Source organism: Sinorhizobium sp. 8-89, from assembly GCF_030124325.1.
Lineage (GTDB): Bacteria > Pseudomonadota > Alphaproteobacteria > Rhizobiales > Rhizobiaceae > Sinorhizobium.
Genome location: NZ_JASKLR010000007.1, coordinates 1 through 56509, shown reverse-complemented (window position 1 = coordinate 56509; position 56509 = coordinate 1). Strand labels below are relative to the sequence as shown.

The window sequence follows — 56509 nt, the reverse complement described above, 5'->3', positions numbered from 1 at the left end:
CCCGGCAGTTCCGGCTCAGCCGACCACATCTTCCAGGCGAGGAACAAAAGATAGGCCACACCCGCCCATTTGATCGCGACGAACATCCAGTGGAAGGTCTCGGCGATCGCCGCAAGACCGGCAACGGCGAAGGAAAGCCAGATCGCCTCGCCAATCCACATGGCGGCGAGGAAGGGAAGCACGTCGCGCGCGCCCTTCGAAAGCACACGGGCGACAAGCGCCGCGATGCTCGGTCCCGGTGATCCGGCTGCAATCAGCAACGCTCCCGCAAAGACAAGCAGTGACGCAAGGCTCATGGCCTGTTCCTCCCTCCCGCATTCCCCAAATCGCAGCCGATTCAAGGACACACGCAGCAATTCAAAGTGTTACAGCGTTCCTTGCGCGTCTGATTGCGGCCGGCGGCGCTGTGGGCCGGCAAGGTAACATGCTTTTTGCTTGTGCCACTATCCGCTCGGTGGAGTGCCATAGCCGTATACTTAGAAGGGCCGCTAATCAGAAGGGCAGCTTCATGCCGGGTGGAATCGGCAGGCCTGCGGTCAATTCGCGGGTCTTTTCCGCCTGTACGGCCTCGGCCTTGTCCTTGGCATCCTTGTGCGCGGCGACGATCAGGTCCTCGAGGATCTCGACATCGTCTTCCTTGAAGAGGGAGGGATCGATCTTCAGGCTTTTCATGTGGCCCTTACCATCAAGGCGGACAGCAACGAGGCCGCCGCCGGATGTCCCGTCGATTTCGAGCGCGGCGATCTCCGCCTGCAGCTTCTCCATCTTGGCCTGCATTTCCTTGACCTTGCCCATCATGCCCATGATGTCGCGCATCGTCGTCTCCTGTCCTTCGTATTCTCTTCCAAGAAGCTACTGCGTGTCCTTGAATCCAAGTGCTACAGCGACCTTTGTGCGTCTGAAAAGAGGCACGGCGCTGTAGTGGATTATTCGATGTCGTCGCTCGGGACGATATCGCCGTCTTCCGATTCGGCTGCTGCCGGAGCGACACTCTCGATTTCCTGTTCGGCCACACGGATCCGCACGTCGGTGACTCTGGCGCCCGGAAAGCGCGCGAGAATTGCCGCGACATCCGGGTCCTGGCGGGCGTCGTTGACCCGCTGCTCCTGCGCGCGCTGCTCCGCCTCGATCAATGTCGGCTCGCCCGTCTCGCGGCTGTAGCTGACGACCCAATGAATGCCGGTCCATTCCTTGAGCTTGACGGCGAGCTCGCCGAGCAGCGTTTTCGGCGCGTCGTCCGGCACGTTGACGTCGAGGCGGCCGGGCTCGATATGGACGAGCCTCAGGAAACCGCGCACCAGCGTCTTCAGCTTGATGTCCCTGTTCTTCCCGCAGAGATCGGCGATGTCGCTGATGGAGTTGACCGGAACCTTCGGCTGCGGCTTTGCGGTGCTCACCGGCGCGGGCCGCTCCTCGATGCGGCCGACACTCATCGGCTGAGGCGCTGCATCCGGCACGGCACGCAGCATGGTGGCGCCATTGCCCGACGATCGGTGAACGGGCGCTGCCTCAACGGAACGCGCCTGTGTGGAGGAGCCTGCCTGGACCTGACTTCCGCCGCCATTGCTGCGTGGCGTCGGGCGATCGCCGGCTCCCTCGCCGTCCGAAAGCTCCAGCAGCCGGCGTGCAGCATCTTCTGGCGACGGCAAATGGGCGGCATGGGCGAGCCTGATCAGGACCATTTCCGCGGCGCCGGCGGGGCGTGACGAGCTTTCCGCCTCGGGGATGCCCTTCAAAAGCATCTGCCAGATGCGCGAAAGCGCCGTCACCGCGACGTTGCCGGCGAATTCGGCGCCGCGCATGCGTTCAATCTCGCTCAGCGACTGGTCGTTCGCTGCGTCGGGAACATATTTCATCCGGGTGACGAGATGGGTGAAGTCGGCAAGGTCGGTCAGCACTACGGTCGGATTGGCGCCTGCCTCGTATTGCGCGGCGAACTCTTGAAGCGCCGCCGTCACGTCGCCTTTGACGATATGCTCGAAGAGGTCGACGATGCGGGCACGGTCGGCAAGTCCGAGCATGGAACGCACGGTTTCAAGCTCGACGGAGCCTCCGCCATGGGCGATCGCCTGGTCGAGCAGGGAAAGGCCGTCGCGTGCCGAGCCTTCGGCCGCGCGCGCGACCATGGCCAGCGCCTCGGGATCGAAAGGCACGCCTTCCTTGGCTAGGATCGTAGAGAAGAGACCGACGAGGTCCGACGCTCCGATGCGACGCAGGTCGAAGCGCTGGCAGCGCGACAGGACAGTAATCGGAACCTTACGGATTTCGGTGGTCGCGAAGATGAACTTCACATGCTCCGGCGGCTCCTCGAGCGTCTTCAACAGGCCATTGAAGGCCTGCGTCGAGAGCATGTGAACTTCGTCGATGATATAGACCTTGTAGCGGGCGGAAACCGGGCGGTAGCGCACCTGCTCGATGATCTCGCGGATATCGTCGATGCCGGTGTGCGACGCGGCGTCCATCTCGATCACGTCGACATGGCGGCCGTCCATGATCGCCTGGCAGTGCTCGCCCGGCACGCGCAGATCGATCGTCGGCTTGTCGATCTCGGCGGTCTTGTAGTTGAGGGCGCGCGCCAGGATGCGGGCTGTCGTCGTTTTGCCGACGCCGCGGACACCCGTCAGCATATAGGCCTGCGCGATCCGGCCGGTCTCAAAAGCGTTGATGAGCGTGCGCACCATCGGCTCCTGCCCGACCATTAAATCGGAGAAGTCCTTGGGCCGATATTTACGCGCCAGAACACGGTAGGCGGCTGGCTTTTGTTCGGATGAAAAAGACGTTTCGTCGCTCATCGACCCTGCCGCTGCTCGAATTCTTGTCCCGACAGGACGGAGACACGAAGATAAGGTGGGAGGCTGGCACGATGACCCGTGCCGGGGCTCGTTAGGGCTGCTTCCTTCCGGACCTGACCCGGTTGGCGAGTGGCTCGTCCACCACCAACCTCCCGGCTTTCATATCGGCAATATCGAAAGCAAATGCAAGCCAAGCCTTCAAAAAACTGGTATCGATATGCAAAACAAGGGCGAATCCGCGCCCTAGATCATGATGATTCTGGGTCGAAAACGGCCCAAATCATAAACGTGCTTGGTTCTAGAGAGTTGACGCGGGATGCGGGCGGAAAACCGAACACACTTTCCTCATCCCGCTCCAGCCGAGGATATTCTGTTGACGACCTTTCCTCTCGACGAGCGACTTCAGCGCGACGGCATACCGATCGCCTCGATCGGCCTTTGCCAATTGAGGCTGATGAATGACCGCCGTTGGCCGTGGCTGATCCTCATTCCCCAGCGCCCGGACATTTCAGAGATTTTCGAGCTGACGCCGCTCGACCAGACGATGCTGACCTTCGAGACCAACATGGTGGCAGCCGCGCTGAAAAAGGTCACAGGCGCCGACAAGATCAATATCGGCGCGCTCGGCAATATCGTCCGGCAGCTTCATGTGCATATCATAGCCCGCCGGGAAGGCGATCCGAACTGGCCGGGCCCGGTCTGGGGCTTCGGCAAAGCCGAGCCGTGGCCGGCGGACGAGCATCAGGCATTTGCAGCACGCATTCTGGAAAATCTCTGAAGATGACAAAAACGATCTTTGACCTTCGAAGCCCGCATCCGGAGCCGAGCACCCTCGTCGCCTTTGCGGAAAACCACCTGGACCGACAATCCGAGCACCGCCCAGACGATTGCGTGGAGGTGGCGTCGAAGCATCCGGGCGCGCATTTCCTCGCCTTTTCCGGCGCGAAGCTGATCGTCAAGCACGACGAGAAGATCATCGATCCGCTCTTCGCACCCTATGAGCTCGAAGGTCTGGAGCCGGCGCTCGACGAGGCGATCCTGCTCGGATATCTGCCGAACGGCGAGCCGCGGCTGGCCGTGCCGTCAGGCCTGACCGAGGAAACGCTGCCCGGGCCGTTCAAGTGTGCCGACGCGCGCACGCTCTACCGGCAGCAGATGCTGCCCGAAGAATTGCTCGGCCAGTTTGCACAGGGATCGAGCCTGATCGTGTGGAACGCCAACAACCGCTTTTGCGGCCGCTGCGGCGGGCCGATGGACGGCGCGGCGGGCGGTTACCGGCGCGTGTGCACGGCCTGCAACCACATGGTCTTTCCACGCACCGATCCTGTCGTTATCATGCTGACGATCGATCTCGAGCGCGATCTCTGCCTCCTTGGCCGCAGCCCGCATTTCGTGCCGGGTATGTATTCCTGCCTCGCGGGCTTCGTCGAGCCGGGCGAGACGATCGAGAACGCCGTGCGCCGCGAAACGCGGGAGGAGTCCGGCATCCGCATCGGCCGGGTGCGCTATCATGCCTCGCAGCCCTGGCCGTTGCCGCATTCGCTGATGATCGGCTGCTACGCCGAAGCGAAATCGACCGTGATCAAGCGCGACGAGCAGGAACTCGAAGACGTCCGGTGGTTCACGCGGGCCGAGACCGAAGCGATGCTCGAACGCACGACGGGCGTGGCCGACACGGGCGACGAGCACATTCCGCCGCCGAAGGGCGCCATCGCCCATCAGTTGATGCGCGACTGGCTTGCCTGGCCGGAACGGAGCTGAATCGCGGGCGCGGATGCGACTACTACTGACACATTCGTCACGTTCGATCCGGACGGACATCGCCAGCCTCTGTCTCTACGACGAATGACAAGTCCGAAAGGGCACGGCGGCTTCTGAGGTATAAAAACACTCACACCCCGCGCGGAACGCCGGCGGGGTGTGGAAGACTTGCAGCGCCGTGCGTCTTTTATCAGACGCACAAAGGTCGCTGTTACACTTTCAGTTGCTGCATGTTCTTCTCCTGAAATCGATTCCGATCTAAGGAAACATACAGCGCCGCCCGCCTGCCTTGGCGCGCGGCATTTGTATTACCGGCCGTAAACGGCAGCGTGAATCTGAGAACGGGAAATACCGATGTCGCTTAGCACATGATCGTCGAGAGCGTTCAGCTCGCGGACAGCGCGGCGCATCTTTGCATATTCCATGATCTTCTGGCGGATCTTCATCTTTGACACTCCATATTTTGATGAAGGTCAAATAGGCATTTGCCTAAGATTTAAGTAGTTCCATGATTGCAGATTAGGCATGCACCAGACGCGTAGCCAGTTAACGAAATTTCGCCATCTTTTCCGTCCGCGGGCCCTCGATTGCCAAAATCCTGGCGCAGTCCGGATCATGACAATTCAAGTGGACAGGCGTCGAGCCAGCTCGACGCTCCGATATCGCCCGACGGCGCGATCGTCCGCTTAGAGTACGCCGCGCATCGGATGCGCCCGGTAGGTGCCGAGGATGCGCACCTTCTCCGAGAAAAAGCGCAGCTCGTCCATCGCGTGGCGAACCGGCGCGTCGTCAGGGTGGCCTTCGATATCGGCGTAAAACTGGGTGGCGACGAACTTGCCGCCGAGCTGGTAGCTCTCGAGCTTCGTCATGTTGATGCCGTTGGTGGCAAAGCCGCCCATCGCCTTGTAGAGCGCGGCAGGAATATTGCGCACGTTGAAAACGAAGGTGGTGATGATCAGTTCATCGTCAGAGGTCCGCGCGATCCGCTGCTCTTCCCGCGAAAGAACGACGAATCGTGTGACGTTGCTGTCGGTGTCCTCGACATTCTCGGCGATGATGTCGAGTCCGTAAAGGTCGGCGGCAAGGCGCGGAGCCAGGGCCGCCATGGAACGGTCGCCGGTTTCCGCTACCAGCTTTGCCGCACCGGCCGTGTCACCGGCCACCACCGGCTTCCAGCCGTTGGCGCGAACGATCTTGCGGCACTGGCCCAGCGCATGGATATGACTGTGCACCGTACGGATCTCTTCCCGGGAGACGCTGGGCAGCACCATCAATTGAAAGCGAATCGGCATGAAATATTCGCCAACGATGTGCAGGCGCGATTCCGGGAGCAGGTGATGGATGTCGGCGACACGCCCGGCGATCGTGTTTTCGATCGGAATCATGGCGAGATCGGCGTCGCCGTTCTCCACCGCCACGAAGGCATCCTCGAAGGTCTGGCACGGCAGCGGTTCCATCGACGGGAACATGTCACGGCAAGCCATATCGGAATTGGCACCGAAGTCGCCCTGGAAGGAAATCCTGTTGGTCTTGACGGTCACTTTTCGAATTCCTTCTCAGGCTTTGACGGAGAGAATGCGGCGGGCCTTTTCGAGATCTTCCGGCGTGTCGACACCGAGGGGGACCGAGTTGACGATCTCGACGTCGATGCGCATCCCTGCCTCAAGCGCCCGCAATTGTTCGAGCGACTCGCGCTTTTCGAGGACCGAAGGTTTCAGCGACACGAACGTTTCAAGCGCCTTGCGCCGATAGGCGTAGAGGCCGATGTGATGGTAGAGCGGTCCGGGGCCGTGTGGTGCGGTCGCGCGGGTGAAATAGAGAGCGCGCAGGCGGCTCTCGGAAATCGGCGAGCCGACAACCTTCACGACATTGGGATTGGTCTTTTCATGCTCGTCGGTGATCTCGACCGTGAGCGTCGCGATGTCGGTCGCGGCGTTTTCGAGCGGCTTGAGCGCCGCGCGGATCGGGCCGGGCTCGATCGTCGGCAGGTCGCCCTGGACGTTGATCACGATCTCGGCATTCCCGTCGGGGTCCGCCTTCAGCAGGGCTTCATGGATACGGTCCGAGCCGGACTGATGGTCGACCCGCGTCATGATCGCCTCGAAACCGGCATCGCTGACCGCTTCGAACACGTCGCGGTGGTCAACGGCGACGACGATACGCCCGACGTCCGCCTCGGCCGCCCGCTTGGCCACCTGCACGATCATCGGCAAGCCGCAAATGTCGGCGAGAGGTTTGCCGGGCAGGCGTGTGGACGCCATCCGCGCAGGAATGAGCACGAGAGCTTTGGCAGAATTTCCGCGATTCATCGTCTAGCCTTAAAAAACCCCGCTGAAAGTGTCAAAAAGTCTCACTTCAGGGGCCATAATCTCTGTTGCAACGCAGAGCCAAAAGACATAGGTTCCGCGCGATTTCAAGATGGGCCGGGTTTTTGTTGACGCCGGTGGCAAAGGGAGCGTTTGCAGATGAATTCATATGTGAACATGGGCGTGGGTGCCTTGCTGGGTACGGTCTTCGTTCTGATGTCTGTATCCATTGCATCGGAAGGCATTTTCCATTCCGAAGCTCCCGAGAAGGAAGGCTTCGCCATCGTCGCGGAGGAAACCGCGACGGAAGCTGGTGGTGCGGGCGGCGAAGAAGCGCAGTCCGAACCGATCGCAGCGCTGCTTGCCAAGGCGGATGCTTCTGCCGGGGAAGCCGTGTTCAAGAAATGCGCGAGCTGTCACACCATTGAGAAGGGCGGAGCGAACAAGGTCGGCCCGAATCTCTGGGGCGTGATCAACCGCCCGGTCGCGTCGCATGAGGGCTTCAGCTATTCCGCCGGCATGCAGACCTTCGCCGAAGGCGGCAAGGTCGTATGGGACTATGACCACCTGAGCTTCTTCCTCGAAGCGCCGAAGAAACATGTCCCGGGCACGGCCATGGGCTTTGCCGGTCTCAAGAAAGGCGACGAACGCGCCAACCTGATCGCCTGGCTGCGCGAACAGGCCGATAGCCCTGCACCGCTTCCGGACCCGGCAGCAGCCGGCGATTCCGGCTCCAGCGAAGCAAAGCCCGCGGAGGGCCAGACCGCTCAGGAAGGCCAGGCCCCGGCACCCGCACCGGCGAACTAACTCTGAAACGACGCAATTCCGGACGGAAAGCCGTTACGGAATTGCTCCGAGTCGTCAGACGCGAGATCTGATTTGAAAGCCCGGCCTCTGGCCGGGTTTCTTTGTTTTCCGGGTCACATCAGCAGATAGGCCCAGGCCGAAACGCTAAGCACGCCCAGCGCCGTCGTCAGCGTGATCGTCGACGAGGCGAGCGCATGACCGACGTTGAAATGATTAGCAATCAGCCAGGCGTTTACGCCGGTCGGGACGGAGGAGGTCAGCACGAGCGCGGCCGTCCAGCTCTCGTTGAGTCCCAGGAGATGACAGGCGCCAAAGACGACGCCCGGCAGCACGAGCAGCTTCAGCGTGCTGGTGACGGCCGCAAGCCCGGTATTTCCGGCCAGACCGTATTTGTCGAGCGCCATGCCGATCGACACGAGCGCGGCCGGCGCCGCCGTGCCGGCGAGCTGGTCGACGACGACCTTCGCCGGTCCGCCAAGCGGTTGCTCCAGAAGGTGAAAGAGTGCGCCAAAGGCGAGACCGATCACCAGGGGATTGCGAGCGAGATTGCGCGCGACGCCGGCAAGCAGCTTCAAGGGGCTTTGCCCTGGCCTGCCGCTCGTTTTCCGGTCCGCGCGCTCCATCAACACCGTGCCGGCGATCATCATGACGGGCAGATGGACGGAGAGCAGGATCGACAGCGCCACGACTCCATCCTCGCCGACCACGCGTGAAACCAGGGGCAGCCCTATGAACACGGTGTTGGCGAAGGCCGACGACACACCCGCGAGCACGCCCATGCGCGCATCGCGGCCGAAGGCAAAGGTCGCCGCCAGATGGCCGACCGTCCAGGTCACGGCGACGCCGGAAAAATAGGCGACCCAGAGCGGCCATGGCGAGCCCTCCTTGAAATCGGCCTCGGCGATCGTGCGGAATAAAAGGACCGGCACCGCGACACGAAAGACGAAGTCGCCGAGCGCATCGCCGACGGCCGGTTTCAGATAACCGAGCTTCACGACCAACCAGCCGGTCAGAATCAGAACGAAGATCGGGAGAACATTCAGGAAAATATCGGACATGGTGAGCCTTGGGTGGGTGCTAGAGGCATAAACCCGTTCGATCGATCGAGGCAAGGGCGCATTCGTGAGGGCACATTCTCAAGGGCACATTCTCAAGGGCACATTCCAGGACAGGCCGCGGCACCGGCTCCGAGAGATATTGCAGGCGGAACATTCCGCCTGCGCAAGCGTTCCGAAAGACTACGGGAAAACGCTGATGGCGACAGATAAGTCCTTCTATTCGCATCGTGACGACGATCCGCATCTGACGGATGACGATCTAGCCGATAAGGTGCTGCGCTTCATTCGCTACGCGACCTTCGTGGACACGAGCGGGATTTCCGTCATGGCGCTTGGCGGCATGGTTGTGCTTTCCGGCAATGTCGCCGAAGAGGCAGACATTGCCTCCGCCGGAGAGGCCGCCGCCTCGGTCATCGGCGTCACGAGCGTCGAGAACCGGCTGACGGTGCGGCCGGACGAAGCAGCCGACTGAGCACAACGGCCACGAGATGGCGCGCACACGGACAAAAGGCAACCTTTTGGTTGCCTTTTTCGTTTCGACCTGCGAAGATATTGGCAACCTGGAGGTTGCATCATGATGGATCGCATTCAAAAGAGCATCGAAATCGACGCGCCAGTCGAAAAGGTTTGGCGTGCGCTCACGGACCACACGGCGTTCGGCGAATGGTTTCGGGTAAGACTCGACGGGCCCTTCGCCGTCGGAAAGGAAACAACCGGCGAAATGACCTATCCCGGCCATGAGGGCACAAAGTGGAGGTCGGTGACGGAGCGAATGGAGGCGCCGACATTGTTTTCCTTCCGATGGCCGCATGCCGAGAATCCCGGCGCCGATCTCTCGACGTCACCCACCACGCTGGTGGAATTCCGTCTCGAACCGACGGCGAAGGGCACGCGCCTGACCATCGTCGAGTCCGGTTTCGAGACGCTGCCGGAGGATCGCCGCATGGAAGCGTTGCGCGGCAATGAAGGCGGATGGGAGATTCAGGCGGGAAACATCAAGGTTTATGTCGAAGCCTGAGCTTGGCGATCCTGGCCCCGTCGAGGTCTTCGCCGCGCTCGGCGACCCGACCCGCCTTTCGCTTCTGACGAAGCTCAGCGATGGCCAAACGCGGTCGATCGCCACGCTTTCGGCCGACACGAAGCTGACGCGGCAGGCCGTGACCAAACACCTGCACGTGTTGGAACGGGCCGGTCTCGTGGCAAGCATCCGCGTCGGCCGCGAAAGCCAGTTCGGCTACCGCCCCGAGCCGGTAGCCGAGGCACGGTCGTATCTCGACAGGGTTTCAGCCCAATGGGACGAGGCCCTGGCGCGGCTCAAGGCGCTGGTCGAGCGATGATGGCGTCGGTGACCACTGCTCGCGTTTGGTCTGCTTAATTCGAGCGGCATCCGGCTAAACCGTTGCCGGGCTGGTAATTACCCGAGCGTGCGTCCGTTCGCTTCGGAGAGGCTCTTCCGGTCAAGTCCTGAAGATCGTATACACCACCTTTTAGGACACGCAGGAGAATCCCGATGCATCGTCTCGGTTTCGTGGTCTTTCCCGGATTTCAGGTCATGAGCCTCTCTGTCCTGACGGTGTTCGAGGTGACGAACATTCATCTTGGCACTCCCGCTTACGCGATCACATTGCTCTCGGAGAAAGGCGGACCGGTGCGCTCGTCCGCGGGCTTTAGCGTCGACACAGAGGCGTTCGGCGATGCGACGTTCGACACGGTCGTTTTCGGCGCCGGCACCGAGATCGAGCCGTCGTCGCCCGGCCTCGTCGCCTTGGTCCGGCATTCAATGGAAACGGCGCGCCGTATCGCGGCGCCCTGCACCGGCGCCTTCGTCCTCGCGGATGCGGGCGTTCTCGAGGGACGGCGCGTCACCACCCACTGGTACTTCGCCCGCGACCTGCAAAATCGCTTCCCGGATCTAGAGGTGGAGGAAGACCGTATCTACCTGATAGACGGGCCGGTCTGGACTTCGGCGGGAATGACCGCGGGGATCGACCTTGCGCTCGCTATGGTCGAGAAGGATCACGGTCAGGACGTGGCGCGCGCCGTGGCGCGGAAGCTGGTCGTCTATCATCGAAGGGCCGGTGGCCAGTCGCAATTTTCGACGCTGCTCGAACTCGATCCGAAGTCGGATCGGATCCAGAGCGCGCTCAGCCATGCCCGGCGGAACCTGCGGAACACGCTGTCGGTGGAGGAGCTCGCCGATGCCGCCCGCCTCAGCCCGCGCCAGTTCAGCCGCGCATTTCGTGCGGAAACCGGCCAATCGCCGGCAAAGGCCGTCGAGCATCTCCGTGTCGAGGCTGCACGCGTGATGATGGAAGAAGGACGTCATTCCATGGATGTGATCGCTCGCGAGGCCGGCTTTGCCGACCGGGAGCGAATGCGCCGGGCATTTCTCCGGATCCTGGGGCAACCGCCCCAGACCATCCGCCGCAATGCCAGGGCGATGGCCTGACTCAGAAAACCGCGTCGCCAGCCATCGAGCGAGGGAGCATCAGCCCGTTCGGAGTCAGTCGCGCTGCCCCTAGCGATTGAGGAGCCAAAGGATCGCCGAAAGCACAATGCTGAAAAGCAGCCCGGTTGTGATGGGAATATAAATCGTAAAGTTCTCTCGCTGGATCAGAATGTCGCCGGGCAGCCTGCCCAAGCCAATGCGCGTCAGCCACGGCCAGAGAATACCGACCGCGACTATAACAAGTCCGACGATGATCAGGATTCGGGACATGGCGCAGGCATGTTGTGTTTTGCGAATTCAACCGTCCGGCATGATGTCTGACTTCGCATCATATAACAACGTGATAGGCAACGCGCTCGTATTGCGGCAGCAACGGGCCTACCGAGCCGATCTCTCCGCTGTCAGTCAGCCGTCGGGTATTGCTCGTTCAACCCGGACTTCCACCCAATTGAGACGGTCGGGCGGCCGCGAACGCCCTTCCCGTGTGTCGGCTGTTATCCCTCACCGTGATAGGAAGCTATGCAGGTGTCCGCACTCTCACGCCCACACGCCATGCGGAAGGGGACGGTGACGTTGTACAAATCGGCCGCCACGCCGTGACGTTCGAAGCGCCTCTAACAACGCACGGCAATAAGCGGTCACCAATCATTGAAAATCCTTGAACAACTGGGGTCTATCAAGGCCGGACTGTTGTTCCTATGACTCTCCCTGTGTCGGTGACGAGCCTCACCGACACACCATGCTTTGTGGCACAGGCCGCCGGGCTCCCGAGGTGAACTGATGGAATCCTGCGATGTCATTCAAACCATTGCTTGGCCACGGACGTATCCGGACCCGGGAAGAACAATCAGCACCGCTGCAAACTGCGTCCTGGATTGATTCGTCAGTCATATTCGACAGCCGGCGCTGGGCATGCCAGGAGGCAGAACTACGTTGGACGGCACCTCATCATTTGATCGTGTTGACAGATGCGGGAAGCACGTCCCGAACATCGATCCGGACCGAGGGCAAGACACTTTATGACGGGCGGGACCGACCCGGAGTCCTCACTTTTGTTCCCGCCGGCGCAGAACGCGTCGGCTTTTACCGCGACGTGGACCTCTCCTATTCTGCTCTGTGGATCGATCCCGCGCTTGCGCTTCCGGGTTTGGAACGCCTGCGCGACATTCCGATTCTGGTAAACGAAAGCGACGCGGTCATCGGCACGCTTTTGCGCTCGCTTTGCACCGAGATGTTATTCGGCCACCGGCCGGACACCGTCTATGTCGAGCATCTGGTATCCCTCGCCGGTTTGCGCATGGCTGGCTTGAGCGGAAATCGGTTTCCGACCTCGAACCGCGGCCGGCTCGGCCGCCGGATGCTAGAGCGTGTCCGCGACTACATCGACACCCACATCGCCTCCGATATCTCGCTCAGCGACGTGGCAGCCATTGCCGGCATGCCGGTCGACACGTTCGCGCGTCGTTTCAAGGAGACGACCGGCCGTCCGCCCTATGCCTATGTACTCGAAGAACGCGTAAGGAGGGCGGAACTGCTCCTGCGCGATACCAACATCGCAATAGGCGCCATTGCGTTCCGCCTCGGCTTCTCCAGCCAGAGCCACTTCACCACGACGTTCCGCCGCCTCAAGGGCATCACCCCGCGAGTCTACCGGCTGCACTTTTCTCCGGAATCCTGACAGCGCCCCCGGTTTCCTGAAAGAAAACGGTCCCGCATACTCCCAAGTCCAACAGGTCAAAGAAAGCAATTCGCCCGGCTCGCCGGAGGGTAGAGACCCTTGCGGGCGGCCCGAGCCCTTGTGACCGGGAGATCATTCATGGCTGAAACGGACTACAGGATCACGCGCCGGGCGGTTCTGGAAGGCGGGGCAGCGACCTGCCTGTTCCTGGCATCCGGCTTACCCGTCGGTGCTCAGAACGCTGGCGTGGTCATGACGGCCGGGCCTGCCAATGCACCGATATCGCGAATACCGATGACGTTCAGGATCAACGCAACCGAACATGCACTGGAGCTTGACCCGCGCACGACCCTGCTTGACGCCTTGCGAAACCACCTCGGCCTCACCGGTTCGAAGAAAGGCTGCGACCACGGCCAGTGCGGCGCCTGCACAGTTCTCGTGAACGGCCGACGGATCAATTCCTGCCTCTCGCTCGCAGCCCAGCATGAAGGCGACGAGATAACGACCGTCGAGGGGCTCGCTGACGGCGACCGACTGCACCCAGTCCAGGCAGCCTTTGTCGCCCAGGATGGATTTCAATGCGGCTATTGCACGCCAGGACAGATCTGTTCCGCCGTCGGAATGCTCGAGGAAGTCAGGGCCGGCTGGCCGAGCCATGCAAGTGCCGACGTGGCATCCGGGCCGGGGGCGCTTACCGAAGCAGAGATCCGCGAGCGCATGAGCGGCAACATCTGCCGCTGTGCTGCCTATCCCAACATCGTCGCCGCGATCCGCGACGCAGCCGAAGAGGTCTGAGCCCATGCAACCCTTTACCTACCAGCGCGCTAACAACGTGAAGGAGGCGGCCGCCGCAGTGGCGGCCAATCGTGAAGCGAGGTTCATCAGCGGCGGCACCAATCTTCTCGACTTGATGAAACTGGAGATCGAGCGGCCGACACATCTCCTCGACATCAGTCGGCTGCCGCTCGACAGCATCGAGGAGACGCCGGAGGGCGGCCTGCGGGTCGGGGCACAGGTCCGCAACAGCGATCTCGCCGCCGACCCACGGGTGCGATCACGCTATCCCGTGCTCTCGCAAGCGCTTCTCGCGGGCGCATCCGGCCAGATCCGCAACAAGGCCTCGACCGCAGGCAATCTCCTGCAGCGCACACGCTGTTTCTATTTCTACGACCGCAACATGCCCTGCAACAAGCGAGAGCCGGGAACAGGCTGCGCGGCCCTCGAGGGCTTCAACCGGATACATGCCGTGCTCGGCGCCAGTGAGGCTTGCATCGCCGTGCACCCCTCGGACATGGCGGTGGCCATGGCCGCACTCAACGCCGAGGTCGAGACCACCTTGCCCGACGGCACAATCCGCACGATGCCCATCGGCGACCTCCACCGGTTGCCGGGAGCGACGCCGCATGTCGAGACGGCCCTCGGCCACGGCGAAATGATCACCGCCGTGATCCTGCCGCCCGCGCCGCCCGGCCGTCAGCTTTACCGCAAGGTGCGCGACCGCGCTTCCTACGCCTTTGCGCTCGTCTCGGTCGCGACCGTTATCGAAAAGAGCGGCGACCGCATACGGAGTGCCCGCATCGCGATCGGCGGCGTTGCACCGAAGCCCTGGCGCCCGTTGGAAGCGGAGTACGTGCTTGCCGGGGCAGCGGCCGCCGACTCCGCCTTTACCGAGGCCGCCGAGAGCGCGCTCGCCGGAGCCGTCGGCCGTGGTGGCAATGATTTCAAGATCCCGCTGGCAAAGCGCACGCTACGGCAGACGCTCGCCGCGGCTGTCGAAGGTGCATGAGGTGCGATGATGACCGAGACAACAATCCCCGAATACCGTTCCTCCGAGACCGGCACTGGCCCTGTCGGTCAGCCGATCGCGCGCGTCGACGGACCGCTGAAAGTCACCGGCCGCGCGACCTACGCCTATGAGCACGCCGTGAATGGGGCCGCGTACGGCTACATCCTCGGCGCCGCCATCGCCAAGGGTCGTATCGCCGAGATCGACAGCGCGAATGCCGAGCAGGCGCCCGGCGTCCTTCATGTGATGACCTATCGGAACGCACCGGCCCAACCGGCATTCGGCCCCGCGGTCACGCCCACCGTGCCGGAGGTCTTTACCCGCGCGAGGCCCATGCTCAATAGCAACCGCGTTCGTTTCTACGACGAGCCGGTCGCGCTCGTCGTGGCGGAAACGTTCGAAGCGGCGCGCGCCGCCGCGGGGCTCATTCGGGTGCGCTATGAAGAGGAGCGCGGGGCCTTCGATCTGCCGGCGCGTCTCGCCGAAGCCTACGCGCCCCGGCGCACCAACGCCGGCTTCGAGACGGACAGCGCCGTCGGGGACTTCGACGGCGCCTTCGCCGCCGCTCCCGTCACGGTCGATGCGACCTACCGGACCCCCTACGAGCACCACAACCCCATGGAGCCGCATGCGACGCTCGCGCTCTGGTCGGGCGACGAGGTGACTGTCTATACGTCCGCACAGACGCTTGCCAATTTCCAGGCCGGCCTCGCCAGCACGCTCGGCATTCCGCGAGAGCGTGTTCGCATCGTCAGCCCATTCATCGGCGGTGGTTTCGGCTCCAAGTTGATCGTCCATGCCGACAGCGTGCTCGCCGCGCTCGCCGCAAGGGTCCTGCGCCGCCCGGTCAAGGTCGCGCTGACGCGGCAGCAGATGTTTGCCAATGCCGGTCATCGGGCGGAGATGGTCCAACAGGTGCGGCTCGGCGCGGACCGCGATGGGCGGCTGACGTCGATCTGTCATGATGTCTGGTCCGCGACGTCCGGCTTCGAGGAGTTCTGCGAGCAGACCGCGGTCTTCGGCCGCTCGCTTTACGCCGCGCCGAACCGGTTGACCCGCCACCGCCTCGTCCCCGTCGACCTTAATCGCGGCGAATGGATGCGTTCGCCGGGCGAGGCGCCAGGCATGCTCGCCTTTGAATCGGCGATGGATGAGCTCGCTGAAAAGCTCGGTCTCGATCCGATCGAACTCAGGATCCGCAACGAGCCGACTGTGGACCCGGAACAGGGCGTGCCGTTTTCAACACGCAACCTCGTCGCCTGCATGCAGGAAGGCGCGCGCCGCTTCGGCTGGGAACGCCGCAACCCGAGCCCGGGACGCATCCGCGAAGGCCGCAAGCTTATCGGCTACGGCATGGCGGCCGCCATCCGGCCGAACTATATCGGCGCGGGGACGGCCAAGGTGGCGATCGATGCAACCGGCCGCGTCACGGCTCGCCTCGACATGACCGATATCGGAACCGGCACCTACACCATCCTCACCCAGATCGCGGCGGAAAGCCTCGGGGTTCCGATCGCCGCAATCAAGGTCGAGCTCGGCGACAGCCGCTTCCCGCGCACGGCCGGCTCCGGCGGTTCCTGGGGAGCGGCGAGCGCGGGTTCGGCACTGCACCATGCCTGCAACGCCCTTAAGGAGAGAATCATGGAAGCGGCCCGATCTAGCGACCGCTCCCCGCTTCGAGGTGCGAACGACGTCGCACCGATCTTCGTCGGCGGGGAGATCCGGGTCGGCGACCGTTCCGTAAGCCTGGCCGATCTCATCGGCAGAATTGCTCCCCACGGCATGGAGGTCACCGGCTCGGTCGCCGCCGCGCGCGACACCGAAAGTTACAGGACCTACTCCCAGCACTCCTATGGGGCGCACTTCGCGGAAGTCGCGGTCGACAGCGACACGGGCGAGATCCGCATGCGCCGCATGCTGTCGGTGATCGGTGCGGGGCGCATCCTCAACCCCAAGACCGCACGCTCGCAGATCCTCGGCGGAATGACCTGGGGCATTGGTGCTGCGCTGATGGAGGAAACCGTTCTCGATCCCCGCTACGGCCATTTCGTCAACCACGACCTCGCCGAATATCATGTCCCCGTCCACGGCGATGTACCGGAGATGGAGGTCGTCTTTCTCGAGGAATACGACGACAAGGCCAATCCGCTCGGAGCCAAGGGGCTCGGTGAACTCGGCGTCTGCGGCGCCGGGGCGGCGATGGCCAACGCCATCTACAACGCGAGCGGTGTGCGCGTACGCGAGTTTCCGATCACCCTGGACAAGGTGCTCCCGGGCTTACCCGCGACGGCCATCTGACTCTGCCAACGGGACAGAGCGGTTGACGTCATCAGAAACCGTGAGCCGCTCCAAGTCCTGGAGATCACGCGATTCAAGCCGGAAATGCGTTGCACGCTGTTGCTTGATCAAGCGCGCCTACAGGATCGACCTAGAAGCACGTAACCGGAACAGGAACGAGAGGCCGAGGTCCACTCTGTGCCAAGAAGTAGACACTTTGCCCGGGATTATTGTCCTTCTCCCGGGTCTCCGCGGTAACAACCTGCCGACGATTTCAGGGATGCCCAGACTCGACTTAATCCGGGATCCGACCAAGGCGCGCTATCGCCGTCATCAGAGAAATCGTGCCGCGCCGGTGTTCGCTGTCGACCTGGCGAATAAACAGGCCGTTGGCGATTCCCTCATACATGCCGAGAAGCGCGCTCGCCACCTCGATGGGCACGCCTTCTTCGGCAAGCAGCGCGGCGCGGCGCTCCGGCGGGACCGGCACCGCCACTACCGGGCGGCCGAGAACGTCGGCGAAGGCCGACGCTACATCGCCGGCGCTCCAGTTTTCCGGCCCGGCTAGCTCAACGACCCGCTTCCCGGTCCACTCCTCGCACAGCACGGTTGCCGCCGCACGCCCGACATCGATCGTGCTCACCATCGGAATTTTCTGAGAGGGTTCGAGAAAGGTCGGCAGCACGCTTTCCGACATGACAGTTTCCGCCACCTCGCCCCAGGTCTCGACAAAATAGCCCGACCGCAGGAAGGCGGTCGCCGGTGCCACCGCGTCAAGCAGTGCCTCGAACCGGTTGAGGGTGGCGATGACGCCGGTGCCGGAGGCATGCTGCGCTCCGATGGACGACAGGACAACGGCCTTGGGCAGACGCGCCCGCCGTGCTGCATCAGCCAGCGCCGGGCCGAGTTCTTCCGTGCGGGCATAGGGATCACCGCTCACGGGCGGCGGATTGAGCAGGAACGCTCCCGACGCGCCCTTCAGCGCATCAGCCATCGCGTCGGTATCCTCGATGCTCGCGACGGCCACCTCAGCGCCAAGGGCTGTCCATTTTTCACCCTGTTCCCTGCGACGCAGAACGACACGCACGGCCTCGCCGCGTTCGATAAGAGCGCGCGCTACCTCGCCGCCGGCCCGTCCGTTTGCTCCAAGTACAACGTACATGATTGCCACTCCGTCTCGCTCGCTCGATAGAGGAACTAATAGGCGCGGGATTTCCATGCGTCCAATGCATGCTGTATATAGTCCGCATGCGCGAAGTGGATTTACGTCGGATCGACCTCAACCTGCTGGTGGCGCTTGAGGCACTGCTGGATGAGAAGAACGTCACACGGGCGGCCCACCGGCTCGGCATGAGCCAACCGGCCGCGAGCCGAGCGCTCGGGCGATTGCGCGCGGTGTTTTCGGACGCGCTGCTGGTCGATGGGCCCGGGGGCTACGTCCTCAGCTCGCGTGCCGAAGAGGTGCGCCCCATGCTGCGCAGGATACTGGCAGGTGTCGGGGAATTGTTGGAAGCGAACTCGTTCGATCCCGCGACGGCTACGGGCCGGATCCGGCTTCTTATGCCCGATCTCCAGGCCGCCGTGCTCGCGCCGCATTTGCTCGCCCGCTTCGCCCGCGAGGCACCCTCCCTCGATCTCGATATTGTCGCGCCGGGCATGAACGGGATCGAAGCACTGGAGCACGGTGTCGCGGATGCGATGGTGGCGCTGATCGACGAAGCGCCGGCCGGCATTCATCGACGCCGCCTCTATGACGAAGAGCTCGTGACCCTCATGCGGGCGCATCACCCTGCGCTCGCCGGAAAACTCACGCTCGACCGTTTCCTGGCGCTTGAGCATATCGTGGTGAGCGTCACCGGCGTCGGGCCTGCACCTGTCGATGAGGTGCTCGCGCGGATGGGGCGAACGCGACGAGTGAAGCTGCGCGTGCCGAACTTCTTCGCGGCGGTCGAGATCGCCGCTCGCTCCGACCTCATCATGACCCTGCCGTCGGGCCTGGCGCGAGCGGCCGCCAACATGAGGCGCTTCGTATCGTTGCCGCCGCCCCTCGATCTTGGGAGCTTCACAATGAGCCTCGCCTGGCACGCCCGCCAGCAAGACGCGCCCCGGCACATATGGTTGAGACGCGCCATTGTCACGGCGGCGATGGATATGTCATCGGCGATTGACGTTGGACGCTGAGGCCGCAAAGCGGGCCATGTCGCACAACTCGTCAAACCCGACTCTCCCCGTCCACCCGCCAGATATCGCCATCGGCACTTGGCGGATCTCACTCCGGGACTTTTCCCCGTTAGGCAGGCGGTCGTCCGCTACACTTTTGATTGCCTCAGTCACCTATGTCGTACACGCATCGAAATCCTATGTAGACAGCATAAAAATTCGCCGCTTTCCATTGCATGGCTTCGCGTCTTGTCTTGTCAGGGCCGTACCACCAAGATCCGCCCGCCGTCAGCGCATCACCGCCGCGACGGTCTGCCAGCCATTCCCAGGCATTGCCGCCAATTTCGTGGAGCCCGTTCACGCCCATGGCCGTCGCGCCGGCGGCAGCCAGGCGGGGCCATCGGTCGCCGGCATCTGTGTTGAGCCCGGCTGGGGTGTCGCCGGTCGGATAGGTGTAGGTACGGCCGGTCTCAAAGCTGCCAGTCGGTTTCTGCCGCGTCTCGGTGTAGGCTGCGAGCTGCCACTCCTCGGCGGACGGCAGCCGCCCATTTCGTTCTGAGCAGAAGTCGCGCGCCTCCGCCCAGGATACGTGAACGGCAGGCTCACTCGTGCTGGCAGGGTCTTCGCCGAAAGGTCGTCGGTACCACCATCCCGGCCGCCGTTCCCAGCCGGCGCCATATTCGAATCCGCCGCCGTCCCGCTCGGCGGCGGTTTTCATGCCCTTTGCTCGGGCGAATTCCTGGAACTCGCCGATCGTCACCTCGGTGCGATCGATCGCAAACCGATTGCCGATAGTAACGGGCTCTGCCAGCGCGGCGGAGAGCGGGATCAAAAGGCTCATCGGGAGGGCGCGCAGCATCACGTGTTTCCATCCTCATGTCTGGCGGAAGGGCCAGGCCACGACACCGCCATAACTCTTGCCGGGGTAAGGCGGACCTTTCAACGTGTTGGCGAATTCCGGCAATTCCATCATGTGGGCCACCATGCGGCGGCGAAGATCAGGATCCGGCAAGTCGCCGTAAAGCGCACCCATATTGTCGGCCAGATGGTCTGGACTGCTCGTCGCCGGGATGACCACAGTGACAGCAGGGTGGGATATGGCGAACTTCAGGAAAAATTGCGCCCAGCTTTCGGCGCCGAAGTCCGCGGCAAAACCTGGCAGTTCGCGGCCCGCCACACAGGTGAAGAGCCGTGCCTTCTCAAACGGGATATTGACCTGGACTGCGACCCCGTTGTCGATGCAGGCGGGAAACAACCGTTCCTCCGCCTGTCTGGAGAAGATCGTGTAGTTGACCTGGATGAAGTCCAAATTGCCGGTCCTCACCAGCCGCTCCAGCGTATCGTAATACTCCGCGCTCCATTGCGTCGCGCCGATGTAGCGCACCCGGCCCTGGTCCTTCCATTGCCGGAGAAGGTGAAGAACCTGATCGTGATTTTCGAGGCTATGAACCTGCTGTACGTCCATGCGGTTGCGCCAGAGTCTCTCGGCTGACCGACGGAACTGGGCTTCAGAATGACTGTTGTCTGAAAGCCACTCCCCAGTTGTCCAAGTCTTGTTCGTGATGAAGATTTCATCGGCAATGCCGAGTTCGATGATGAAATCCCCGACGCTGACCTCCGACATACCATACAGGGGTGACGTGTCGATCACGCGCCCGCCAGCCTCGTAGAAGCGACGGATGACTTCGCGGATGTGACTGCGCGGCTCGCCGGGCATGATGTCGAACGTCTCGAAGGTTCCGAGCCCTACCGCGGGGATCATTTCACCCGTTTTCGGAATAGCGCGCATGATCGGCGACGCGGATTGCGCTCGCGCGATCCGGGGAACGCCAACGGCGCCGAGCGCGGCAGCAGTTGCCAGTGCGCCGACGCCCTTCAGCATGTTTCTACGGTTGATAAAGGCATTGTCGCGAGCCATGTCATCCTCGTTTCCGAATTGAAGAATTCCAATCTAACGAGATTGACCTGCCCCTGCGCGCGTGATCCTGACCTGAGTGATCGGATTCTGACCCGATTTGAGAAGTCACAGGCTGCGCCTGTACTGCTGCGGCGCCACGCCCATGATCGAACGGAAGGTTCGTGCGAAATGGCTTGGGCCCGCAAAGCCGCTATCGAGCGCAATCTCGATGACGGTTTTATCGGTTTGAGCCAAAAGCGCGAGTGCCCTTTCCACACGCTTCCGGTTCACATATTCCAAAGGAGACTGGCCGTTTGTCTGCCGAAAGGCCCTGTGGAAGTAGCCTTCTGACAAACCGGCGATCGCAGCAAGCTCGGTAATGCGGATGTGACCGGTAAGCCGGCTCTCGATGTAAGCGGTGACGTCACGCACCTGCCGTGGTGTCAATCCGCCGCTGACATGGGGAGCCGTCCTACCGGCAACCCCGCTTCGGTGTACGAGATACGTGCGCAGCGCAAGCGTCATCGCATCGCAGTAGGTGACATCCAAGGCGGAGTCTTTCTCGTATAGCCCCTGAAACTGGGACAGCATGCCAAAGAGAAAGTCGTCCCGCCTTGTAGTGAAAGGCTTCTCAGAAAGCCTGGGCCCTCCGTCGACAGGCAGGGCAATCGCTGCCCACTCCCAGGAGACGTTCCTCAGCCTCAGCCTCCGGGCGCAATTGGCCGGAAGGTAGGACACGTAACCCGGCCGGTCGCTACCGGAAAAACGAAAGCCCTCGTCGGTCACATACTCGTGGAGTTGGGCCCCACCTTTCAAGGTCGCCATGACCAGGTGCACGTCACTGCTTATGTGGCCTTCCACGCTATCCGCATGCCCGCGTCGTCCGGTCTCGAAGGCGCCACCGCGCCAAGTGAAGCGGCGACGTTGATCTGCATCTGGCCTGACCCTCCACACCTGTTCGTCCCGCGTTTTGAGAAGCATCCGATCAAACTCCGTCGTTCACTAGAAGGCCAAGGATCGTGCAGCGTAGGCTGACTGCCCAATCAACTCCCCGTTACGAATGATCACGCCGGAAAAGATCGCCCTGCATCCTGAGTAGCCGCAGACGAACGATGGCGCTGACGTGGGACTAAGATGGCATGTTTGGCGGCCGAAGAGACACCGCCTCGAGCGAAAAGGGGAACAGGCCCGCTCGGGAAAAGAGGCTCTAATGGCGAGTGACCGCTCGCGCCGTCTGCCGCAATCGATGTCGTCCTCGAAGAGCGCTTCGAATACATAGGCGAGGCCGACGCATCGACCGTTGCTGCCGTCGCCGGCAAGCGCGAGGAGCGGCGGGTTGCAGCCGAGAGCGGCAATCGGTGGCTTGCCCCCTTGCCACCGCGCTGACAGCCAATCAGCAGGTGCTCGCGGACGTCTGATGCACGCGCGGACGTTTACCGCTCCGGATGGCAAAGAAAATACTTGCCCTGACGAGGGCGACGTGGTCGGTCGAAGGAAGATATGGCCCAGGACGGCGCAAAGGAGGAAAGCAGAGCCGCTGTCGGGCATGGCCATGCTGTGACGGCGAATGCTCAGTTGAACGAAAACACTCAGACTTGGCGGGGGCGCCGCCGGCAAGTAATTACGTCATGCAAGTCGCTCGTACACACCCACTCGGCCGCTCGGCCTCGTTGAAGAGCAAGAGAAGAACCGGTTCTGCAGAAATGCGCAGCAGGCGAGGAATGGAGCAAATGACCACAAATGTTTTGGCAGCCAGCGGCGGCGTTAAGCAAGTGATCTGCATCAATTGGGGAACGAAGTATGGAGCCCCATTCATAAACAGACTTTACGCGATGGTGGCTCGCAACATTACGCCGCCATTCACCTTCACTTGCTTTACCGACAACCGTGCAGGTTTGCACCCGGAAATACTTTGCGAAGACTTGCCCCCGCTCGACGTGGAGAACATGCCTACAAATACCAGAGGCATTTGGCCAAAGGCCCGACTCTGGGGGACAACGCTGGGAAAGCTGAAAGGTCCAGTTCTTTTTCTCGATCTAGATCTCGTGATCGTTTCCTCGCTCGACGCATTTTTTGAGATTGGCGAGGCGGATGACATCGTCATGGCGAGAAATCAAACGACGCCCTTTGAGCGCCTCGGGCAAACGTCGCTCTTCCGCTTTCCCGTTGGGAAGCTCGTGCCGCTGCAGGAAAAATTTCGATCAGATCCACAGGGCGTAGCCGACGAGTACCGTTACGAGCAGCGCTTCGTAAGCCGCAACGCCCCGGGGGGCATAACATTCTTCCCACGAAAATGGGTTCTCCATTTTCGCCAGGACTGCCGTTGGCCATTCCCGCTCAACTACTTTCTTGCCCCACGTCTGCCGAGCGATGCACGTGTCGTTATTTTCCCGCGAGGCCTGCATCCACAGCATGCGATCGAGGGGCGATATGGAACCAAGGGTCCCCGCAAGACGGCGTTCAAACACATAGCGGGCATCTTCGATACGAAACAACGAAAGAACAAGGGCGCGCTGCAATATCTCCGACACTATATTCGTCCGACGCCTTGGGTGGCCGAGCACTGGCGCGAATAAGCGTGCGGCCCCTTTCGGACGCACAAAGGACGCTATGGCACCTTGCCGCAGCGTCTTACGGGCGGTTGAGCTTCGAACGGATTACCGAGGCGATCCTGCGCGTTTCGTCGAGAGGCTCGTAGCTGTAGGATTCGAGCTTTCCTTCGAACGGCCGCGTCAGCCGGAGTGTCTCGTGCAGGTCCCGGTGATAGCGCTCGAACTTGTCCAGCCGCGGGCCAACGACGGGGCTTAAGTCAAGTGTAAAGACCGGCTTGCCCGTCGCCAGAGCCTCGCAGGGCATTGTGATCGAGTCCTTTGCGATCAAGAACGCGTCGGCGGCGGCCATGTAGTCGAGATATGGGTTCTCGCTTCGCCTGTCCCACACGGCGATGTTTTCGCTGTTGAGTGCCGACAGGGCCTGCTGAGTGTGGTCTTCAGATCTGCGTGAGACCGACACAACGATGCGCCAACCCTCTTTCTCCAATTGCTCGATGGCGCGTTTTATATTCTGGTGGGTTCTGTCGTCATATACATATGCGCCATTCGAGCCACCTACGAAGACGGCGGCTATTGGGCGGCCGTCCGGCGAGAATCGTTTGCGCGCGGCATCCCTGAGAGGCGCCAACCGCGCCCAGGTAATCTGATGCGGTACTCCGACCATTGAATGATAGTTCGGCCGCTCTTTCAATTCGTCTACCCAATCGTGACGAGAGACGAAAACGAGATCATATCCTTCGATGCGCGGACGTTGGAGGTGCACGGTCAGAGGTTTGCCGCCATAGGCCGCCTTAATATCAAGAACTGCCGGCTCAGCCCGAAAACCGCAGGAGATTACCAACTCGGGACGCTGTTCCTTTTTGCGAAAGAGCCTGGGTTCGAACAGCTTCCTCAGGCCGCGGGCCCGACTGATCAATTTGACCACGGGTTCCCGGTGAAACTCTTTTCCAACGCCAAGGCACTGCGTGAGCGTTCCCGCCTTGCTTTCCGCCACCGCCCATACGCAGGTCGTGTTCGACGTTGTCATCGCTTTATCTTGCAAGCCTTAACTCCGATCTGACGCTTACTTCATTCCGCGCGTTACCCTTGCGCTGGCTCAAATCACTGACCGAGATCGATCCCATTTTCGTCGATGAATTCGAGCATGCTGCGGTCTTCGACGACGTTGGATTCAATATACTTGATGGTGGTAGCGACCTTGTTGCGGTATTTCTCTGCAGATCCGTCGAAAGACCAGCCTCTGTCTGTCTTTTCCTTCAGCTCCTCGACCGACTTCGCGTAATAGTGGTTGAGCTGTACGAACTCCGCAGAGTAAAATTCGGCAGCCTTCCGCTTCTTCTTTGATACCACTTTCCCCGCATCATTTGCGGTTCTGTCGCCGTAGGAACGTGTTTGGAAGTGATGCACGCCCACTTTCGTGACCTCGACCGGATCGATAATGCACTTGAAATTACTTGCGTCGAGGTTCTGCTGCATCGGATCGGCGACCCGCATTTTGTAATTGAGGCATATGGGCCCTGCTGGTCGGGCGACATGACCGCTATGGCCGAACATGTGCCAGGGCAAGGAAATATTCGGAAACCCACCTGCTCCTCGTAGGGCTTCCTCTAGCGTCCGACCTTTCTTGGGAAGCAAGAATTCATCGACGTCGATGAACGCCATACGATCATATCTGCCGCCAAAGTTTAGAATCGCATGTGCGAAGGCAATCGTCTGCCCGTTCAAAAACTCACCACTTTCCTCGTCCCGCATGCGCATTTTCCAAGGGACGACGGTCAGTTCCTGGGGCTTCAATACCCGCTGAAGCACACCGAGCGTGCCATCAGTCGAGCCGTCGTCATAGACATGAAAATGTCGAACACCGACAGCTTGGTGAAAACGCACCCACTCCTCGATGTAGCTAGCTTCGTTTTTCACGCAGGCGACAATCGCAATGCCACGTCGATTCAGTTCTGCTGCCGGAGGCGTGATAGCAAGTTCTCTCGTAAGATGCCGTTTAGCCTTCAGTCCAAACATCTACGCCCCTTGGTTGCTAAACATGGAGTGGCTCATTTGTTGGCCGCATCTTAAGTCGCCGCAGAAGGAAGGGGAACTTTCAGCGCCGTTGAACATGCATTTTCCCGACTTATCAAGCGTACCTGCTTTGATTTGGAATACATCACCCTTTATAGATGGGGCGAGCCGAACTTGGAATCCGAGCCTCGGAAATATCGAGAAGGCGCGCTGAAAGCACGCTAAGGTTGGGATGGGTTGTGAATGGACTTTCCCGCTTCCGGAACGACGGAGAAGTTGACGACAACGGAGCAATGGCGTGCACTGTTTTCGGCGTTCTCACACATCATTCTCGTCGCCAACAGCGACCAGGTTAGCGTCAAGGCACTTGAGGCCGAATATCCGCGGACGGCTCTCTTTGTATTCTTCAACAAGGTCTACAAGGTTCTTGACGAACAATTTTCCGGCCGCTCCCTACTGATCTCACGCGCCCAGCCAAGAGGCGCCAACATCGTCTACCGACAAGAGGTCGCTGACGTCGTCAAGCTGTTCGCGCCCCAAGCGTTTCTAGGCATCATGAACATCCGCCTGGCGGCGAGCGAGAGATTGAACACTAGTTCGGATTACCTGGGGACGCCCACCGGCCATTTGGATTTGACGGGCTTCTGCGCGGACTTTTACCCGCAGGATAAAGTCCCCACAAGCGGCTTCGCCATCGCCCTGTGGCTGGTGGACCAGGCGCTTCCGGCCGAGATCGTTCTGGCGGGGTTCTCGGCAAAGCGCAGCGAAAAGTGGCGGGTGGTGGCTGTTCATGACTGGACTTTCGAGCAGGTCTTCTTGCGCCTCTTTGCAAGAGTGGGCAAGCTGACGATGCATGGTGGTATCACGACAAACAGTTACACATCGCTCGCTTCGCGCTTCCCGGAATTGCCCGCTGCTGAAATCTCCTCGACGATCGCTGAAGTCTTGTCATCGCGACTGAGCCAGACCGATGCGCAAGTCGACAAGTTGATTTCTTTGACAAACGTATTGCGATCCATTGACGAATTATTACGGCGGCTGAAGCCGAAGTTTCCAAGGAAAACGAAGGCGTAGTAGCATCAAATTTCCGAGTATCGATTTCCGGTGAGGATAAATGGGATCATGGATCTCCGACGCGCGCAAGCGCATATACCGAAATCTGAAGTACCGCATAATGCGTCCGGATCCGCCGGCTGCGCCCTTTCGATTCAATAGTCCCGTCGTGGTCGTCGGGTCCGCTCCTGTGTCCCATAAACCGGCCGGATTGGACGAGAGCTTCAGGATCATTACCGTGAACGGCTCTCAATCGGTCATCAGCAAGTGGGGCGTCGATGCGCCCGATATAACCATGATGATGTTCAACCAGGTCGAAGGAACCACTCCGAATGCGGTTGAAGTCAGGCGTGTGCTAACGGGGCAGCGCACCGGGACGCTCTATGTATTTCTCTGGCGAAAGGACGACCGCGCGCGGCTGGAGGAGGGCTTAAGGGCGTTCGATTACAAATACGACCGGCTGGAAATCGTTGACCGATACGAGCGGATGGCGTTGCTGGACCGCGTGGCGAATTTGCGTTCCCTCGAGATGGACGCGGATTCCAAATGCTCGAATGGAATGAACGCGGTTCTCTTTGCCCTTTATAACGGTGCCCCCGCCGTCATCATTACTGGTATAAACCCGAACTCAACCGGTCATGTGTATAATTCAGCGGGTTTGACACGTCTTCACGTTCACATGGACAAAGCTCTCGTTTCGAAGTTGATTAGTGAGGGGCGCCCGATCTTCACGGCGGATCCGCCGGTTTCGGAAGAGCTCGGCATACCGTTGTGGACCGATCCAAGCCGCTGAAATTTCTTGCACTCACGTCGTTGTCATTTGCCTGCCCGACGCCTGCGATAAGGAAATCAATGCGCTCGAACCGCCCCTTTTCCCGTTCTTGCATCAAGATCGCCGTTCGTCTGCTACTAGGACATTCCAGGGCACACGTGCAGGACTGGTTTCCCGGTCTCAAGCTCGAGCGTGCGACTGCAGATCGCGATGGCATGATCCAGTATCGGGGCGAGTTGGTGGGACATCTCACGAGCCACTCGCGCGCCCTGGAGGCAAAATCATCGAGCGTGCTTATCGTCGGCTCCGGTCCTTCGATTGCGCAATGCGACCTCACCCGCGCAGATGAGTCTTCCTGCATTCTCTTGAACGGCGCAGTGCATCTTTTTCCCGCGGTAATAGCAAAGCCCCTGGCGGTTGCAATTGAAGACGAGCGGTTCGTATGGAGACACTTCGATCTCATGAAGCGGGTCCCGGCCGGATGCGTGTGTCTCTTGTCGGTGAGCGTCATAAGGGCGATCTGTGAATTGGACAGCACATGGTTGCGAGATAAAACGATCGTATTGATCGATAACTTACGAAAGCCATATGGGTTGGCACGCCGAGACACCGTGGAACTGCGCAAGCTGTCCCATGTGAGGTTGAGCGAGGACGGTGCGATAGGGTTTTCTGAGGATCCCTCCGCCGGCGTCTTCCAGGCAGGCTCAGTGGCCGTTTCAGCTACACAGTTTGCCGTCGCTTGGAAGCCTCGCGCGATCGGGTTCGTGGGGATCGATATCAGTAATGCTGATGAGCCCAGATACTATGAAACAACCGATAAAGCCTATTCGGGAATCATCACGGCCCAAAAATGGATTATCGACCATCTGGTAATGGCTCGGAGCATAGCCGTCGAAAGCGGCATCGAGATCGCAAATTACTCGCCGGTCTCGGCGCTTATCGAGGTGGGGTTTGGCTACGACGCGACGTTAGCCAAAACTGACTGACGTTTTAGCTGGGATTGGAAGCGAAGGTGCATCGAAGAACTGACATCGGGGCAGGGCGGCAGATCGTCTCCACCGCCCCGATGAAATGCTCATGGCGTCGCGCGATTAAGACAATCGCTGCGTTACATGAAGAACGCGATCACGTGCAGCCAACCATTCCTCGGCGTAGTCATCGTTCTTGTATTCATCGAAGTAAGGCCCGCCATCTGTGAAATGGACAAGCTTTGCATCCGGCGAATATTCGTACTCGTTGACGAGCCAGTTCCAGTTCGCCGGCAGTTCGCCGATCAGGTCGTCGGAATCCAGCCATTTGAACTGATGCAACTCCAGCCCGGTAGCAGTATTGACGTAATCCAGATCCAGCTTTCGGCACTTGGCATTGTTGAACAGGATCACGCTCGACCAGTTCTTCTTTTCGTACTTGGTCTGGACCTGCCCCAGGAACTTCGTTTCGACTTTCGGAACGTAGTTGTGTTTTACGCACATCGCCGCGTAGCGATCGTCTCTCAGCTCCCACAACTGGGCGATGTCAGTTCGCATCAGCATGTCGCAGTCGACGAAAAGCGACCAACCTTCGTAGCTGCTCAAATACGGCACGAGGAATCGCGAAAAGGAAAATTCGGTAGATTGGAGAGGATTCCGCTCGCGCGTAAAAATCCTCTCGACGTTGTTCAGGGATATTGGCGTGAACGAGACCGGGATGGAGCTCTTTTCCAGAATACTTTGGCAAAGAACATGATAGGCAACGACTTCCTTGCTATCGAAGCCGATGTAAATATGAGCACTTTGCGTCATCACACCTCCGATTATAGGTAGGCTTCAAAACTTCCTGGGTCTGGCTTGTTCCTCAAAGCGGCGAAACGACTTGAACTGACTTTTGATTTGCGTCTCAACCCAATAACCGGTTTAGCCAAAAATGGCGGCGGCGTGAAGCCTGGGACAGCGGATAACGTTTATCTCGCCGGCATACACCACTTCCATGTCGCAGTGTCTCGTCCCTGTGGATGAAGCGAAATCTTGTGCTTTGTAGTTGGTAGCCATAGGAGGGCGTCTGGCAAATTCCTCCAACTTCGCCTAGTAGCTGTCGCTTGCCCGCGGGATTACGACCAGTACGGGCGAGGACGATGGGAGGGGGAATGCGCAGTCTCCTGGTTCGACGACCGAATCTCTTATACGTTCTGATTGCCGGTTATTGCCTGCTGAGCATCGTCTTGAAAATTCTGCGCCCGGATTCGCTCGAGATCGACGAGTCCGAACAAGCTCTGCTCTCTCAATATCTGCTCCTCGGATACGGAACCCAGCCACCCTTCTACAACTGGCTTCAATATGGAGTCGTGGCCCTATTTGGAATCTCCGTCGCATCGCTGACTGTCGTAAAAGCCGGATTTCTGTTCCTCTTTCTTCTATTCTACGGCTTTACCGCGCGTGTACTCGCGAGCAGCGAGTTCGCCCCGGCGGTGGCGGTGCTGGGCGTCCTGACGCTCCCACCAGTTTTCCTTCTGTCGCAGCGCGACCTGTCCCATACCGTCGCAGCATTATTTGCGGTGTCGCTCTTCCTTTATGCCTTTTTTCGAGCTCTAAAGAGACCGCCCCGGCTTGGCCGCCACTTGCTTGTCGGCGCTGCCGTAGGGCTCGGGGCGATTTCGAAATACAACTTCGTTATACTCCCCCTCGCGGCATTGCTTGCCGTTTTGCCGGAAGCGATGCTGCGCAAACACTTGTTTGACTGGCGTGTACTCGCTTCGGCTGCGGTTTGCGTGTTGATTGTGGCACCCCATGCCTTCTGGATCGTCAACAATATAGGCCATGCCACGGGTGTCACTGTCGCTGAGATGAAGGAGGGGGCCGGCGACGCGCTGCCGCACGCGATCCAGGGGCTCGTTTCGCTGGCATTTGCAACGCTGAAGGGTGTCGCGCTGACCCTCGCCGTCTTCGGCTCCATCTTCCATGCGGATCTCGGAAAGATCCTTCGCGCCGAAAGTCTCTGGACGAGGGTCGTCGGCAGGATGCTTCTTGCCTGCTTCCTCATTGTAGCGGTTATCGTCGTCGCAATGGATGCGACCCACATTCGGCCGAAGTGGCTGGCGCTTTTTACGGCGCTTTTCCCGCTTTATCTCACGCTGAAAATCGATGCCGCCGGTCTGGATCCTGCTCGGCGCCTTCCCGCGCTTCTTTCGATAGCGGGCGTCCTCTCCGTCGGCGCCATCCTGATGCTGTGGGCAAGGGTCTTCATCGGTCCGATGATCGGCGACTATTCCTTCGCGCACACGCCCTATAGCGGCTTTGCCACCGCTGTGCGCGCTGAGCCCGGTCCGCCACCGGTGGCTATTGTAGTCGACGACCGGATCGTGGCGGGCAACTTCAGAATTCAGTTTCCCGACACTCCGATTATCCTGACCGGATTTTCCCAAGGGGCGGAGAAACGGCTTCCGGCGGGACGAATTCTGGCTGCTTGGTCGGCAGAGGGTCGAGGGCTCGAAGCGATCCCTCCTCGCATTTCGGTCCTGCTGGAATCCATACCCATCAGAATGGTCGATTCGAAGCCGACGATGGTCTCAGTTCCCTACAACGCCGGGCGCCCGGGCGACGTATACACCTTTGCCTATGTTTGGGCGGACCTCCGGTGAAGCCGGTCCGGGCCGGCCGAGCCGTCCATGTTGGCGGCAATGTCGCTTCTATCACGAACGAAAGGCAGACCGATGTGCTCAGAGAGCTCCAACTCGGTCGTGAAAACATTTCCTCGATCTTTCAAACGCGTCAGAACGAAGGTGTCTTCTGCGATCTGCCGCCGGATTCTCCCCTTGTCGTCGTAAGAATGGCCCATCTTGGTGACTGAGAACCCGGCGAGGGTCACAGACGGCACCCCCATGAAAAGTCCGTAGCAGACGGCGGCAACTCCGTTCGTCACCTTGCCCAACTCTCCAATATCGGAGGGAAGCCCGCCACTCACGAGGTCGACGATGGCCTCGCGCTCATCCTTGGTGGCGCGCATCAGGCTCTTGTAACGCACGCGCGGCATTGAAAGAAGTTTCAGGTACATCATCCAAAGAGGCCTCGTGTGGAGCCATAACAGGCCTCTCGTCCTTACATAGGGATGCTCTTCCCACGACTTCTTCCGCTTCCGGAATGTCAAATCGGCGCGCGGGAGACCTAGTGCGTTGGCCGTCTTGCCCGAGTTATTAACGTCAACGCGCGCGCAATGTCCTATCAGGTCCGGTGGTATCGTGGGGGACGGTGCGGAGCCGAGGACCAACCACGGCCTATCGAGAATCCCGAGCCGCGAGAGCCAGCGGCGGTGCTTTTCTCGCAATGTTTCAAGCGCGTCAGGTTCAATCGTCATCACGAGTTCCAATTGGCCAAGTAGCGAAGGCGAGATTGACTTACGGGCTGCCATCTTATGTCTCGCACAAGCCCGGCCACGTGTCCATTCGCCACTCAGTCTTCGTTTTCGGGCTGTGGGCAGTATGCAACTTCCTGGTTTTTCTGTCGGTCACGCGCCAAAAAGTGTGGGATATACTCGCAAACTCGCACAATTTAGCCATTTTGATTTGATTTCGAAGGCTTCAACTCCAGCCATCGATAGTTTCGGGCAGTGTAGAAATGGATATGATTGTAAGCGACGCGATACTGGCGTCGATCCGTCGCACGGTTGCCACTGCTGCTGACGGGATAGATGCGCTGGCGGTTTGTCTCGAGGCTGACGCGGCCCTGCGTAGCAGTTTTGTCGACGCGGTCGAACTGGTCGCCTCGAGGAGTGGCCGCGTCGTGGTCGCGGGCATAGGCAAGAGCGGACACATCGGACGCAAGATCGCCGCAACGCTCGCTTCTACCGGCACCTCTGCCTATTTCGTGCATCCGACGGAAGCAAGTCACGGCGATCTCGGCATGATCACGGCACAGGATCTGCTTATTCTGCTTTCATGGTCCGGTGAGACCGTCGAACTCGGCAACATGCTCACCTACGCCAAGCGCTTCAATGTTCCCGTTATTTCCGTCACTTCGAATGCCGACAGCATAATCGCGCGCAACTCGACGGTGCCGATCGTCCTGCCGAAAGTGTCGGAGGCATGCCCTCATGGGCTAGCCCCGACCACGTCCGCGATGCTGCAGTTGGCGGTGGGAGATGCTCTCGCGATAGCCTTGCTTGAGCGGAGAGGATTTTCGGCTCAGGACTTCAAGACGTTTCACCCCGGCGGCAAGCTCGGTTCTCAGTTGCTTCTTGCACACGAGCTGGCCCATTCGGGGGAAGCCGTGCCCCTATTGCCAATTGGCAGTCCAATGGGCGAGGCGCTCATCCAGATGTCCTCGAAGGGTTTCGGGGTCGTCGGTGTAGTTGGTAGCGACGGTGATCTTGTTGGGGTGATTACCGACGGGGATCTGCGGCGGCATATGTCGGAGGATCTTTTGCTGCTCACTGTCGAGACCGTGATGTCACATATGCCAAGGGTGATTACGGGTGGAATGCTGGCCAGCGCGGCAATGGAAATGATGCAGTCGCAAAAGATCACGGTGCTATTCCTGATCGATGATTTGCGTCGGCCGCTCGGCATCTTGCACGTCCACGATCTTCTGCGTGCCGGCGTTGCGTAAGGCCGATTGGATGGCTGACAGGCCGCTGTCCTAAGTAGCGCAGCGTACTATTCAACTGATGATCCCTAGAGTCGGGATCAATTCAGGGACAAAACCATGTAGCAGCTCAGTGCTCTGCAGCGACCTTGCGCGTCTGATTGGACGCGCGGCTCTGTGGGGGTGAACGCAAATGCCGCTGGCTTTCGGCGGCAGGTCACGGCAATGGGGAGCAGCTTGGCAGTAACCCACCAAGACTTCGAATATCGGCCGGACCTGGACGGTTTACGAGCCGTGGCGATCTTGCCGGTGCTCCTCTTTCACGCTGGCTTCAGGGCGTTCTCAGGAGGATTCGTCGGGGTTGACGTTTTCTTTGTGCTGTCCGGGTTCTTCATGGCGAGGATCATCCTGACCGAGCTCGAGCGCGGCAGCTTCAGTTTCCGGGCGTTCTACGTTCGACGGATGAGGCGCATTTTCCCGGCTCTGTTCTCGATGATCGCGGTTTCGACCGTGGCAGCGTGGTTTTTGCTCATGCCGCAAGAGTTCCGCTACTTCGGCGATAGTGTTCAGGCCGCTGCTTTATTCACTTCGAACGTTCTGTTCCGGAGCGAAAGCGGTTATTTTGATGTTGCCGCAGAGATGAAGCCATTGCTTCATACCTGGTCTTTGTCCGTGGAAGAGCAATTCTACCTGATTTTTCCCGTCGCGGTCTTCCTTTGCTTCAAATTCGCGCGCAGGCACATATTTGCGATCGTGTTGGCGGTGGCGCTCCTGTCCTTCGGGGCAAGCACTTGGGGGGTCGCACACTCTCCCGAAAAGGCATTCTACTTGCTTCATTTTCGCATTTGGGAGTTGCTGACGGGAGTTCTTGTTGCCATTGCTCCGCGCCCTGCCTATGCCGCTCGGGGGGCGCAGGCACTGGCGGCACTCGGACTGCTGGCGATATTCCTGGCCGTTTTTACCTATACTCCTGATACGCCCTTTCCCGGCGCCTATGCCGCAGTGCCCTGCCTTGGTACAGCCCTTCTGATCCACGCGCACTGTCGGGGCGGCTTGATCGCGCGCCTTCTAAGTAATCCGGTTGCTGTCTTCACCGGACGCATTTCATATTCCCTCTACCTCTGGCATTGGCCCTTGATTGTGTTCGCGCGCTATGGGCTTGGTCACGAGCTTACAACCGGATGGGCGCTGAGCGTCGTGGCAATGTCGTTCGCGCTAGCCTACGTTTCGTGGAGGTTCGTCGAGCAGCCTGCCCGGTATGGCGGACTGGCACCCTCGCCCGGCGCAATCGTCGGCGTGAGCAGCGCTGCGATTTCTTCGGCGGTCGCCTTCGCTGGCATCGTCAACGGTCTGCAAGGCATTCCCCAAAGGTTGCCCGAAGAGGCCCGCGCGCTTTACCAAGCCACCTATGATGAGAGCCGATTCTTCTCTGAGCGGTGTTTCGCCGATTCAAATGGAGAAGGTCTGACACCGGCCCAGATAAGGAGAGGGAATCTTTGTAGGGTGGGCATCGACACTGCAAGCGAGCCGCAGTTCCTTGTATGGGGAGATTCTCATGCCGCGGCCATCGCTCCTGCGATCGACGTTGCAGCTCGTCAAATGGGCATGTCGGGCATGTTCGTGGGGCGCGCATCGTGCCCGCCTTTGCCAAATACGGACTTCGGCCGTCCGGCAGCGGTGAAGCGGTGTATCGAGTACAATTCCGCCGTGATGTCACTCATCGAGCAGAAGAGGTTCGCCTTCGTTTTCATGGTTGGCTTTTGGCCGAAGTACGTCCACCGGGCAGAACTTCCTGGCGAGGGCGTCTTTTTTGATCCTCGCGTCAAACCCTCACTGCCAGATTGGTCAGCGCCGATCAGTACAGGTCTCAACACGACTTTGACCAAGCTGGCTCGGCAAGGAACAAAGGCAGTCCTGGTGATGGATGTGCCAGAGATGGGACACGAAGTCCCCGAAGCCCTCGCACGAGCCGTTGTGTCAGGACGCCCGCTCGACATTGCCCCTCCCCTTGAATACATGAAGATGCGGCAAGCCTTGGCTCGGCGCGTTTTGAGTGAAGCGGCAAAATCAAGCGGAGCCTTGATCGTCGACCCGATGAGCTTGATCTGCGACGCCACCAGGTGTCATGTCATGCGCGAGGGCACCGTTCTCTACAAGGACGGAGATCACCTGTCAGCGAAAGGTGCGGAAAGTCTCTCGGCACTCTTCCGTCCGGTGCTGAACATAGTCCGAGAGAATGTCCACTCCTTGAGCTCTGAACCGAGATCTTGATCATCCCATTCAAAGAAGAAGCCGAAATGGTTCTCGTGCGCGTGTTTGTCGTCGACCGAATGGACGCGAGGGCCGTCTCGATCGTCCAATGGCTTTGCTGATTGCGCGGCCTCGCTTCCACCACGACCGTAGCAATTCAAAGTGCTGCAGCGATCTTGCCCGTCCGATTGGATGCGCGACGCTGCAGTCTAAATTGCAAACGATCAACGCTGCTGTTAGTCTGCCAGCAAGCGTGCAATCACCGGGGGAGGGCGGAAGTTTGCATATCGACGATGACCGGCTGCGGGTCGCGACCCTGGAGTTTCTGGTAAAACTCCTTGTAACCAGTAAGGTCAGGGACACCCCTTTTGCTGACCTGAGGTATGACGTTCTCAGTGCCCTTGAACGTATCTCGCCGCAATGCGCCTCCAATGAAGTAGAGCAAGCCGAGATCAGAGCAAGGATGCATGCGGAGGCGGATGCAATTCTGAGATGGGCAGTGGGCGGAGGGGCGAGCACGATTTCACCGATTGAGGGTAGACCGTTGTCTGTCTCGCACTATCGCGAATGGCGCTAGTTGGCGACATGCCCCTCGCGCCGGTCATTGACGAAGCCGCATCTGCTCAGGCCCGCCGTTATCGCCGAAAAATATTACATGAACTCGACCTGGTAGGGTCGGTTGCCCGCGGACGTTGCGGGCTTCATGATTAAGAGTTGTGAGTGGGAATAGACGATCGGCGAGAGAGTTCATCGGGCCGGCAGCCGCGGAGTTCTAGCCCATCGACTATCCATTTCGCCTAATCCTGCAGGCCTCGGCAGGCAGCCCGGCTCATGATCGTGCACCCTGATTTCCACGAATGGCGGCTGCTTTAGCCATAGGCGCGCTTCAGGAAGTGGAGGTATTTGTCCGCCATACCTGTTTCGCGATGGTCTTGCGACACGCCATCGCTTAGTAGCGTAACTGCCGCCGCGTTGAGATCTGTCTGCGGATGCACAAGTTTTATGAGAGGTGAGTATTGCTCTAGCCACTGGTTTTTGTGCGTTTTGACGTCGAAGAGCAGCGAAGGGACGTCACAGAGGAGACTGAAAATAGCCATGTGATATCGGCCACCAATGTGCAGGCGGCATTTTGAAATTGTCTCGGCAGCACGTTCTATGCTGGCTGTCTCAGCAAAAACTCCGCCACGGGCAATGATCTCGGCTTCATAAGCATTGAAGCGCTCAACTGCATGCGTAAGAACAACTGGCCGAAGCTTCAACGCGTGGCAAGCCCGCAATGCGGTCTTTAGGATTCCAACGTCTTCTTCGGCATTGTTCCTGGCCCCGGTGGTGATCAGGCAGCCGTCGCGTTCGGCCGAAGGTGCTGGCGATATCCGAAGGAACGCAGCATCCGTCAGAAACTCGATTCCGTAGTATTCAGCTGAGATTTCGTCGCGGGCGGCGACGTTACCGAGCTCGCGGAAGAGCTTTCTGAGATAGTCTGATCGTTCGTCGTCGTAGATAGGTATGGTTCCGTTCAAGACCGCGAACGGCTTGCCCAGCTTCCTGGCGGCAAGGACAGGAGTGAAGAAAGTTTCAAGCCCTTCGGCCGTTGTCCTGTGGTCCAACGATCCCTCTGGCTGCAGGATCACGAAATCGGCGGCCTCTATGTGATCGATCGCGTCTTCGCCATACGCAACAGAAAGTCGGCTTTCTATGCCCGAGGGTTCATCCGGCTCAGAGGATGTTTTTTTTGGGAACTCCAGCCTAAAGGCCGCGAAGTTAAAACCGATGGACGTTATCTCGGCGTCCGGGAACGCATCCAGAATTTGTTGCTTGAGGCCCTGGCTCGTCAGCCGACATCCGATATTGACCCTGAAGTCCGTATCGTTGAACAGAGCAATCTTGATTTTCGAGCGAGGCACTTCTTGGTGTCGGTTAGAGCTTCCGAGCTCGTCAACGAAGCTCTCGTAATGTCGCCAAAAGCCGGAAGGATCGCCGGCAGAAATGTGCTCTCGGCACACAGTACGAGCGTCCGAGTACATTTTGTCTGCGACGAGAAAACCCACGGCGCGCCGTGCCTTGGCAACATCGGCTCCACGTCCCGTTGCTGCAAGCACCAGGTGCCTTGCAGCTTTGTCAGGATTCGACTTCCTCAGATTCTTCGCGAGCCGCCAATGTAAGGCGGACTTTATCCCCTCGAACAATTTCCTTAGTTCCGGTGAGTTGAGGATGATGGCAGCCGTATAAGTGCACAAAATACAACCAGACATCAAGAACTGCGGAATGCATCTTCTGGACCTCCTCCGTCGGGCACAGGATCGCCGGGATCGAAAACATGGGAGGACAAATTGATCGCGAAGAACCTCTCCGACCTTGCTCGCGCCGGGACGCTTCGAAATTTGCAGGGAGAGACGCCGCTGGAAAAGCTGGGCGGGTGGGCTCGACCAGGACTCGCCAAAGCGGCATCAAGACACTATAGAGACCGAGGGGCTCCGCGAGTGCACAGAACACCATGGGTGGTTGCAGGGAAGGCTTCTTGAACGTCAAGGATCGGAAACAGCACGATATCGATCCCGAAACGATCACTGGGGTCCTAAAGCGCGTCATTGCCGAAAACGGTCGCGACCATATCCGCGGCTACGCGTTTGCCATTGCCTGCCTGATAGTTGTGGCCGCGACGACGGGCTTCATCGCCTGGATCAGTGAGACAGTGGTCAACGAAGCTTTCGCCAACAGGCGCGGCGACGCGGTTCTCCTCATCTGCTTTTCGATTTTTGCTGCCTTCGTGCTGAGAGGTTTGGCGACTTACGGACAAGCCGTCGCTTTGTCGAAGATCGGCAACAGTATCGTTGCCCGCTACAAACGCCGGCTTTATGCGCATCTAATGGCGTTGAGCGTCGGCTATTTCCAGGAGAAGCGCTCGGCACAGCTCACAGCCAAGATCAACCAGAACATCGCCGGCATCCGTGACGTGCTCAATATGACGGTCACCTCGATTGCTCGCGATCTTCTGACTTTGGTCGGCCTCGTCGGCGTCATGGTCAGCAAGGACTGGCTGCTGTCACTTGTCATCCTTCTCGTCGCTCCGCCGTTGCTGCTTGGGCTTCGCTACCTCTCCAAGCGGCTGCGTCTGGCGACACGCGAAGCGGTCGAGGCCAACAGCCGCGTGCTCGGCGCGATGCAGGAGACCATTCAGGGCATTTCCATCGTCAAGGCCTTCACTATGGAGGAGGAATTGCGACGCAAGGTCGACGCGATCATCGATCGGGCCGAGAATCGGGCCAATCGCATCGCGCGCCTGAGCGAACGCACGGCGCCATTGACGGAGAGCTTCGCAGGCCTGGCGATCTCAAGCGTCCTTGCTTACGCCACCTTTCGAATCATCTACAGCAACGTGCCTCCGGGTGCCTTCTTTGCCTTTGTGACCGCACTTCTCATGGCGTACGACCCGGCCCGGCGGCTGGCTCGTCTGCAGCTGTCGCTGGAGCGCGCCGCCGTCAACGCACGCATGCTTTATGAGGTCCTGGATACCGTTCCGCACCAGCGAGACCTTCCGGGCGCCACGGAGCTGACCTTTAGCGAAGCGACCGTCGAGTTTCGCGACGTGCGCTTCTCCTATGCCAATGGCGAGGAGATCCTGAAGGGGGTCAGCTTCCGCGCGGAGGGTGGCAAGACGACCGCGTTGGTCGGCCCGTCCGGTGCCGGCAAGTCCACGATCATCAGCCTTATCCCGCGCTTCTACGATCCCCGATCGGGCCAAATTCTGGTCGACGGCCAGGACATCGCCGCTGTCACCAAGCAATCGCTGCGCAATAGGCTTGCCTATGTCTCGCAGCAACCATACCTCTTCGAGGGCTCGATCCGTGACAATATCCGCTACGGGCGGCCGGAGGCCACGGATGCGGAAATCGAAGAGGCGGCGAGGCTTGCCTATGCGCATGATTTCATCCTCGCGCAACCGCAGGGCTACGATACCCCCGTCGGTGAACAGGGGATGACCCTCTCCGGCGGCCAGCGTCAGCGGCTGTCGATCGCTCGTGCGCTCGTTCGCAATGCGCCGATCCTCCTTCTCGACGAAGCCACCTCTGCTCTCGACACCGAATCCGAGGCTGCCGTTCAGGAGGCGCTCGATCAGGCGATGAACGGTCGCACTGTCATCGTTATCGCCCACCGGCTTTCCACCGTCGTCAATGCTGACAAGATCGTCGTGATGAAGCAGGGTCTGGTCGTCGAGGAGGGGACGCATGAGGAGCTCGCGCACCGTCCGGAGGGTCTCTACGCTCGCCTCCACAATCTGCAAGGTGGCGATTTGGAATTGACCGTGGGGACCGATGTCACTTAGCTCGTGCTCGACATGTCGCCGGCGAGTAACGATCCCAAGCGGATCGCTGGTATCCAGATGGGAAACCCTTCTGGCAGCCCGCTTCCTTGCTGCGCATCACTCTCCATGTTTGGCTTTATCGTCGAGTGTTGAACGCTTAGATCAAGTGAGATGGCGCAGGCAGGCGCAGGACCGAGGAGAACAGGTCCAATTCTCCCTTAAGCGGGGAATCTGGTGCGGTCGTCCAAGCTTACGGAATCGAGACAATGCACAGGACGCCGAGACGGCGGGCATTGGCGTCAGGCCTGCTGCCGTCATCGTGTTCATGATCACTCGCCGGTTCAACTTTCCGGCTAAGGATTTGGCCAGGCAATGATTATATCCCATCGCCATAAATTCATTTTCATCCACATACCGAAAACCGCCGGCAGCACGATCTCCGCTTATCTTGCTCGCGAATTCGGGCCCTGGGACCTGCAACTCGGGTCCTGGAAGGATGCGCTCGGCAATGGAGCGAATGCAAATCGGCTGGCATTGATCGCTATCTTTTGCCATCTCTCTCCCCTCAAGATCGCGAAAACGCTCGTCCGCAACGGCAAAGTCGATTCATTGGCCGGGGCTGCTCTCAGCCGTCGCTTTGCAGGCAAGCTCGCGGATCATTCAGGCGCAAGCGAAATCGAGGCCTTCGATCCTTCTGCCTGGAGACAGTACTTCAAGTTTTGCTTCGTGCGGAACCCATTCGAGCGTGCCGTTTCAATTTACAACTGGCACTACAGGAAGACGGAAACGCGGCCGAGCTTCTCGCAAATGCTCTGCTTGATCGAAGAAGGCGCCGCCAGGAGTGAGCGTATTAACTGGGAATCCTGGCAACTCTACACCAAAAACGACGAGATCGTTGTGGATTTCGTAGGACGGCAGGAGCGCCTCTCGGAGGATCTACGCATGATATGCGACAGACTCGGCCTGCCGTTTGACGATCGCTTTCTGATAAGAGCGAAGGCGAACCCGACGCGGCCCGACATTCGCAGCTACTATAAACCGGGCGACCGTGAGCGCGTCGAGCGGCTCTTCGGCCCCGAGATCGAGCATTTTAAATACCGTTTTCCCGATTAGCGCGTCAGGCCGACGCGGCGGCCGAGAAGCTCGGCCGCCGCGGTCAGTAACACCGATCAGGCGTCGTACGGCAAAAGCCACTGTCTCGTACGCAGCTCTCGCCGATATCAAACCTGCTCGAGTTGCTTATCAAAGCCGTCTTCGGAATGAAGAAACTCCAACAGCGCCGCGTTGAATGCTTGCGAAGACTCGATGTTAACTACGTGCCGGCCAGGTAACGATAGATGCCGCCCTTGCCGCACGCAGGCGGCAATATTTTCGAGGTCGGCTGGCGGGCACACCGGGTCGTAATCGCCGGAAACGGCCAGCAGCGGGTTGGCGACCCGTTCGATATCCTCCCGCAGGTCGGCTCCGGCCAAAGCCGCGCAGCAGCCGATATACCCGTCGATCGAGGTCGCGACAAAACTGTCTAGCACCTTGCCGACAGTGCCGGGTTCGACTGCGTTGAACCGCGGCGTGAACCAGCGCTCGACGGTGGCGGCGGTCAGTGCCGTGAGACCATTTTCCCGAACGGTGTTCATTCGCGCGGTCCAGCTTTCCGCGGTACCGATCTTCGCGGATGTCGCGCAGATAGCGATCTTTCCAAGGCGATGTCCGGCATGAACACCCAGCCACTGCCCTGTCAGGCCGCCAAGAGAAAGGCCGCAGAAGTGCGCCCGCTCTATCTCCAGCGCGTCGAGCAGCGCGAGCACGTCGTTGCCGAGGTCGGGCAAACCGTATGGCGGCGGTGGAGCCAACGACAGTCCATGACCGCGACGATCATAGCGCAGCACGCGGAAATCCCGCGACAGTCCGGCTACCTGCGCGTCCCACATGTGCAGGTCGGTGCCTAGCGAATTGCAGAACATAAGCCACGGCTTGTTTTGGCTACCGTCCGTGTCGCCGTCGATACGGTAGTGGAGGCGATGGGTGGCAAGATCGAGATAAGACATGGGCGAATGCCTTTATAAGCCGTAAACCGGTTGAACACCGGCCTTTCAAGCAGGTGTTGAAGGTTCAGCATGGATGGGAATCGCCGGCGGTCGCGCTAGGCTGTTCGCGACCGCCGCCGATCACCTTTGTTATGCCGGAACAAGCTGCACGTCGCTTGAACGCCGCGCATTGCTGACCACGAACACCAGCATCGCCAGAGCCGAGACTGCCGCCGGGATGGCGAAGATCAGGAAGTTATGCTGGAGCGGAAGTTCCTGCGCCAGAAGGACGCCGCCGAGCGTCGGCCCGACGATGGCGCCGATGCGGCCCACGCCCGAGGCCCAACCCAGCCCGGTCGAACGCACCGAGAGATTGTAGAGCTGTGCGACGCTGGCATAGAGCAGGATCTGTGTTCCGATAGTCGTGGCGCCGGCGACGAAGACCATCAGGAACAGTAGCCCTGCTGGCAGGTTGAAGCCGATCAGCGCAATCGAGAAGGCGGCGGCGATGAAGAAGCCGACAACCACCTTCGGCAGGCCGAACCGATCGCCCAACCGGCCGCCAGCGATCGCTCCGACCATGCCGCCGAAATTCAGCGAGAACAGGCTCAAGAGGCTGGCCTTTTCGCCATAACCTGCTTGCTGCAGCACTTTCGGCAGCCAGGAGGACAACAGATAGACGAGCAGCAGGCAGCAGAAGAAAGCAACCCACAGCATGAGCGTGCGCAGCGCACGCTGGTGACGGAACAGTTCGACGATCGAGGCCGACGCGCCCTTGGTCTCGGAGAAGACCAGCTTGTCGTCGTGGCGGAGAGGCGCGGAGGGATCGATCTTTCCGTAGATCCGCTTTGCCTGCTCCTGCTTGCCCTGACGGATGAGGAAACCCAGCGATTCCGGCAGTTTCCACAGGATGAAAGGTAACATCAGCAGCGGCACGGCGGCGATGAAGAACATCGGCTTCCAGCCGTATTGCGGGATCATGCCGATGCCGAGTCCGGCCGCAACCATGCCGCCGACCGAATATCCGGAGAACATCAGCGCGACCATGGTGCCGCGCAGGCGCTTCGGCGCATATTCGTTCATCAGCGCCACCCCGTTCGGCATCAGCCCGCCGCAGCCGAGGCCGGCGAAGAAGCGAAAGGCCTTGAATTGTTCCGGCGAATTGGCGAAGCCGGTGAGCAGCGTGGACAGGGTGAACAGCATGAAACTGATCGCGATGCCCTTCTTCCGTCCGATCTTGTCCGCCAAGGCGCCGAAAATGATCGCGCCGAACATCATGCCGAACAGCGCCCATGCCTGCAGCGCGCCGGCCTGTGGCTTGCTCAGACCCCATTCAGCGATCAGCGTCGGCAGCACGGTGCCGGCGACGAAGACGTCGTAGCCATCGACGATCAGCAGCAGCCCGCAGAGAGCGACCACCGTCCATTGGAAGGCCCCGAAAGGGGTATTGTCTATTGTTTCATTGACATCGATGGTGCGCATCATCACTCCTCCCCGAGTTGTTACGCATGGTAATAATGAGCTTTCAGCCGAGATCACCGCCGGCGACCGGCAGCACACTGCCGGTGATGTATGACGCCTCTTCCGAGGCCAGAAACAGGATCGGTGCGGCCTGCTCCTCCATGGTTCCGTACCGCTTCATGAAGCTGGATTGCTTCACCTGGCTCACGACTTCGGCCATCCAGCCCTCTTCGGCCTCGCTGTCGCCTTCCGCGTTGCGGGGAATGCGGCGCGGCGGCGCCTCCGTCCCGCCGGGCGCCGTGGCGACCACGCGGATGTTGCGCTCGGCCAACTCCATGGCGAGCGACTGCGTGATGGCATTCACGCCGCCCTTGGCCGCGGAATACGGCACGCGATGGATGCCGCGCGTGGCGTTCGAGGACACGTTGACGATCGTGCCGCCGCCGCGGGCGACGAGATGCGGCAGCACGGCGTGGCAACAGTAAAGCGTCGGCATCAACGAGCGACGGATTTCGGCGTCAATCTGCTGCGGTTCGAACTCAGCGTAGGGACGCATGCGGATCGCGCCGCCGACATTGTTGATCAGGATGTCGATGCCGCCGAACCGTTCGGCCGCAAACCGCATCGCCGCCGCCGCCCCCTCATAGGTTTCGAGATCGGCGTTGAAAGCCGCAGCATTCTCGCCGGCCGCAGTCGCCACCTCGGCGACGAAGTCGGCGCGGTCGACGAACAACACTTGGCCGCCCTCCTCCACCGCGCGGACCGCCACGGCCCGGCCGATACCCTGCGCAGCACCCGTGACGACCAGCACCTTGCCCGCGAAGCGGCCTTCTAAACGCGCCGTGCTCATGCAGCCACCTTCGCTGACGCATTGGGCGTGAATTTCTCGTAGTGGAAGCTGTGGGGCTTCACCCCGTTGTCGTCGAAATAGGTACGCACGGCGTCGACCATCGGCGGCGGACCGCATAGATAAACGTCGACATCGCCGCCATTGAGCGCCTCGGCCGGCATATGCTGGGTCACCCAGCCCTTGCGCGGGTGGCTGGACGACTCCTCGGCCACGACGGTGCTGTAAGTGAAGTTGGCGAGCCGTTTTGCGTAAGCCTCGATCTCGTCGACGAGAACCAGGTCCAGATCCCGGGTGACGCCGTAGACGAGGTGAACCCGCTCTTGCGAATTCTCGCGCGCCAGCACCTCGAGCATCGACAGGAACGGCGCAAGACCTGTGCCGCCGGCCAGGAACAGGAGCGGTCGCTCGACCTCCCTCAGGTAGAAACTGCCCAAGGGACCGGTCAGCTCGAGCCTGGTCCCGGTTTCGGCGCGCTCCAGCCAGTTGCTCATGACGCCGCCGGGGATCTTCTTGATCAGGAAACCGATGCGCCGTTCGCTCGGCGCCGTGCTGAAGGAATAGGAACGGTGCTCGCCGCTGCCCGGCACACCGATATTGACGTACTGACCGGGCAGGAACGCAGGCGCCTCAGCGTCGACATCCAGTTCCAGCGCGATCGCCGCATCGTTGTGCGGCACCACAGCGGCGACGGTGGCGGCGAAAGTCTGCTGCCCGGTCTTGCAGGCGATGGAGGTGGTTGGGACCGCGATGATGCAGTCGGAGGACGGCCTCATCTGGCAGGTCAACACGAGACCGCTCTCAGCCTCGTCGGCCGTCAGAGCATCATCGATATAGTCGTCGCCGAGCTCGTAGCTGCCGCTCTCGGCGCGGCACTTGCAGGTACCGCAGACGCCGTCGGAACAGTCCATTGGCAGGTTGATCTTGTTGCGGAAGGCGGCGTCGAGAACCTTCTCGCCGTCCTTGCATTCGATGAAACGGGTCACGCCGTCCTCGAAGTTCAAAGCGATGCTGTAACTGGCCATGGAACCCTCCTCATCAGTCCCTGTGCCGTCCGGCGACGCCGTCAGATGTGATAGACGTCGATGACCTGGCGGATGTAGTCATTCTTCAGCACGATCTTCTTGCGCGAGATCACCAGGCGGTCGTCGCTCCTGCGCAGCGTGACGAACATGGTGCCGAAGAAGTGGTCGGTGACCTTGTAGCGGTGATTGAGCGTGTGGAAGTTGTAGCGAAGGTCGACCTCATCGCCTCGGATCTCCACGAACTCGACATTGGTCACGTTGTGGCTGGTGCGCGGCTCCGGCGTCGAGGCGCCCGAACGCTCGGTCTTGATGCGGAAGACCCGATCTTCCAGGCCGTCACGGCTCGGATAATAGATCAGCGAGATCTGCGTCTGCGGATCCTCGGTGAGCTGATCGTCGTCGTCCCAGGCCGGCATCCAATAGGTCACATCAGGCGCATAGCAGGTGAGCCATTCATCCCACTCGCGGTCGTCCAAAAGACGCGCTTCCCGGTAGAGGAATGCACACGCGGCTTCATAGGAAATGCTCATGCGACGACCCCTTCCCTTTCGGCGGCCAGCGCCTGGCACATCACCTTGGCCCAGTACTCGTGCTGGCGGACGAACAGCCCCTCGTCCTCGCTGCGTTCGCCGGAAAGCAGCGGCACTATGCCCATCCTCCTTGCGTTTTCGTCCGGACCATCGATCCAGAGCGGCGCGCCCCGCGACAGGTCGTTCCAGAGCGCCGCCGTGCCGGCGTAACCGGCCTGGCAGGCACGGAATTCTTCGAGGTCGTCGGCCGTGCCCATGCCGGACACGTTGAAGAAATCCTCGTATTGGCGGATGCGCAGGGCGCGATCCGCGGCACTTTCGCCCTTCGGCGCGAAACAGAAGATGCTGATCTCAGTCTTGTCGACGCTGATCGGGCGCGTCACGCGGATCTGCGTGCTGAACTGGTCCATCAGGAACACGTTCGGATAGATGCAGAGATTGCGGGTCTGGTTGACGATGAAATCCGCCTTGTCTTCGCCGACCCGTGCCTTGATCTCGTCCCGGCTGTTGTAAATCGGACGGACCTCGGGATTCATCGTGTTCGTCCACAGCAAAATATGGCCGTTCTCGAAACCGTAGACGCCCGCGACGGAGCGGCTCCAGCCGTTGGCGTCGACCGCCTTCGTACCCTCTTCCTTGCGCCGGCCCATTGTCGCGGCGTAGTTCCAGTGCACGGAACTGACGTGGTAGCCGTCGCAGCCGTTCTCCATCTGCAGTTTCCAATTTCCATCGTAGATGTAGGACGAATTGCCCCGCAGCACTTCCAGCCCGTTCGGCGCCTGATCGACGATCTGGTCGATGATGACCTTCGTCTCGCCGAGGAAGTCCTCGAGCGACGCCACGTCCTCCTTCAGGCTGCCGAACAGGAAGCCGCGATAGCTTTCGAAACGCGGCACCCGCCTCAGGTCGTGGGAGCCGTTTTTCGCGAACTGGGGCGGATACTGGGTGGATTTCTCGTCCTTGACCTTGAGCAGCCTGCCAGTGTTGGAGAAGGTCCAGCCGTGGAAGGGACAGGTGAAGCTGCCCTTGTTTCCGTGCTTGCGCCGGCACAGCATTGCGCCACGGTGGGCGCAGGCATTGATGACCGCGTTGAGTTCGCCGTTCTTGTCACGGGTGACGACCACCGGCTGGCGACCGATATAGGTCGTGTAATAGTCGTTGTTCTCCGGAATCTGGCTTTCATGGGCCAGATAGACCCAGTTGCTCTCGAAGATGTGTTTCATCTCCAGTTCGAACAGGTCTTCGTTGGTGAAGATGTCGCGGCGGCAGCGGAATATGCCGGCCTCCTTGTCGTCCTGCACGGCAGTGGCGAGCAGATGATCGAGGGCCCGGGCTTTGTCGATAATCGCAGACATGGGTTATCTCCCGCAGAAGGCGCGCTCCGACCGGCGCTCTCCTGCAACTGTGTCGATACTGACGGTAAGGGTTGTTGGCGGCCCGCGCGGGCCGCCGGCATTTCCTGTCAGGCGGCCGCGCGCTTGCGCAGTTCGTTGGCCTGGTTGTCGACGCCATTCACCATGGCCGTAAGATGAATGTCGAACTTGATCTCCGCAAAGGGACCGCTCAGATCATTGGCCTTGATGCTGGCCTCGTCGGTCCGCTCGATGACGGCCGGAACCAGGCCGTCGCGCGTCGCATAGGCGAAATCGTCGTTGACCAGCGGATCGCCTTCAATGTTGATCTGCGTCGTCAGCTTGCGGTGACCATCGGCGCTGATGAAGAAGTGGATATGCGCCGGGCGTTGACCATGGCGGCCGAGCGCGGAAAGCAGTTGCTCGGTCGGGCTGCCCGGCGGCACACCGTAGCCGTGCGGCACGATGCTCCGAAACTTGTAACACCCGTTTGCGTCGGCGATGATCGTGCGGCGCATGTTGAACGGCGCCTGCTTTCCCGTCGGATCGAAATGCGAGTAGAAGCCGCGGGTATCACAGTGCCAGACTTCGACCATGGCGCCCGGCAGCGGCCTGCCGTCGGCACCATAGACGGTGCCGTGCATGACGAGGGTGTGGCCGTTCTCGTCCGTGCCGTCGTCTAGACGGGCAAAGCCGTGTGAAACTGGCGCACCGGCGACATAGAGCGGCCCCTCGATGGTGCGCGGGGTCGGATTATCGATGCCGAGGGCCTCGTCGATCGCGTCGAGACGCTCGTCGAGGAAATGGTCGAGACCAAGACCTGGCGAGATCAGGCCGGCCTGACCCGCGGCGCCGATCTCATTGAGCCAGGCGATGCCGGTCCAGTATTCGTCGGGGGTGATGTCCAGATCATCGATCGCCTTGAACAGATCGGACACAATTCGATGAACGATCTCTTTGACGCGCGGATTGCCGTCAGCCTTGTCCAAACCGCTCAGGACCTTGAGAAACTCCTGGATATCCGGTTTATCGAAAATCTTCACGTTCATGTTGATTCCTCCACTTGGATTGTCTTGAAACTGGGCGGTTCCCGTCCTCCCGGGACCGCCGCTGACGAAGATTCTAGGTATCGTCCTCGCGGATCGCGGAGGGATGCCTCAGAAGCGGCGTCACCTCGATGTCCATGAATTTGAACAGCGGAAGTCCCGAGAGAACCTCGTGCAGTTCCGCATTGTCCCGGACGTCAAACACGCTGTAGTTCGCGTACTGACCGGCAATCCGCCAGATATGCCGCCACTTGCCGGTACGCTGCAGTTCCTGGGAATAGGCCTTCTCCCGGGCGATGACATCGGCCGCCTCGGCAGCGGGCAGGTCATGGGCAAGGTTCACGTTCATCCGCACATGAAAAAGCATAGTTCACCCCACCACGCGCAAGGTCGAAGCTTGCTTGCCATCCCTGCGGAAGCGATTGACGGCTTCCTCGGAGAGGATCACGCCGAGCCCTGGACCCGTTGGCAATCGCAGCTCAAAGTTCTCGAAGCGCAGCGGCTCCTCCAAAAGCTCCTCAGTCAGAAGCAGCGGTCCGAAGAACTCGGTGCCCCATTCCAGTTCCTTGACCGTCGCCATCAACTGAGAGGCGGCGATCGTGCCGATTGGCCCCTCCAGCATGGTGCCGCCATAAACGCTGACGCCTGCAGCTTCCGCGATCGCGATCACCCGGGCGGCGGCAAACAACCCTCCGGCCTGCTCGATCTTGATCGAGAACACGTCGGCGGCCCGTGCAGTCGCCGCATCGAGCGCGCTTTCAGGTCCAACCAGAACCTCGTCGGCCATAATTGCGATCGGGGAAGCGCGCCGCAGACGGGCGAGGGCTGCTATCCCCTGCACCGGTTGTTCGACCAGCACGCAGCCGGCGTCAGCCAGAGCTTGGATGGCATTGCGCGCCTCCCGCTCCCGCCACGCCATATTCACGTCGACCCGGATGGAGGCCATGTCCGGTAGTGCCTTGCGGATCGCGCTCACATGGCGGATATCATCTTCAATGGATTTTACGCCGATCTTCAGCTTGAAGTCCTTGTGGCGCCGCCGGTCGAGCATGGCTTGCGCTTCGTCGATGTCCTTGGCCGTGTCGCCGGAGGCGAGCGTCCAGGCGATGGGGAGGCTGTCGCGGCGCCGGCCACCGAGCAGTTCCGACATCGGAAGACCGAGGCGGCGCGCATGGCAATCGAGCAGGGCCGCCTCGACAGCGCATTTAGCGAAGTGATTTCCCTTGACCGCTTTGACGACGAGGTCCATGGCTGCCTGGATGCGCGTCGCGTCACAGCCGATCAGCAGTGGCGCGATATACTCGTCGATCGTCAATTTCATGCCTTCCGGACTTTCGGCCCCATAGGCGAGACCGCCGATCGTCGTCCCTTCTCCGAGCCCTCCGAGGCCGTCGGAGCAGCGGACGCGGACGATGGTCATGCTTTGCCGGTTCATGGTCACCATCGACAGCCGATGAGGCCGAATGGTGGGCAGATCGAGTATAATTGTTTCGATCGCGCTGATACGGATTCCCGTAGACACCAGATTTTTCTCCCTTGATTGCAAGGAATTTAGCGTCCACCTTGAAAACCGTCCAAAACTATAAAAGTTGGATTTGATACCTGAAAGGTATAATCGTGGAGCTGAGGCAGCTGCGTTATTTTCTCGCCGTTGCGCGCGAGCGGAACTTCTCGCGTGCTGCGGAGATCCTGCATATTGCCCAGCCGCCTCTCAGCCGGCAGATCCAGCAATTGGAAGACGAGCTCGGCGTTCTGCTTATCGACCGGTCGAACCGTCCTCTCGGTTTGACGGAGGCTGGCCGCTTCTTTTACGAGCAGGCCGGACAGATCATCGCTCGCACCGAACACATGCGCGAGCAGACGCGCAAGATCGGCTTATCTCGGCGGGAGCGTTACGTCATCGGCTGCGTCGGCTCGACCCTTTATGGCGGCATCCCGGACCTCGTCCGCCGAATGCGCGAGCGCTGGCCGGATCTCGACATCGAGATCCGGGAAATGATGTCAACCGAGCAGGTTACCGCTCTCAAGGAGAGGCGGATCGATGTCGGCTTCGGCAGGGTCCGCTTCAATGATAGGGAGATTGAGAGGCTGACGCTCCGAGAGGAACGACTGGTCGTTGCTTTCCCCAAGGGGCATCCGAAATCTCTTTCTACCGAACCGATCGCTCTTACCGAACTGGAGGGGGAACCGCTGGTCGTCTATCCGTCCGTTCCTCGTCCGAGCTTCGCCGACGAGGTCCTCAACATGTTGAGCGAGCAAGGCATTTCTCCTAGCAGCGTGGAAGAGGTCCGTGAAATCCAGACCGCGCTGGGCATCGTAGCGGCCGGAATGAGCTTGTGCATCATTCCCACAGCCTCGCAGCGGCAAAGACCCGACGACGTGTGTTACCGCGTCATAAAAGATGAGAAGGCCACGTCGCCGATCATCATGAGCTTCCGGCGCGACGATACAAAAGGAAGAATCGAAGAGATCAAGCAGCTCATTCGCGAGATGTACGCCGACAACCCGCCTTGGCTGCAACTATCCAACGTACAACTCGACAAGGCCTGAGGCCTTCTCATGCCATTCGCGGGCAAGCACCTCGAAGGTGTCGGCCGCCTTCTGCTTGCCGAGCGACCAGCCGCTTAGGTGAACCAAATGCACCTTTATCTGACCATGAACGTAATGATTCCGGCGTTGGCGATATCGATGAAGAACGCCGATACCAGCGGCAGAATGATGAAGGCGAGCGGGGCGGCACCATGGGTCTTCGTCACCGCGGCCATATTGGCAATCGCGGTTGGCGTCGCACCGAGTGCGATGCCGCCAAAGCCCGCCGAAATCACCGCTGCGTTGTAGCTGCGCCCCATTGCCGGGAAAACGACGAACAGGATGTAGACGACCGCAGTAACAGTCTGCAGTGCCAGCACCACGAGAATCGACAATCCGAGGCCTTGCAGCGTCCAGAGCTGCAGGCTCATGAGTGACATCGCGAGAAAGATGTTCAGCGAAAGATCGGATATCAGCGAAAGCGGCCGGGTCCTCGTTGGCCAGGGCAGCCGCGGCGCGAGGAGCGGGACCGTGTTGGTCAACAGGATTGCAAGAAACATGCAAACGACGAAGAGCGGAAGCTTGATGCCAAGCTCGACGACCAGCTCGTGCAGCAGGTAGCCGCCAATGACCGCAATATTCATCACAAGCAGCGTTTGCAGCACGGACTGGTAGCTCACCTCGTCTGCGTGCCGATCGGCCTGTTCGTTGGAAACCCCGACGATCAACTCCTCATCCATTTTCCCGTGGAGGCCATTACGCGAGATGAGGTGGCGCGCAATCGGTCCGCCCAGAATGCTCGCGATCACGAGCCCGAGCGTCGCACTGGCAATGCCTACTTCCATTGCATTGGCGAGCCCGAAGCGGGTGGAGATCGTCGGTGCCCAGGCAATGGTGGTGCCGTGCCCGCCGACAAGCGAGGCCGAGCCGAGCAGGATCGAGAAGCCGGCAGGAAGGCCGAGCAACGCCATGCCGCCGACGGCGACCACGCTCTGGATGACAAGAAAAACGAGCGTCAGCGCCAAGAGGACGAGAAAAGGCCGCCCGCCGGCGACCAGGTCGGAGAGCCGCGCGTTCAAGCCCACGCCGGTGAAAAAGTACAATAACAATAGATCGCGCGCGCCGAGTGCGAAGCGTATTTCCGTGTCAAAGAATGCGTATGCCACAAGTGTCAGAAACGCGGAAATCAGGCCCCCGGTGACTGCCTCCGGTATATTCCACCGTGAAAGAGCCGCGAACGAGCTGTTGAGGGCGTTGCCGGCGAAGAAGACCAGGATCGATATGGTGAACGTCAGGAATCCGGGAACCTGCAAGGCTGACATATGCCCCCCGTACGATTTGCTGGCGGCCGTTTGTGTGAGCCCTGAAGAGTGTGCCCGGTCCACTGCGCCGCCCCTCCTGTTGGCCCATGTGAAACTCCCGTCTTGAAGGAGATCTCTTGGGTGCCGGAAATATCCACAGCGCGTTCGGCTCGCCATTCCTCATTTGGGCAACCACTAAAGACATAGGTTCTGAAGGGCGCGATAATCCACTATCTCTATGCCGCGAGCGCCGTGTAGTCTAATAACACCCTTGTTCTTCAACTTTGTAAGCGACCGTGAAACGGTCTCGATCGTCAGCCCGAGGTAATCGGCAACGTCGACACGGGGCATGAATAGTTCGAACCTATGGGAATGGCCCGAACGATCCGACATCTCGACTAGGAATGCCGCGACCCTTTCGACGGCACTTTGGCGGCCAATTACCAGTTGGTGTTCTTGAGCGGACAAAAAGCTTTCCAACACCGCGGGCAACAATCCCTGCCATGTGTGCAGGTCCTCTGTGAGGGTGATGCTCTTTACACCGGTTATACCTATCGCTTCCGCAGTGGAACGGTGCCGGTCCTCGTTTTGCAGACCGAACCAGTTTCCTCCGAAATGGAATGCAAGAATTTGCCGCCGCCCGTTTGCAAGCACACGGTACACACGGACAGCCCCGAATTCCACGCGGTAAGCTCGGCCGGCCCTCTCCCCGGAATGGTAAATGCTTTCTCCGTCGACGAAGCTGCTGGTCGGTCTCGCCTCAACTTCCCCCTGCGTGCGCGGTCCCGTGGGGGCGACAATCAGGCGGCGCCCCGAAGAAGTCATTACTGACGTATGCATGTTCGACTCCCAAGAATGTGCCACCTGCCCTACAACGATCCTTATGCGGCGGATCTTCGTTGTGTCCCGCGAGCGCCAACAGGAAGCGAACCGTCCGTCGTCGACTCTGACGCCTAGGTAAAACGCCAACCCAAAATTAGATTAACCCTTTCACCGGCCCGAGCGCTTGCTCAATCTCTGCCGCCAGGCTCTCCACCAAGCTTTTGAACTCAGCACGCCGCTCCTCGCGAACATGAACGGGAAGCTGATCGGCGTGAGCAAGCGCGTGTTCAGCGGCTGCGAAGTCCTCGCACATGCCCCTAAAACTCTCGTCGCGGATCGACAATTCCCTGATCTGCAACGAGCGTCTCGGAAATCGACGCAACGCAGCTGTCAGCTGGTGTTCCTCGTCACTGCTCCCCGATCGGGCGTTCATTTCACTCCTCCCTCCGGGTTCGAAATGAAATACAACCTTAGTGTATTGCCCTTTCGCCGGTTAGGGACGTAAGATACGGGAGCTTACAGTGCCGCTGGACACAACCTTGTATTGTGACCATGGGGGCGGAAGATGGTAATCGTAGGCCACCAGGGCGTCCGGGTCGAACCGACAATTGCTCTACCCACCGACGCGGAAATTCTTGCACAGCTTGATCGAATACGGTTCAGCGCCGAGTTCGAAGCGCCGGACCGCGCCCGCAAATTCCTTGCCTATATCATAGAAGAGACGATTGCAGGCCGTGCTGACCGCATAAAGGCCTATTCAATAGCAACCGTAGTCTTCGGTCGAGATTCCTCCTTCGACGCTCAAACGGATCCGGCCGTCCGGATCGAAGCTGGCCGTATTCGACGCGCGCTCGAACGCTATTATCTGGTCGCTGGGCGCGACGATCCGATTGTCATAAAGATACCGAAAGGCGCCTACGTGCCGACATTCGAAAGGCACGTCGAGGCGTGGACCGAAGCAGCCCTTGGGCCTCCTGCGGTTGCAGGACCGAATTCTTCCATGGAACGCTCGTGGCAGCCATGGATTTGGGTCGGGATTGCGGCGATTGCTTTTGCCCTCGGCGGTCTTGCAGCAAATGCCTTGCTTCAACCTGCTAGCACTGCAGGGGACGGCTCGGATATGTCCGGTGTTAGGCCAAACATCCCGACGCTGATTGTTATGCCATTTGAGGATCTCTCCGCTTCGCCGCAATCGGCAATGATTGCGCGAGGACTCGCCGACGAGGTCGTTGGCAAAATTGCCCGGTTCAAGGAGATCGTCGTTGTCACTCGCGAGAAACCAGACGACCCACGAGAAGAGATCGACGGCCCTGCCTACGCGCTTGAGGGGCGGGTTCGACTCGACGGCGACAGGCTTCGGCTTGGGATAAGACTTCTACAGCGGTCCGACGGGTCCGTGGTGTGGGCAAACAACTATGACGAAAGTTTAGAAACGCATAAGATCATCGAACTGCAAGAGAAGGCCGCCGCCGCCGTGGCGACCGCTGTGGCGCAGCCCTATGGCGTCGTTTTCCAGGCGAACGCCACGCGGTTCACCCAGGCAGTTCCGAACGATTGGCAAGCATATGTCTGCACCTTGGGCTACTACGGTTATCGCAGCAATTTGAACCCGCAAACGCATGCGTCCGTTCAAGATTGTCTTCAGCGTTCGACCCGACAGTTCCCGAACTACGCGACGGCGTGGGCGCTTTTGTCGATGACCTATATCGATGAGCTCCGGTTCCGGTATCATCTCGATCGATCATCCCCGGTTTCATTGGAACACGCAATCGAGGCAGCGGCGCGCGCCGTGGAACTGGATCCCCAGGACGTACGTGCCCTGCAGGCGGAGATGCTCGCCTTATTCTTCCGTGGCGAAGTGGACGCCGCCTTGGCTGTCGGCGCGCGCGCCTTCGCGATCAATCCCAATGACACCGAACTTGCCGGTGAATACGGTTTCCGGCTCGCCCTTTCTGGTCAATGGCGTTCAGGCTGCGAGCTTGTATCGCAAACTGTAGAGCGGAACCCAGGCCCGGTGGGATATTTCGAGGCGGCGTTAGCAGTCTGCTCCTATATCGAGGGCGATTACGCAGCCGCCGAGCGGTGGGCGCGCTTGGCCGACCTTCGCGCCAACCCGATTTATCGCGTCATACTGCTTGCCATTCTAGGGAAACTCGGCAAGGAGGACCAGGCACTTGAGGAACAAAAATGGCTGGAAACAAACGTTCCAGGCTTCCTCAAGAACATCCGGCAGGAGGTGGCCTTGCGGATTCGTCGTCCTGAAGACCAGCGGCATTTCATTGAAGGTTTGCGTGAGGCCGGCGTAACAATCCCGGAAGCCACACGGCAAAGATAGTTCGATCGACGATGCGCCTGGGCCAAATGCTCAGGTCGGGCGCCGTAATCGTGAAGTCTCGGACAGGGGTTTTTCCGACGCGATATCCGGCCGCATCCAGATCATCAGCAAATCGTGAAAAACACTAAGGACGATCGGCCCGAGGAAGAGGCCGATCAGTCCATAGGAAAGCGTGCCGCCGAGCACCCCGAGTAAAATGATCAGCGTCGGAGTCGACAGTCCGCGCGCCACCAAGATCGGCTTCATGACATTGTCGATGATAAAGAGCGGCATCAGCAAAAGTGTGAGTAAGACTGCCGGGCCGAAGTCCATCTCCACCCAGGCCCAGATCATCACCGGTAGCAAGATCAGCGCCGGCCCGATCTGAATGATGCAGAGAATGAGCACCACGAAGGCGATTGCTCCGGGTGCGGGAACCTTGAATAGGCTCAGCACCAATGCGCAGAGAAACGCTTGCAGCAGCGCGACGCCAATGACGCCACGCGCCACGTTGCGGATTGTCGCTGCCGCCAGCCGCACGAAGCCGACGCCCCTGTCCCCACCGATCCTGCTTGCGAAGCCTTGCGCCGTTTCCGCGAGACGTTCCCCGGACCCGAAAAGAAATCCAGCGACGAGCACGGAAATCACAAAGCCGAGCAAGTCGACACCGATACTCGCGATCTTGCCGAGAGCCTTGCTCCCAGCCTGCAGTAGCGAAGGCTCAAGCTGCTCCAGGACAAGCTCGAGATTGCCGGACGTCATGCTCCAGGCAGCATAGATGCGTTCGCCGACGAGCGGCCAGTTGCGGACACTCTCGGGTGGTACCGGGACAGGCAACGAACCGTCGTCCAGCCTTGCAAGCAGCGCCTGGACTCCTTCGGCAAAGCTGACGGCAATGGCCGCGAGCGGACCGACGATGACGACCAAACAGACCAGCGTGATCAGGACCGCCGTGAGCCGAGGCCGTATACCGAGCATGACTGAAAGGGCTGAGTAGGCCGGGTAAAGGGCTACAGCCAGAATCGCCGCCCAGACGAGAATGATCGCGAATGGAGCGATTAAGGTCAGGGACCAGTAGGCGAAAAGCCCGACGATGCCGATCCTGGCAAGTTCCGTGATCTTCGCCTCAATGGATGATTGATCGGCTGGATCGTCTCTGACCGGAGTCGTTCGGGATGAATCATCATCCATTTTCGCCCCCCGCTCTTCATGAAGAAATCAAAGCGAAGCCAAGACATCCGAACCTCCGCCGCTCGGCGGTTTCGACGCACATCGAACTGAAAGCCCTCATCGGCGTGCCCGGGCCAGCGTGGCGAGCCCGCTTCGTGCAACGCACTCTTATGGTACGCCGACTACTGCCGTGTGGCAGTAACATACCGTAGCATACGTCATTCGAAGTTCCCCATCCGAGCCTCTCCTCTTACAGATAGCATGAGAAGAGCCAGCACCGCATCGTGCCCGTTCGATCGACCGCGCGACGGGTCGATATTGACTGCGATCAATGCCTGCGCGGTACATTTTCGCGTATCATTGTCTTTGAATAATCAAGGTGTCCCAAGCTTTCTCTGGAACAAGCGCTTTCGCCGCAGCGACTAAGTTTATGGCCGGCCAGCAAGGAGGAGCGCAGAGATGGAATCGTTGCATCCGGCCGCGGTCGACCATTTACCGCTTTTCATCACCGCACCGGGAGAGACGGACGTCCTGTTCAATGTGATGACCGTCTTCGTGCTGCTCGTGGTCTTCCTGGTCGGCATCCTCTATCTCAGGCTGCACGCGCTGCCGGAACATATGG

At 60.1% G+C, this 56509-nt stretch carries 53 protein-coding genes and 1 other RNA gene (1 of these 54 cut by a window edge); 23 read left to right on the top strand and 31 right to left on the bottom strand.

The window, feature by feature from the left end:
• From QN219_RS15640 to ffs, 4 genes are all read right to left on the bottom strand, one after another.
• Positions 1-296, bottom strand: partial view of a LysE family translocator gene (locus QN219_RS15640; RefSeq protein ID WP_269279467.1) — the beginning only. 316 nt of this gene lie to the left of the window's left edge; only the first 296 of its 612 coding nucleotides appear in the window; its start codon is at positions 294-296; the stop codon falls past the left edge of the window.
• Positions 297-492: 196 nt separating this feature from the next.
• Positions 493-816, bottom strand: coding sequence for a YbaB/EbfC family nucleoid-associated protein (locus QN219_RS15635; RefSeq protein WP_284000649.1), 324 nt, complete (start codon positions 814-816; stop codon positions 493-495).
• A 110-nt stretch (positions 817-926) separates the two neighbouring features.
• On the bottom strand, positions 927-2792 hold the full coding sequence (locus QN219_RS15630; RefSeq protein ID WP_284000648.1) for a DNA polymerase III subunit gamma/tau: 1866 nt from the start codon (positions 2790-2792) through the stop codon (positions 927-929).
• Positions 2793-2847: 55 nt separating this feature from the next.
• Positions 2848-2945, bottom strand: an RNA gene (ffs, locus tag QN219_RS15625) — signal recognition particle sRNA small type.
• A gap of 163 nt (positions 2946-3108) precedes the next feature.
• Here ffs and QN219_RS15620 point away from each other — a divergent pair.
• Both QN219_RS15620 and nudC read left to right on the top strand, forming a co-directional pair.
• A complete protein-coding gene (locus QN219_RS15620; RefSeq protein WP_284000646.1) occupies positions 3109-3570 on the top strand; it encodes an HIT family protein in 462 nt (153 codons plus the stop codon).
• A 2-nt stretch (positions 3571-3572) separates the two neighbouring features.
• Complete coding sequence (gene nudC / locus QN219_RS15615) at positions 3573-4553, top strand: NAD(+) diphosphatase (RefSeq protein ID WP_284000645.1); 981 nt, start codon at positions 3573-3575, stop codon at positions 4551-4553.
• A 308-nt stretch (positions 4554-4861) separates the two neighbouring features.
• Here nudC and QN219_RS15610 read toward each other — a convergent pair whose 3' ends face one another.
• The 3 genes from QN219_RS15610 to QN219_RS15600 form a co-directional block, all read right to left on the bottom strand.
• The gene (locus QN219_RS15610) at positions 4862-4999 is read right to left on the bottom strand and encodes a DUF1127 domain-containing protein (protein WP_173511287.1); all 138 of its coding nucleotides are present in this window, start codon (positions 4997-4999) and stop codon (positions 4862-4864) included.
• Between the two features lie 240 nt (positions 5000-5239).
• Complete coding sequence (locus QN219_RS15605; RefSeq protein WP_284000643.1) at positions 5240-6094, bottom strand: prephenate dehydratase; 855 nt, start codon at positions 6092-6094, stop codon at positions 5240-5242.
• Positions 6095-6109: 15 nt separating this feature from the next.
• Positions 6110-6862: a 3-deoxy-manno-octulosonate cytidylyltransferase gene (locus tag QN219_RS15600; protein WP_284000642.1), complete on the bottom strand. Its 753-nt coding sequence runs from the start codon at positions 6860-6862 to the stop codon at positions 6110-6112.
• A gap of 156 nt (positions 6863-7018) precedes the next feature.
• Here QN219_RS15600 and QN219_RS15595 point away from each other — a divergent pair, with 156 nt between their 5' ends.
• Positions 7019-7666, top strand: a complete 648-nt coding sequence (locus tag QN219_RS15595; protein WP_269279487.1) for a cytochrome c family protein — start codon at positions 7019-7021, stop codon at positions 7664-7666.
• Between the two features lie 113 nt (positions 7667-7779).
• Here the strand turns inward: QN219_RS15595 and QN219_RS15590 are convergent, their stop codons facing one another.
• Positions 7780-8724 (bottom strand): AEC family transporter, encoded by a 945-nt coding sequence (locus QN219_RS15590; protein WP_284000641.1) that lies wholly within the window; start codon positions 8722-8724, stop codon positions 7780-7782.
• 196 nt (positions 8725-8920) lie between these two features.
• Here QN219_RS15590 and QN219_RS15585 point away from each other — a divergent pair, with 196 nt between their 5' ends.
• The 4 genes from QN219_RS15585 to QN219_RS15570 all read left to right on the top strand — a co-directional run bounded on the left by QN219_RS15585 (position 8921) and on the right by QN219_RS15570 (position 11173).
• Positions 8921-9196, top strand: coding sequence for a BON domain-containing protein (locus QN219_RS15585; protein WP_284000640.1), 276 nt, complete (start codon positions 8921-8923; stop codon positions 9194-9196).
• 102 nt (positions 9197-9298) lie between these two features.
• Complete coding sequence (locus tag QN219_RS15580) at positions 9299-9742, top strand: SRPBCC family protein (protein WP_284000639.1); 444 nt, start codon at positions 9299-9301, stop codon at positions 9740-9742.
• A complete protein-coding gene (locus QN219_RS15575; RefSeq protein ID WP_284000637.1) occupies positions 9729-10061 on the top strand; it encodes a metalloregulator ArsR/SmtB family transcription factor in 333 nt (110 codons plus the stop codon). Before QN219_RS15580 ends, QN219_RS15575 begins: the two co-directional genes overlap by 14 nt.
• A gap of 173 nt (positions 10062-10234) precedes the next feature.
• Entirely contained in the window at positions 10235-11173 is a 939-nt protein-coding gene (locus QN219_RS15570) for a GlxA family transcriptional regulator (protein WP_284000636.1), read from the top strand.
• A gap of 69 nt (positions 11174-11242) precedes the next feature.
• On the opposite strand, the gene QN219_RS15565 is transcribed toward QN219_RS15570, so the two are convergent.
• Positions 11243-11443, bottom strand: a complete 201-nt coding sequence (locus QN219_RS15565; protein ID WP_284000635.1) for a DUF2905 domain-containing protein — start codon at positions 11441-11443, stop codon at positions 11243-11245.
• 688 nt (positions 11444-12131) lie between these two features.
• On the opposite strand from QN219_RS15565, the gene QN219_RS15560 reads away from it, so the two are divergent.
• The 4 genes from QN219_RS15560 to QN219_RS15545 all read left to right on the top strand — a co-directional run bounded on the left by QN219_RS15560 (position 12132) and on the right by QN219_RS15545 (position 16935).
• Positions 12132-12851 (top strand): AraC family transcriptional regulator, encoded by a 720-nt coding sequence (locus QN219_RS15560; RefSeq protein ID WP_284000880.1) that lies wholly within the window; start codon positions 12132-12134, stop codon positions 12849-12851.
• A 138-nt stretch (positions 12852-12989) separates the two neighbouring features.
• A complete protein-coding gene (locus QN219_RS15555; protein ID WP_284000633.1) occupies positions 12990-13646 on the top strand; it encodes a 2Fe-2S iron-sulfur cluster-binding protein in 657 nt (218 codons plus the stop codon).
• Between the two features lie 4 nt (positions 13647-13650).
• Positions 13651-14637 (top strand): xanthine dehydrogenase family protein subunit M, encoded by a 987-nt coding sequence (locus tag QN219_RS15550; protein WP_284000632.1) that lies wholly within the window; start codon positions 13651-13653, stop codon positions 14635-14637.
• Between the two features lie 9 nt (positions 14638-14646).
• Positions 14647-16935 carry a xanthine dehydrogenase family protein molybdopterin-binding subunit gene (locus QN219_RS15545; RefSeq protein WP_284000631.1) on the top strand — a complete coding sequence of 763 codons (2289 nt, stop codon included), beginning with the start codon at positions 14647-14649 and terminating at the stop codon, positions 16933-16935.
• A gap of 274 nt (positions 16936-17209) precedes the next feature.
• Here QN219_RS15545 and QN219_RS15540 read toward each other — a convergent pair whose 3' ends face one another.
• Complete coding sequence (locus tag QN219_RS15540; RefSeq protein ID WP_284000630.1) at positions 17210-18076, bottom strand: NmrA family NAD(P)-binding protein; 867 nt, start codon at positions 18074-18076, stop codon at positions 17210-17212.
• An 86-nt stretch (positions 18077-18162) separates the two neighbouring features.
• Here QN219_RS15540 and QN219_RS15535 point away from each other — a divergent pair, with 86 nt between their 5' ends.
• A complete protein-coding gene (locus QN219_RS15535) occupies positions 18163-19095 on the top strand; it encodes a LysR family transcriptional regulator (RefSeq protein ID WP_309486595.1) in 933 nt (310 codons plus the stop codon).
• Between the two features lie 145 nt (positions 19096-19240).
• On the opposite strand, the gene QN219_RS15530 is transcribed toward QN219_RS15535, so the two are convergent.
• From QN219_RS15530 to QN219_RS15520, 3 genes are all read right to left on the bottom strand, one after another.
• Positions 19241-19933, bottom strand: coding sequence for a formylglycine-generating enzyme family protein (locus QN219_RS15530; RefSeq protein WP_284000626.1), 693 nt, complete (start codon positions 19931-19933; stop codon positions 19241-19243).
• Between the two features lie 15 nt (positions 19934-19948).
• Positions 19949-20992, bottom strand: a complete 1044-nt coding sequence (locus QN219_RS15525; protein WP_284000624.1) for an aldo/keto reductase — start codon at positions 20990-20992, stop codon at positions 19949-19951.
• 105 nt (positions 20993-21097) lie between these two features.
• Positions 21098-21952, bottom strand: coding sequence for an AraC family transcriptional regulator (locus QN219_RS15520; RefSeq protein WP_284000622.1), 855 nt, complete (start codon positions 21950-21952; stop codon positions 21098-21100).
• A gap of 749 nt (positions 21953-22701) precedes the next feature.
• On the opposite strand from QN219_RS15520, the gene QN219_RS15515 reads away from it, so the two are divergent.
• Complete coding sequence (locus QN219_RS15515) at positions 22702-23547, top strand: glycosyl transferase (RefSeq protein ID WP_284000621.1); 846 nt, start codon at positions 22702-22704, stop codon at positions 23545-23547.
• A 55-nt stretch (positions 23548-23602) separates the two neighbouring features.
• Here QN219_RS15515 and QN219_RS15510 read toward each other — a convergent pair whose 3' ends face one another.
• Both QN219_RS15510 and QN219_RS15505 read right to left on the bottom strand, forming a co-directional pair.
• Positions 23603-24550, bottom strand: a complete 948-nt coding sequence (locus QN219_RS15510; RefSeq protein WP_284000620.1) for a mitochondrial fission ELM1 family protein — start codon at positions 24548-24550, stop codon at positions 23603-23605.
• 74 nt (positions 24551-24624) lie between these two features.
• Entirely contained in the window at positions 24625-25539 is a 915-nt protein-coding gene (locus QN219_RS15505; RefSeq protein ID WP_284000619.1) for a glycosyltransferase family 92 protein, read from the bottom strand.
• Positions 25540-25779: 240 nt separating this feature from the next.
• Between QN219_RS15505 and QN219_RS15500 the strand changes: the two genes are divergently transcribed.
• Genes QN219_RS15500 through QN219_RS15490 form a run of 3 tightly spaced genes read left to right on the top strand, consistent with a single transcriptional unit; the run spans position 25780 to position 28347 of the window.
• The gene (locus QN219_RS15500; protein WP_284000618.1) at positions 25780-26610 is read left to right on the top strand and encodes a 3-deoxy-manno-octulosonate cytidylyltransferase; all 831 of its coding nucleotides are present in this window, start codon (positions 25780-25782) and stop codon (positions 26608-26610) included.
• A gap of 40 nt (positions 26611-26650) precedes the next feature.
• Positions 26651-27382, top strand: coding sequence for a membrane-anchored protein (locus tag QN219_RS15495; protein ID WP_284000617.1), 732 nt, complete (start codon positions 26651-26653; stop codon positions 27380-27382).
• A 59-nt stretch (positions 27383-27441) separates the two neighbouring features.
• Positions 27442-28347 carry a glycosyl transferase gene (locus QN219_RS15490; protein WP_284000616.1) on the top strand — a complete coding sequence of 302 codons (906 nt, stop codon included), beginning with the start codon at positions 27442-27444 and terminating at the stop codon, positions 28345-28347.
• A gap of 105 nt (positions 28348-28452) precedes the next feature.
• Here QN219_RS15490 and QN219_RS15485 read toward each other — a convergent pair whose 3' ends face one another.
• Entirely contained in the window at positions 28453-29142 is a 690-nt protein-coding gene (locus QN219_RS15485; RefSeq protein WP_284000615.1) for a glycosyltransferase, read from the bottom strand.
• Between the two features lie 341 nt (positions 29143-29483).
• Here QN219_RS15485 and QN219_RS15480 point away from each other — a divergent pair, with 341 nt between their 5' ends.
• Positions 29484-30974, top strand: a complete 1491-nt coding sequence (locus QN219_RS15480) for a glycosyltransferase family 39 protein (RefSeq protein ID WP_284000614.1) — start codon at positions 29484-29486, stop codon at positions 30972-30974.
• On the opposite strand, the gene QN219_RS15475 is transcribed toward QN219_RS15480, so the two are convergent.
• Positions 30950-31687 carry a hypothetical protein gene (locus QN219_RS15475; RefSeq protein WP_284000878.1) on the bottom strand — a complete coding sequence of 246 codons (738 nt, stop codon included), beginning with the start codon at positions 31685-31687 and terminating at the stop codon, positions 30950-30952. The genes QN219_RS15480 and QN219_RS15475 overlap by 25 nt on opposite strands.
• A 260-nt stretch (positions 31688-31947) precedes the next feature.
• On the opposite strand from QN219_RS15475, the gene QN219_RS15470 reads away from it, so the two are divergent.
• The gene (locus QN219_RS15470) at positions 31948-32937 is read left to right on the top strand and encodes a KpsF/GutQ family sugar-phosphate isomerase (protein ID WP_284000613.1); all 990 of its coding nucleotides are present in this window, start codon (positions 31948-31950) and stop codon (positions 32935-32937) included.
• Positions 32938-33138: 201 nt separating this feature from the next.
• Positions 33139-35184: an acyltransferase family protein gene (locus QN219_RS15465; RefSeq protein WP_284000877.1), complete on the top strand. Its 2046-nt coding sequence runs from the start codon at positions 33139-33141 to the stop codon at positions 35182-35184.
• A gap of 848 nt (positions 35185-36032) precedes the next feature.
• Here the strand turns inward: QN219_RS15465 and QN219_RS15460 are convergent.
• Positions 36033-37349 carry a polysaccharide pyruvyl transferase family protein gene (locus QN219_RS15460; protein ID WP_284000876.1) on the bottom strand — a complete coding sequence of 439 codons (1317 nt, stop codon included), beginning with the start codon at positions 37347-37349 and terminating at the stop codon, positions 36033-36035.
• Between the two features lie 332 nt (positions 37350-37681).
• Here QN219_RS15460 and QN219_RS15455 point away from each other — a divergent pair, with 332 nt between their 5' ends.
• Positions 37682-39487, top strand: coding sequence for an ABC transporter ATP-binding protein (locus QN219_RS15455; protein WP_284000612.1), 1806 nt, complete (start codon positions 37682-37684; stop codon positions 39485-39487).
• 351 nt (positions 39488-39838) lie between these two features.
• Positions 39839-40579 carry a sulfotransferase family 2 domain-containing protein gene (locus QN219_RS15450; protein ID WP_284000611.1) on the top strand — a complete coding sequence of 247 codons (741 nt, stop codon included), beginning with the start codon at positions 39839-39841 and terminating at the stop codon, positions 40577-40579.
• Between the two features lie 107 nt (positions 40580-40686).
• Here QN219_RS15450 and pcaD read toward each other — a convergent pair whose 3' ends face one another.
• The 9 genes from pcaD to QN219_RS15405 form a co-directional block, all read right to left on the bottom strand.
• The gene (gene pcaD / locus QN219_RS15445; RefSeq protein ID WP_284000610.1) at positions 40687-41511 is read right to left on the bottom strand and encodes a 3-oxoadipate enol-lactonase; all 825 of its coding nucleotides are present in this window, start codon (positions 41509-41511) and stop codon (positions 40687-40689) included.
• Positions 41512-41640: 129 nt separating this feature from the next.
• Positions 41641-42975 (bottom strand): MFS transporter, encoded by a 1335-nt coding sequence (locus QN219_RS15440; RefSeq protein ID WP_284000609.1) that lies wholly within the window; start codon positions 42973-42975, stop codon positions 41641-41643.
• Positions 42976-43015: 40 nt separating this feature from the next.
• Positions 43016-43801 (bottom strand): benzoate diol dehydrogenase BenD, encoded by a 786-nt coding sequence (gene benD / locus QN219_RS15435; protein ID WP_284000608.1) that lies wholly within the window; start codon positions 43799-43801, stop codon positions 43016-43018.
• A complete protein-coding gene (benC, locus tag QN219_RS15430) occupies positions 43798-44823 on the bottom strand; it encodes a benzoate 1,2-dioxygenase electron transfer component BenC (RefSeq protein ID WP_284000607.1) in 1026 nt (341 codons plus the stop codon). The genes benD and benC overlap by 4 nt, the downstream gene beginning before the upstream one ends.
• Before the next feature lie 41 nt (positions 44824-44864).
• Complete coding sequence (gene benB, locus QN219_RS15425; protein WP_225177855.1) at positions 44865-45353, bottom strand: benzoate 1,2-dioxygenase small subunit; 489 nt, start codon at positions 45351-45353, stop codon at positions 44865-44867.
• Positions 45350-46708, bottom strand: a complete 1359-nt coding sequence (locus QN219_RS15420) for a Rieske 2Fe-2S domain-containing protein (RefSeq protein ID WP_284000606.1) — start codon at positions 46706-46708, stop codon at positions 45350-45352. The genes benB and QN219_RS15420 overlap by 4 nt, the downstream gene beginning before the upstream one ends.
• Before the next feature lie 107 nt (positions 46709-46815).
• A complete protein-coding gene (catA, locus tag QN219_RS15415) occupies positions 46816-47754 on the bottom strand; it encodes a catechol 1,2-dioxygenase (RefSeq protein WP_284000605.1) in 939 nt (312 codons plus the stop codon).
• A 73-nt stretch (positions 47755-47827) separates the two neighbouring features.
• Positions 47828-48118, bottom strand: coding sequence for a muconolactone Delta-isomerase (catC, locus tag QN219_RS15410; protein WP_284000604.1), 291 nt, complete (start codon positions 48116-48118; stop codon positions 47828-47830).
• 3 nt (positions 48119-48121) lie between these two features.
• Positions 48122-49273 carry a muconate/chloromuconate family cycloisomerase gene (locus QN219_RS15405; RefSeq protein ID WP_284000603.1) on the bottom strand — a complete coding sequence of 384 codons (1152 nt, stop codon included), beginning with the start codon at positions 49271-49273 and terminating at the stop codon, positions 48122-48124.
• A 95-nt stretch (positions 49274-49368) separates the two neighbouring features.
• Between QN219_RS15405 and QN219_RS15400 the strand changes: the two genes are divergently transcribed.
• A complete protein-coding gene (locus QN219_RS15400; protein ID WP_284000602.1) occupies positions 49369-50301 on the top strand; it encodes a LysR family transcriptional regulator in 933 nt (310 codons plus the stop codon).
• A 95-nt stretch (positions 50302-50396) separates the two neighbouring features.
• Here QN219_RS15400 and gltS read toward each other — a convergent pair whose 3' ends face one another.
• From gltS to QN219_RS15385, 3 genes are all read right to left on the bottom strand, one after another.
• Positions 50397-51602: a sodium/glutamate symporter gene (gltS, locus tag QN219_RS15395; RefSeq protein WP_284000601.1), complete on the bottom strand. Its 1206-nt coding sequence runs from the start codon at positions 51600-51602 to the stop codon at positions 50397-50399.
• 174 nt (positions 51603-51776) lie between these two features.
• Positions 51777-52421 carry a helix-turn-helix domain-containing protein gene (locus QN219_RS15390; protein WP_284000600.1) on the bottom strand — a complete coding sequence of 215 codons (645 nt, stop codon included), beginning with the start codon at positions 52419-52421 and terminating at the stop codon, positions 51777-51779.
• A gap of 136 nt (positions 52422-52557) precedes the next feature.
• Positions 52558-52836 (bottom strand): hypothetical protein, encoded by a 279-nt coding sequence (locus QN219_RS15385; protein WP_284000599.1) that lies wholly within the window; start codon positions 52834-52836, stop codon positions 52558-52560.
• 132 nt (positions 52837-52968) lie between these two features.
• Here QN219_RS15385 and QN219_RS15380 point away from each other — a divergent pair, with 132 nt between their 5' ends.
• On the top strand, positions 52969-54738 hold the full coding sequence (locus QN219_RS15380) for a hypothetical protein (RefSeq protein ID WP_284000598.1): 1770 nt from the start codon (positions 52969-52971) through the stop codon (positions 54736-54738).
• 30 nt (positions 54739-54768) lie between these two features.
• Here the strand turns inward: QN219_RS15380 and QN219_RS15375 are convergent, their stop codons facing one another.
• Positions 54769-55908: an AI-2E family transporter gene (locus QN219_RS15375; RefSeq protein WP_284000597.1), complete on the bottom strand. Its 1140-nt coding sequence runs from the start codon at positions 55906-55908 to the stop codon at positions 54769-54771.
• Positions 55909-56509 lie beyond the last annotated feature (601 nt).

Bases quoted from the DNA above. Each gene is read 5' to 3' on its own strand.
- QN219_RS15375 (WP_284000597.1), bottom strand. From the start codon at position 55,908: ATGGATGATGATTCATCCCGAACGACTCCGGTCAGAGACGATCCAGCC.
- QN219_RS15505 (WP_284000619.1), bottom strand. From the start codon at position 25,539: ATGTTTGGACTGAAGGCTAAACGGCATCTTACGAGAGAACTTGCTATC.
- benD (WP_284000608.1), bottom strand. From the start codon at position 43,801: ATGAGCACGGCGCGTTTAGAAGGCCGCTTCGCGGGCAAGGTGCTGGTC.
- QN219_RS15390 (WP_284000600.1), bottom strand. From the start codon at position 52,421: ATGCATACGTCAGTAATGACTTCTTCGGGGCGCCGCCTGATTGTCGCC.
- catC (WP_284000604.1), bottom strand. From the start codon at position 48,118: ATGCTTTTTCATGTGCGGATGAACGTGAACCTTGCCCATGACCTGCCC.
- QN219_RS15465 (WP_284000877.1), top strand. From the start codon at position 33,139: ATGGGGAGCAGCTTGGCAGTAACCCACCAAGACTTCGAATATCGGCCG.
- QN219_RS15380 (WP_284000598.1), top strand. From the start codon at position 52,969: ATGGTAATCGTAGGCCACCAGGGCGTCCGGGTCGAACCGACAATTGCT.
- QN219_RS15520 (WP_284000622.1), bottom strand. From the start codon at position 21,952: ATGCTTCTCAAAACGCGGGACGAACAGGTGTGGAGGGTCAGGCCAGAT.
- QN219_RS15510 (WP_284000620.1), bottom strand. From the start codon at position 24,550: ATGACAACGTCGAACACGACCTGCGTATGGGCGGTGGCGGAAAGCAAG.
- QN219_RS15630 (WP_284000648.1), bottom strand. From the start codon at position 2,792: ATGAGCGACGAAACGTCTTTTTCATCCGAACAAAAGCCAGCCGCCTAC.
- pcaD (WP_284000610.1), bottom strand. From the start codon at position 41,511: ATGTCTTATCTCGATCTTGCCACCCATCGCCTCCACTACCGTATCGAC.
- QN219_RS15590 (WP_284000641.1), bottom strand. From the start codon at position 8,724: ATGTCCGATATTTTCCTGAATGTTCTCCCGATCTTCGTTCTGATTCTG.
- benB (WP_225177855.1), bottom strand. From the start codon at position 45,353: ATGAGCATTTCCTATGAAGCCGCGTGTGCATTCCTCTACCGGGAAGCG.
- QN219_RS15565 (WP_284000635.1), bottom strand. From the start codon at position 11,443: ATGTCCCGAATCCTGATCATCGTCGGACTTGTTATAGTCGCGGTCGGT.
- QN219_RS15475 (WP_284000878.1), bottom strand. From the start codon at position 31,687: ATGACGATTGAACCTGACGCGCTTGAAACATTGCGAGAAAAGCACCGC.
- QN219_RS15490 (WP_284000616.1), top strand. From the start codon at position 27,442: ATGCGCTCGAACCGCCCCTTTTCCCGTTCTTGCATCAAGATCGCCGTT.
- QN219_RS15540 (WP_284000630.1), bottom strand. From the start codon at position 18,076: ATGTACGTTGTACTTGGAGCAAACGGACGGGCCGGCGGCGAGGTAGCG.
- QN219_RS15420 (WP_284000606.1), bottom strand. From the start codon at position 46,708: ATGTCTGCGATTATCGACAAAGCCCGGGCCCTCGATCATCTGCTCGCC.
- benC (WP_284000607.1), bottom strand. From the start codon at position 44,823: ATGGCCAGTTACAGCATCGCTTTGAACTTCGAGGACGGCGTGACCCGT.
- QN219_RS15450 (WP_284000611.1), top strand. From the start codon at position 39,839: ATGATTATATCCCATCGCCATAAATTCATTTTCATCCACATACCGAAA.
- QN219_RS15575 (WP_284000637.1), top strand. From the start codon at position 9,729: ATGTCGAAGCCTGAGCTTGGCGATCCTGGCCCCGTCGAGGTCTTCGCC.
- QN219_RS15515 (WP_284000621.1), top strand. From the start codon at position 22,702: ATGACCACAAATGTTTTGGCAGCCAGCGGCGGCGTTAAGCAAGTGATC.
- QN219_RS15595 (WP_269279487.1), top strand. From the start codon at position 7,019: ATGAATTCATATGTGAACATGGGCGTGGGTGCCTTGCTGGGTACGGTC.
- QN219_RS15530 (WP_284000626.1), bottom strand. From the start codon at position 19,933: ATGCTGCGCGCCCTCCCGATGAGCCTTTTGATCCCGCTCTCCGCCGCG.
- QN219_RS15600 (WP_284000642.1), bottom strand. From the start codon at position 6,862: ATGAATCGCGGAAATTCTGCCAAAGCTCTCGTGCTCATTCCTGCGCGG.
- QN219_RS15470 (WP_284000613.1), top strand. From the start codon at position 31,948: ATGGATATGATTGTAAGCGACGCGATACTGGCGTCGATCCGTCGCACG.
- QN219_RS15570 (WP_284000636.1), top strand. From the start codon at position 10,235: ATGCATCGTCTCGGTTTCGTGGTCTTTCCCGGATTTCAGGTCATGAGC.
- QN219_RS15440 (WP_284000609.1), bottom strand. From the start codon at position 42,975: ATGATGCGCACCATCGATGTCAATGAAACAATAGACAATACCCCTTTC.
- QN219_RS15580 (WP_284000639.1), top strand. From the start codon at position 9,299: ATGATGGATCGCATTCAAAAGAGCATCGAAATCGACGCGCCAGTCGAA.
- catA (WP_284000605.1), bottom strand. From the start codon at position 47,754: ATGAACGTGAAGATTTTCGATAAACCGGATATCCAGGAGTTTCTCAAG.
- QN219_RS15620 (WP_284000646.1), top strand. From the start codon at position 3,109: ATGCGGGCGGAAAACCGAACACACTTTCCTCATCCCGCTCCAGCCGAG.
- QN219_RS15525 (WP_284000624.1), bottom strand. From the start codon at position 20,992: ATGGCTCGCGACAATGCCTTTATCAACCGTAGAAACATGCTGAAGGGC.
- QN219_RS15485 (WP_284000615.1), bottom strand. From the start codon at position 29,142: ATGACGCAAAGTGCTCATATTTACATCGGCTTCGATAGCAAGGAAGTC.
- QN219_RS15635 (WP_284000649.1), bottom strand. From the start codon at position 816: ATGCGCGACATCATGGGCATGATGGGCAAGGTCAAGGAAATGCAGGCC.
- QN219_RS15550 (WP_284000632.1), top strand. From the start codon at position 13,651: ATGCAACCCTTTACCTACCAGCGCGCTAACAACGTGAAGGAGGCGGCC.
- QN219_RS15500 (WP_284000618.1), top strand. From the start codon at position 25,780: ATGGACTTTCCCGCTTCCGGAACGACGGAGAAGTTGACGACAACGGAG.
- QN219_RS15495 (WP_284000617.1), top strand. From the start codon at position 26,651: ATGGGATCATGGATCTCCGACGCGCGCAAGCGCATATACCGAAATCTG.
- QN219_RS15585 (WP_284000640.1), top strand. From the start codon at position 8,921: ATGGCGACAGATAAGTCCTTCTATTCGCATCGTGACGACGATCCGCAT.
- QN219_RS15385 (WP_284000599.1), bottom strand. From the start codon at position 52,836: ATGAACGCCCGATCGGGGAGCAGTGACGAGGAACACCAGCTGACAGCT.
- QN219_RS15535 (WP_309486595.1), top strand. From the start codon at position 18,163: ATGCGCGAAGTGGATTTACGTCGGATCGACCTCAACCTGCTGGTGGCG.
- QN219_RS15545 (WP_284000631.1), top strand. From the start codon at position 14,647: ATGACCGAGACAACAATCCCCGAATACCGTTCCTCCGAGACCGGCACT.
- QN219_RS15610 (WP_173511287.1), bottom strand. From the start codon at position 4,999: ATGAAGATCCGCCAGAAGATCATGGAATATGCAAAGATGCGCCGCGCT.
- QN219_RS15480 (WP_284000614.1), top strand. From the start codon at position 29,484: ATGCGCAGTCTCCTGGTTCGACGACCGAATCTCTTATACGTTCTGATT.
- QN219_RS15555 (WP_284000633.1), top strand. From the start codon at position 12,990: ATGGCTGAAACGGACTACAGGATCACGCGCCGGGCGGTTCTGGAAGGC.
- gltS (WP_284000601.1), bottom strand. From the start codon at position 51,602: ATGTCAGCCTTGCAGGTTCCCGGATTCCTGACGTTCACCATATCGATC.
- nudC (WP_284000645.1), top strand. From the start codon at position 3,573: ATGACAAAAACGATCTTTGACCTTCGAAGCCCGCATCCGGAGCCGAGC.